This window comes from Stenotrophomonas sp. (assembly GCF_032056425.1).
Lineage (GTDB): Bacteria > Pseudomonadota > Gammaproteobacteria > Xanthomonadales > Xanthomonadaceae > Stenotrophomonas.
In genome coordinates this window covers 1-42,140 of sequence record NZ_DAMBCN010000031.1, presented here as the reverse complement: position 1 = coordinate 42,140, position 42,140 = coordinate 1, and the positions used below count along the sequence as shown (strand labels likewise).

The following is a 42,140-nucleotide window of genomic DNA, read 5'->3' as shown; positions in this document are numbered from 1 at the left end:
AGGCATGCCTCGGGCCCATGGCGCTCACGCCCCCGCAACCGGACCCACCCCGCCTTCGACAGTTTCCAGCGATCTGTCGGGAAGGCGTTCTGCCTTGGTGGGTGTCGACCTTGGTCGACACAGTAGATCCACGCCATGCGTGGATGAATTCATTCGATATCTGACAGATGTGTCGACCAAGGTCGACACCTACCAACAGCCGCGTAAATCTGTCAGAGGTGGGGCGGTGTGGGCTTGCAGGACCGCAGGCGCCATGGATGGCGCCTACGAGCCTACAGGGACGTACTTGCGGCGTGTCCTGCAAGCCCACACCGCCCCGCCATCCCACGGATAACCAGCTTTTGACGTTGCCGTTGCCGTGAAGCGGGTGCAGGGCTGCAAGCCCTGCCGGCCTTATTTCTTGCGGGCGCCGGGGGCGATCGGTTCCATGGCGCGGAAGCGGCTGCTGTATTCGTCGGTCAGCGCACGTGCTTCCTGGCCGTTGCGCACGATCGTCGGGGTCAGCAGCACGATCACTTCGGAACGACGGCTGTTGCGCGTCTTGCTGCCAAACAGCGCACCCACCACCGGAATCCGGCTCAGGCCCGGAATGCCGTTGTGGCCATCGGTGCCCGAATCGGTGATCAGGCCCGCCAGCATGATGGTGTCGCCACTCTGGATGGCCGCTTCGGTGGACAGCTTGCGGGTGGAAATGCGCGGATTGCACTGGGTGCGCGTGGGGTCGCAGTTGGCCGCCACTTCGCCGGCACTGCTCACTTCCTGCACGATGTCCATGAACACCGTGCCATCGCGGGTCACCCGCGGGCGTACCTTCAGGATCACGCCAGTGTCGATGTACTGCACCTGGCTGTAGGTGTTGTCGGTGCCCACGCCGGTGTTCACCGAGACGGTGCTGATCGGCACCTTGTCACCCACGTTCAAGGTGGCTTCGGCGTTGTTGCGCACGAAGATGGACGGGGTCTGCAGCAGGCGCAGGTCGGTCACCTTGTCCAGCGCGCTGACCACCGCGGCCGCATTCTTGCCCAGGAAGGTCCAGCCCAGCCCTTCACTGCCGGTAATGGCGCCGGCGAAGGTGCCCCACACATTGCGACCCAATGCGCTGGGCAGGGTGGCATCGCCGGTGGCGCCGGGGAAGGTCTGGCCCTGCACGGCGTTCTCGAAGTACCAGTTCACGCCGTAGCTCAGTTCGCCCTGCAGCGAGACTTCGGCCACCTGCGCTTCGATATGCACCTGCAGCGGCATGACGTCCAGCTTCTCGATCACTTCGCGGATCGAACGCCAGGCCTGCGGGGTGGCCCGCACCAGCAACGCATTGGTTTCTTCCACCGCCGAAACGCCGACCGTGTCGCCTTCCACATCCAGGCTGACGCTGATGTTGCCTTCCTGGCGCTGCGGCAGGTTCATGGTGCTGGCCATGCCGCTGCTGCTGGAACCGGTGCTGCCCAGCGTGCTGCTGTCATTGCGGCTGTCGGTCTGGCCGGTGCTGTCCAGCTGCATCGGCTGCGCGCCCGGTGCCAGCGTGGTGGTGCTGCCGCGGTTGTTGCGGTTGTTGCTGCTGGCGAACGCTTCGGACAGGCGCTGGGCCAGGTCACGCGCCTTGATGTAGCGCAGTTCGTAGGAGAACAGCCGGGCGCTGCCACCGGCGGTATCGATGCGGTCCAGCCACTGCTGGATCTGGTCCAGGTAACGCGCCTGCGGGGTGATGACCAGCACGGCGTTGGCGTTTTCCAGCGGCAGGAAACGGAACATGCCGGCACTGGGGGTCTTGCTGTCTTCGCCGAAGACCTTTTCCAGATCGGCGGCAACCTGTTCGGCCTTGCCCGACTGGATCGGGAACACGCCCACCGACATGCCCGACAGCCAGTCCACGTCGAAGATCTCGACAGTGTGCAGGTAGTTCTCCAGTTCGGCGCGGGTGCCGCCCAGGGTGATCACGTTGCGCCCGGTATCCACATTGACGATCGCGTTGGGTCGCGCGTACGGCTCCAGCACCTTCTTCATTTCGCTGGCAGAGATGAACTGCAGCGGCACCACGCGCACTTCAAAGCCACGGGCACTGGAGGCCGGTGCAGTGCTGGGCGCGACGGTGCCAGCCAGGGCCTGGTCGGCGGCGACGATGTTGTAACGGCCGCCGCTGTAGACCATGCGCGCGTTGTTCCAGCCCAGCACCATTTCCAGCAGGTTCAGCGCCTGCGCCGGTGACACCGGCTTGGGCGTGGCCAGGGTGACCGTGCCCTGCACGCCCGGTGCGATCACGTAGTTCTGCCCAAGCATGTCGCCGAGGATCGCCTTGACCACCGCGTGCACCGATTCGCCTTCGAAATTGAAGGTGGCACTGCCACTGCTGGCGGTGTTCAGTGCCGGCGACGGTGCGCGCGCCGCCTCGCGGTTGATCATGGTGCCGCTGCCACGCCGGATGACCGCCTGCGGTGCGCCGCTCTGGCCATCGCCTTCAGCCACCCGCGCATCGGCGGCGGCCTGGCCGGCGGGCGGGCTGGGTTGCGGGTTGCCATTGCGCTGCACGTGCGGGCCGGACACGGTGGTGCAGCCGACCAGCAGCGCAAGAAGGAACGAGGAAGAAAGGAAACGCAGGTTCATGCATTCACTCTATCGGTTGGTGCCATCGCCCGTGGGCGGCGACGGTTGTTGCTGCTGTTGTTGCTGCTGCAGCTGACGGCGACGGGCCTGGATGCGCTCGCGGATGGCCTGCATCTGCGCTTCACTGGGACCGTTGGCATTGGTGTTGGGGGCGGGCGTGCTCTGCGCCGCCGGACCGGCAGCCGCGGAGCCGGCCAGATCGACCGGGCGCTGGGCGCTGCTGTTGCTGCTGTTGCTGGCCGGGCTCGGCGGCGGAGGCGGCACCACCACGCCTGCCGGCGGCACCGCGCCATTGGCCCCGCGCAGCACGGTCGGCGGTTCGCCGCCCTGCCCGTTGAAGGTGGCCAGTTCCAGCACCTGGTTGCCCGACGGGCCGATCACCGTGGCCTGGCGCGGTTCCAGCGCAACCAGCTGCCAGCCGTCCACGGCCTCCCCGTTCAGGCGCAGGCGCAGCGAACGGTTCTGTTCGGTGGTGAAGGTGGCCATGCTGAAACTGTCGGTCAGCAGCACACCGGTCAGGCGCAGGGCGGCACTGGCGGCCGGTTCACTGCCGCCCAGCAGATACGGGCGCGGCCGCCGGTCTTCGGCGAACAACGGGCGTTCGCTGATGGCGCTGTAACTGTCGGCGGCGGCCATGCGCTCGGGTGCCAGCGGCGGCAAGGCAGGTAATACCGCAGCACGGTCGGCATCCTCCGGACCCGCGGGCAGGCGGCTGCCCAGACCGAATGCGGTGGCCAGCCACAGCGCGCCGGCCCAGCCAGCGGCAGCCAGCAGCAGGCCCGTGCGCAGGGGAAGTGCATCGTGCTTCATTCGGCGCCCTTCCCTGCATCGGTATCCGCATCGGCCTCGGCCGCCGCATCGACGGCCGGCTCGGCCGGAGCCGCCGCCTCAGGCGGCGCCACCGCGGTACCGGGCACGGCCGCAGCGCCGTCGGCTGCCGCGCCGGGCAACAGGTAACCGGCCAGCTCGAAGGACACGTCCAACCCAAGGCCGGATTCATTGGCCGATTGCTGGAAGCGCTGCGCGATCAGGTTCAGGTTGTCCACGAACAGGCGCGGACTGCCGGTTTCCAGGCTGTGCAGCACGGTGGCCAGTTCGGCCACGCCACAGCGCAGCCGAACCTGCATGGCCACGCGCACGAACTCGGCATCGCGACGGTTGTCGGTCAGCGGCGTGCGGTTGCTGATGGTGCAGCTGCGGTTGCCGGGGCTGGCCATCGCCACCGCATCCTGCAGCCGTGCGCCCAGCGCGGCGGCAGCCGCCTCGGCAGTGGCTTCGCGCAGGAAGCCGGGGCGCTGTTCCAGCACCTGGCGGGTTTCCTTCAAGCGTTGTTCGATCTGCGGCTGCTGCTGTAACTGCGCCTGCACGCGCTGCTGGCGCTCGCGCAGCGCGGCCACGTCTTCGTTGATGGCAAGCAGCGGCTGGGTGAACCAGGGGTGCACCAGCAGCAGGTAGGCCAGGCCCAGCACGGCCATCAGCAGGGCCAGTGCCAGCCAGCGGTCACGGCGTGGGTTGGGCATCGGCATCGGCCGCCTCCTTCCGTGCAGGGGCGGCGGGTACGACGGCGGCCGGCAACGGTTGCAGTTCGGCGGTCAGGGTGAAGCGGTCGCGGCCGCTGCTGGCGCCGTCGGCCTGCAACACGCCGGTCAGGTTCACCTTGCGCCACTGCGGCGCGTCCTGCAGCAGCGCGACCAGTTGCGAGGCCTGCCCACTGAGCCCGATCAACTGCAGGCTGTTGTTCTCGATCGCCAGTTTTTCCAGGTAGGTGCCATCGGGCAGGCGCCGGGTCAGCTCGGTCCACAGTTCCACCGTGGTGGCACGCTGGCTGCGCTGTTTTTCCAGGAAGGCGGCACCGTCGATCAGCGCCTGCAGCTGGCTGCGTTCACTGGCCACGCCGCGGGCACTGCGGGCGCTGCGCTCGACCTGTTCGCGCAGGGTGTCGGCGGCGTCGCGCCGGTTGTCCAGCAGCTGCAGGGCGGCCAGCACCAGCATCACCAGTGCTGCGGCCACCAACAACAGGTTCCAGCGGCGGCTGGGATCAACGCGGTGCTGGCGCTGCGCCGGCGGCAGCAGGTTCACCTGCAGCGTGTTGCCCTGTTCGTCGATCGCGTCCACGCCGGCCAGCGCGCTGGCCCATTCGCCGGCCTGGCTGCCCCACGCGTCAAGCTGGCGCAATGGCCAGGCGACCAGCTCCACCTGCAGCAGGCCGTCCTCGGCAGCGCCCAGGCTGCGCACGTCATAACTGACCTGGCTGGCTTCAAAGGGCGTCTGCCGGTCAATCTCGTAGCCCACCACCGCGTGCAGGCGGTCAGCGGCCGCAGGCGGCAGCCGCAGGCGGCGACGCAGCACCTGCGCCATCGGCAGCAGCCAGAACCGCGGCAGCTGCCGCAGACGGGGTTCCAGTACGCGGTCCAGGTCGGCCGGGGCCAGCGGCCACGGCAACCGCACCACGCGTTCGGGGCCTTCGCTGCCATCACGCCATACCTGCACCTGCTCGCCTTCACGCTGCAGCAGCACGCGCGCCTGCGACCAGCCCAGCGCCCACTGCCAGCGGACCGGCACCCAGGCCAGCAACGATTGCCGCCACCAGCGCAGGAAATGGCCGACGCCCGGGCCGATCCGGCCCTGCACCTGCCGCACGCTGTCCTGCCATGCCGTCATCTTGCTGCCATTCCCTGCTCCCAGCGAAGCACTGTGTAGGTCTGGCCGGGCACACCGCCCGAGCCGTTGCGTACCACCGCCTTCAATACCGACTGGCGTCCACTGCCGTCGATGGCGCGGCACTCGATACTATAGGTGCCGCTGCCGCTGGCAAGGGTTGACGTGCCCGCACCTGAATCTTCGTCACGCTCCTGCTGGGCGCGTTGCGCCAGGACCTGTTCCGCATCCAGGCCCAGAGCCAGCAGCACCGGTCCGGCAGCGAAGCGCGGATCGGGCCGTGCCTGGCGGCTGTAGAGCGTGATGTGCGGCAGCATGGCCTGATACAACGCGGCCCGCATGCCCAGCACCCGCTGCAGCTCGCCCAGGGTCTCGAACCGTTTGTTGCGGGGACCATACGGCAGGCCGGCCGCCGCATAATCGGGTGCCTCGGCGCCGCCGCCGGGCTGCTGCAGGCTGTCTTCGTCGCGCCAGTCGATGATCGCTCCCGCCAGCCGCGCGGCATCCTCCGGGCTTTCACCCAGCGCCTGCAGGAAGGCGGTGAGCAGCGCGGCGTCGGCCAGGTTGAGGTTGATCTTGCCGTTCTCGTCCACCACGCGGATATCCACCCGCGCGTCGTCGAACTGCCAGCGGTAGGTCCGGCCATCGGCCTGCCAGGCCGGACGCTGCGGATCGGCACGCAGGCGCAGCAGGGCATACTCCACCCCTGCACGCGCGCGTTCCTGGCCGCGTCCGTCGTCATCCAGCACACGCTGCTGCAGGTGCTCCACCCGCGCGGTGAGCGCGAACGCGCCGACCAGCGCGGTCATCAGCGCGATCAGCCACAGCACCAGCACCAGCGCGGCGCCACGCATGGCCCTCATCGGGTAGCCCCCGCGGCACCGCCGGCGCGCAGCGCGACCACCAGCGGCGGCCAGGCCGGCCCGCGTGCAGGCCGCACCTGCACTTCCACCAGCAGCGGCAGGCGACGGGTGTCATCCCAGCGCGGCAACCACTCGGTCAACTGGCCGCTGGCCGCATCCACGCCGCGGTAGCGCAGCTGCACATCGCGCAGGTGCTCGGCCAGCACTTCCGGCGGACGCGGCGGTGTTTCCGGCAGTTGTTCGCCCTCCTGCAGCAGCACAAGGCCCAGCAGCAGGCGGCGCTCACCAGCCTGACCGTCCACCTGCAGCGCGTGCAGGTAAGGACCGCCGCGGCCCAGGTAGCCGGGCAGATCGGCAACGAACTGCAGGCCGCGCTCGTCGCCGCTGAAGAACACCGGCTCGCGGGTCGGATCAGGCGCCTCGATCGGACTACGCATTGCGGCACTCAGCTGCCGCCGCAGCAGCCCCTGTACCGCGCGCATGCGCTCGCTGTCGGCGGCAATCTGCTCGCCGCGCTGGCTGACCGCCATGGCCGAGCGCACGCTGGCGAACGCCAGCGCCAGGCCACCGGCCAGCAGGACGGTGGCCAGCATCACTTCCACCAGGGTGAAGCCACGTGCACGCCGTTTCACCGTGCACGCTCCAGATCGGGTGGCAACAGACGCAGGCTGCGCCAGCGCAGCTGCTCGCGCTCACCCTCGCCCCAGCGCACCTGCAACTGCAGTTCGGCCAGCCACGGGGCGCCCGGCGAATCGGCCACCGGCGCGCTGCCCGCGCGCGGCTCCGTGTACGGCTGCACCTGCAGTTCCCAGCGGTAGCGGCCCTGTTCCCATTCGCCCTGCTGACGCCCGACCTGCAGCGGCTCCTCCACCCCGGCGGCGGCCAGCAGCGACTGCGCATGCAACACGGCGCGGGTACGCAGCTCGGCGTCCTTCACCTGCCGCGCGCCGCCGGACAGACTGCCCAGCAGCAGCGTCAGCGCCAGCCCCAGCAGGGCGAAGGCGACGATGACTTCCAGCAGGGTGAAACCGCGCGCGCGCCGCTTCATGGCGCCTGCCACGGGCCGGAGCGCACCTCGCCGGTCAGCCAGCCGACGTCGATACGCCATTCGGCGTTGTCGCGCAGCAGACGGATGCGGCCACCGCTGGCACCGCCATCGGGATGGAACTCGATCACGCCCTGCCCTGGCCCGGTAGACAACTGCGCGGCCCCTTCGAACTGCACCTGCAACGCTTCCGGCACGGTGCCCTGGCGCTGGTTGGCACCGGTCCAGCGGTGCTGCGCCGGTTCGATCACGAAGCGTTGCGGCTCGCCACGGGCGATGGCCTGCGCGCGCACCATGCGCAACTGGTTGGCAATGTCCTTGCCGGCGCTGCGCAGCTGCATGCCGGCGAAGCCGCGCGACAGACCGGCGGCGGTGATCAGGCCGATGGCGGCGATCAACGCGATCACCAGCAGCATTTCCAGCAGCGACAGCCCCGCTGCGCGCCTGCCGTGCAGGCGCGGGCGATGCAACCGGCGCGGCAGGATGTGGATCATGCAGGCTTACGGCTCGTAGCGGATATCGGCGTCGACACTGCTGCCGCCCTGCTTGCCATCCTTGCCCAGGCTGATCAGATCGTAGGGCTGGCCCTCACCCGGCGCGCGGTATTCCAGCGCGTGGCCCCACGGATCGTTCAGATCGGCGGCCTTCGCATACGGGCCCAGCCAGCCACCGGTAGCGGCCGGGGCCTCGATCAGGTCCTGCAGGGTGCCCGGCAGCTTGCCGGTATCGAGCTGGTAGTTGTCGATCTTCGATGCCACGGTCTGCACCTGCGCCTTGGCGATGTTGGCCTTGCCGCGGTCGGCGCCGCCCAGCACGCGGCTGGCGACCAGGGTCAGCACCGCGCCGATCAGCACGATGACGATGATGATTTCCAGCAGGCTCATGCCCGACTGGTGGCGGGCGGCAGTGAAGGAAAGGCGGATCGGTCGACGGGAAGCAATCATGGTCGGTCCTTTCAGGTACGGAACAGCGGGAGTGTAAGAGGCGCCATCATCAACCGATGGCGTTGGTCAGGTCGTACAGCGGCACCAGCACGGCCACGATCACCGCGCCTACCACCGAGGCCAGTACGAGGGTGATGGCCGGCACCATGGCCGCCAGCAGGCGATCGATGCGGCGGGCACTGTCCTGTTCGAAGGTGTCGGCCGCCTTCAGCAGCATGGTGTCCAGCGCACCGGATTCTTCACCCACCTGGATCATCTGCAGGGCCAGGCGCGGGAAGCGCTTGCCGCGCGACAGCGCCAGCGAAAGACCGGCACCGTTTTTCACTTCTTCGGCCGCGCTGTCCACATCAGCGGCCAGCGCGCGGTTGCCCAGCACGTTGCGGGCGATGCCCAGCGCGCCCAGCAGTGGCACGCCATTGCGCAGCAGCGTGCCCAGCGTGCGGGCCAGGCGCGCCGTTTCCAGTTCGCCCAGCAGGCGACCGATGCCGCGCCGCTGCAGCAGCCAGCCATCCAGCGCCAGGCGGGACGCGGGCTGGCGCAGCCTGCGTTCCAGCAACAGCACCAGTACTGCCGGCAGCACCAGCAGCAGGATCCACCAGTCGCGCACGAACAGGCCCACCTGCAGCACGATGTGGGTGAACCACGGCAACGCCACGTCCAGGCTCTCGTACATCTGCGCGAACTGCGGCACCACGTAGCCCAGCAGGAACAACAGCGCACCGCCCACCACCAGCAGCAGGATGGCCGGGTAGACCAGTGCGTTGATGACCTTGCCCTGCAGCGCGCGGCTGCGTTCCAGATAGTCGGCCAGGCGCTGCAGCGTATCGTGCAGGCTGCCACCGGCTTCGCCGGCGCGCACCATGTTCACGTACAGGCGCGAGAACAGGCCGTGCTGGCGTTCCAGCGCGGTGGACAGCGGCGCACCGCCGCGCACCACGTCGCGGATGTCGGTGATCGCCCGGCGCGAGCGCTCGTCTTCGGGCAGGCCCAGCAGAATCGACAGCGCGCGATCCAACGGCTGCCCGGCCGCCAGCAGCGTGGCCAGCTGCTGGGTGAACTGCAGCAGGGCCGCGCCCTGCAGCGGCCGCGGCCGGAACAGGCCGCGCAGGCTGCTGCCACCCACCGCGCCGCCATCGGCCAGGCGCGTTTCCATCGGCAGGTGGCCCTGGTCCTGCAGGCGCGCGATCAGCTCAGCTTCGCTGGCCGCTTCCATCTGGCCATCGAAGACTTCACCGTGCGGGTTCAGCGCCTTGTAGCGGTAGTTCGGCATGTCAGCAGCAGGCTCCAGCGCGCATCAACCCTCCTCGGTCACGCGCAGCACTTCTTCGATGGTGGTCTGCCCGCTCAACGCCTTGGCCAGCCCATCTTCGTACATGGTGCGCATGCCGGCCTCACGCGCGATGCGTTCGATCTCACCCATGCCATCGCGGCGCATGACTGCGCGGCGCAGCGCATCGTTCATCACCAGGAATTCCATGATGGTGGTGCGGCCCAGGTACCCGGTCGGTGCCAGTGCCGAGGGCTTCGGCCGGAACAGATGGATGGTGCCCTGTGGCTGCAGGCGGCGCAGTTCGAAGCGTTCGATTTCCTCCGGCGAGGCTTCGTAGCGCTCGGCGTGGGTCGGCTCCAGGCGGCGCACCAGGCGCTGGGCCAGGATGCCGTTGATGGTGGACGTGAGCAGGTAATCCTCCACGCCCATGTCGAGCAGGCGGGTGATGCCGCCGGCAGCGTTGTTGGTATGCAGGGTGGACAACACCAGGTGGCCGGTCAGGGCCGACTGGATCGCGATGCGCGCGGTTTCCAGATCGCGCATTTCGCCGATCATGATGATGTCCGGATCCTGGCGCACGATGCTGCGCAGCGCATTGGCGAAATCCAGGCCGATCTGCGGCTTGGCCTGGATCTGGTTGATGCCTTCGATCTGGTATTCCACCGGGTCTTCGACCGTGATGATCTTGACGTCGGCGGTGTTGAGCTGACTGAGCGCGGTGTACAGCGTGGTGGTCTTGCCCGAGCCGGTGGGGCCGGTGACCAGCAGGATGCCATGCGGCTGTTCCAGCACCTTGCGGAACTGCGGCAGGAAGGCATCGGTGAAGCCGAGACGATGGAAATCGAACACCACGGTTTCGCGATCGAGCAGACGCATGACCACGCTTTCGCCGTGTGCGGTGGGCACCGTGCTGACGCGCAGATCCAGTTCCTTGCCCTGCACGCGCAGCATGATGCGGCCGTCCTGCGGCAGGCGGCGCTCGGCGATGTTCAACCGCGCCATGATCTTGATGCGGCTGATCACCGCAGCGGTCAGGTTGGCCGGTGGGCTTTCGCCTTCCACCAGCACACCGTCCACGCGGTAACGCACCTTCAACCGGCTTTCGAACGGCTCGACGTGGATATCGGACGCGCGCATTTCCACCGCGCGCTGGATGACCAGGTTGACCAGACGGATGACCGGCGCTTCCGAGGCCAGGTCGCGCAGGTGTTCGATGTCGTCCACCGCGCCACCTTCACCGTCGGCGGTTTCCACGATGGCGCCCATGGCACTGCGACCCTGGCCGAACCAGCGTTCGACCAGGTCGTCGATTTCCGCGCGCATGCCCAGCACCGGAGTGACCGGCACGCCCAACGCCAGCTGCACGGCCTGCTGCGGATAAGGATCGTGCGCATCGGCCAGCCACAACTGCACGCCGTGTTCGTCCAGCGCCAACGGGCACACGTGGAACTGCTTGAGAAAGCGCTGCGAGAGCGGCAGGCCTTCGGCCAGCGACTGTGGCGGTGCCTCGGGCAGCTGCTTGCCCTCCAGCAGCGGCAGGCCGAGCACGTCGGCACTGGCCTGCGCCTGATCACGTTCCGAGACCAGGCCCAGCCGCACCAGCAGCCCCAGCAGGCTGCCGCCGGCTTCCGCATGCAGCGGCCGCGCGCGGGCCAGGTCAGCGTCCTTCAACCGGCCACGCGACAACAGGGCATCCAGGATGCGGCCTTCGGCGTCGTCGTGGGCGGTAGCAGCGAGCGCGTTCACATGACTCTCCTGTCGATCGCCCTGACTTTAGCAGTTTGGCCGGGACTTCCGCCGTCCCGCGACGGTTTACCAACAAAAGACGACGCCCGTCACCTTCCGGTAACGGGCGCCGCCAATTCACTTACGACACGGTGTGCAACCGCTTGGCCGTTACTGGGTGGCCAGGATGGTCACGCCAGCGAACGCGGCCTCACCCACCACCTTCACGTAGTAGGTGCCGGCCACCGGCTTGGCCACGCGAACGGTTTCGGTGTTGCCCGGGCGGGTGGACTTGGCATCGTTGTCGGTTGCCGTCGGCACGCGGCCCTGCGCCAGGTACACCGACACATTGCCCGTGCCGCCGTAGGTCAGCACGCTCAGCTGCTTGCCCGCTTCGGCCTCGAAGGTGTAGACGGTTTCGCTGCCGGCAGCGCCGGCCACGCCACTGACAGCCACCTTGTTGGTCAGCGGAATGCCTTCCGGCTCGCAGTTTTCCGTGCACGGCTCCTTCATTGCGGCGTCCAGCGCGGCCTTGGCATCGACAATGCCGGTGCCGATCGGGGTTGCAGCCGGAATGGTGACCGGGAAGCGGCGTGCGGACTGCTTCAGCAGCGTTTCCATCGCAGCCGGGCTGAGCGGATCCTTGCCATTGGCTGCCAGTGCGCTCTGCACCAGTGCCGCGACTGCGGCCACGTGCGGCGAGGACATCGAGGTCCCGCCCTTGCCCATCAGCACCCACTCACCCGCGTCCGGGGTGGTGTCGGAGCTGGAACCGACCTGCCAGATGTAGCCGTTCGGATTGCCATCCACGCTACCGCCACCACCCGGTGCGGACAGATCGACCACGCTGCCGTAGTTGGAGTAGTAGGTGATGCCACCGGTCACGCGGGTGGCGCCGACCGAAACCACGTTGGCACAGCTGGCCGGACGGTAGTTGGCAGCGTTGTCGGTGTCATTGCCAGCCGCCACCACGACCAGGGTACCGCGCGATACGGCACCGTTGATCGCATCCTGGTAGGCCGCATCGCACGTGCCGCGGCCGCCCAGGCTCATGTTGATGATTTCAGCCGGGGTGGTGTTGGCCGGAACGCCTGCCACGGTGCCACCGGACGCCCAGGTGATGGCGTCGCTGATGTCGGCCAGGGTGCCGCCGCACTTGCCCAGCACGCGCACCGGCAGCACTTTGGCCTTGTAGGCCAGGCCCGCCAGCGCGCTGCCGTTGTTGGTCACTTCGGCGATGGTGCCAGCCACGTGGGTACCGTGCCACGAGCTGCCTTCAGGCTCCGAGCCGTTGTAGCACTCATTGGCCGTTTCCACCCAGTCACCGTAGTCGGTCGCACCCGGGGCACGGCCATCGGTCGGGCGGCGCGAGGATTCCTTGTCGCTGATGAAATCGTAGCCCGGCAGCAGGTTGTCACCGAAGTCCGGCACGCCCGGCAGGATGCCGGTGTCGAGCACGGCCACCACCACGCCCTCGCCCTGCGAGACATCCCAGGCGGCCGGCGCATTCACGCCGCTGGTGGCGTTGTAGAAGTTCCACTGGTACTGGGCGTAGTTGGGATCGTTCGGCACCAGCGCCGGCTGTGCGTTGCTGGCGCGCAGGTCGGAGCGCTGCAGGCGAACGTTGGCCACGGCGTACTGCACCGACGGATCGGCGTTCAGTTCGGCCAGCACCTTCTTCATTTCCGCGCCGGCCAGGCGCGACTTCAGGCGGATCAGATCACTGCCGGTACCCAGCTTGCGCTCGACCTGCGGCGACAGCGACAGCGCGCGGCTGGTGGTGCCGCTGCTGACGATGGCGCGCGACAGTGCCGACTGCACCACGGTGAGCTTGCTCGAACGGTCATTGGCGGCCGCGGTACCGGTGCGGTACTTGACGATGATGCCGTCCACCGCCTGCTGGTCGGCGCTGGCAGCACGGGCCGGTGCGCTGGGCGTGCCCGGGTTGATCGCATGGGCGGCACCGACGCCGACCGTCAGCGACAGCACGGCGGCAGCCAGTACGTTGATGCGAAGGTTCTGCTTCTTGGTCACGTTCGAAATCCTCTTCAAGGTCATGGTTGAGCTTTCCTTCTCCGCCGATCGGACTGGCGGAGCGCACTACGGCCATCCTTCCCTGCGACCGCCCTGGCTGGCCCACCAGGATTGCCGTGCCTCGCCCCCTCGGGCCTGTACTGCAGGGCGAGCCGGTGGCGCAGGCCACCGGCTCGCACATCGCACTTACCAGCCGAAGCCGGCACCGACGCCAACCGAGGCGTCATCACTGCTGAACGCACCGCCCAGGGTGACCGTGGCGCGATCACTGATCGCACGCTGATACCCCAGCGACATGGCCGATTCGCCGCCCTGGAAGCCGATGCCGACGCCGACGCGGTTCTGGGTGCGGATGCCCGCGGCGCTGGTGGCCATGTTCAACATGGCCGCACTCATCGCGCCCTGGCGGTCGATGCGGCGATCCATGTGGCGCAGGCGACCGTCGACTTCGCCCTTGAACACATCGAAGCTGTCGGCGACGGCCTGCACGCGGCTGTCGGTGTAGCTGTTGGCGGTGGTGATGCCGCGGTCCAGCTGGCCCTTGTTCACCGCATCGGTGGCCGCAGTACCCGCGGCGACGTTGGTGACCTGGCGCTCGTTGCCCTCGCTGCCCACCGAGACGGAATTGGCACGATCGGCAACCGAGCCCTGGCCCAGGGCCACCGCGTTGGCGGCGGTGGCAGTGGCACCCTGGCCGATGGCGGTGGACGAGGCCGCGCTGGCCACGGCACCTTCGCCGACGCTGACCGCACCGATGGCGGCCGGCTGTGCAGCGGCGGCGCCGCCCACACTGGGCTTGGCCGGGATGTCACTGCGCGTTGCCACCGGGTCTGCGCCGGAGGCGCTGGACAGCTCGGCCGCCGATGCCTGCGCGGTGCTGCTGGCGCTGCGCAGGCTGGCCGTAGCGGTGCTGGCACGGCTGGAGCCACCCGCGGTGCGCTGGTCCAGTTCGCTCACCTTGCGGTCCAGCGCGCCCAGTGCGTCGCCCACGTTGTTGTAGGTGCTGCCCTGGATTACGTAGTTGGGTGCGACGAACACCCCCTGCAGGCCCACGCTGGCACCACCGCCGAGGAAGCTGGCGGCATCGCTGAGCGACTGGAACAGCTGGCCACCGGTGACCGCCTGGCGGCTGCCGGCGGCAATGCTGCCAGCGCCCACGTTGTCGATCGTGGTGCCGTCCATGCCGGAGAGGGTCAGGCGATCGCGGCTGGCATCGTCGTAGCCCACGGCATTGGCGCTGCTGGTTTCCACCGTGGCAATGCGCGAATCGAAATCGCCCACGCGGGTTTCCACGGCGCCCACGCGCTGGTTGGTGACATTCAGCTGCGAACCGGTGACCGCATCGCTGCTGCCGGCGGCAATGCGGCCGTCGGCCACGTTGACGATGCGGCGCGTGGCCGGACCGGCGGTGCCATTGCCACCACCAACCGACACCACATTGGCTTCCACGGCGCGCGAACCCGCACCCAGGGCCACCGAGTTGTTGCCGGTGACGCCACTGTTGGCACCCAGTGCCAGTGCCGCATTGCCGATGGCCGTGGCACCGCTGCCGACCGCGTTGCTGCGGCTGCCGCTGGCGTTGGCGTTGGCACCGATGGCCACTGCGTCGGTGCCGGTGGCGCTGGCCGTGCCGGTGCCACTGGCCTGGAAGCGCTGGCCGACCGCATCGGCGGTGGCGGCGACGGCATCCAGCTGGCCCTTGTTCACCGCATCGGTGGTCTCGGTGCCAGCCGCCACGTTGGTGATCTGCCGCTGCGCAGTGGCCGTGCCGACCGACACCGCGTTGGCGCGGGTAGCCTGCGAACCGCTGCCCAGCGCCACGCTGTTGGCCGCACTGGCGCTGGCGTTGGCACCCAGTGCAGTGGCATCGGCCGCATTGGCCCAGGCGTTCCAGCCGATGGCGGTAGCGTAGTCGTTGGTGGCCCAGGCACCGGCACCGAACGCGGCCGAGCCGGTACCGCTGGCACGGGCCGGGATCAGGCCGAAGTAGGTGCTGCCGCCAATGGCCACGCTTTCATCGCCGGTGGCTTCGCTGGCGTTGCCCACGGCCACCGAACCGGCGCCGCTGGCGGTGGCGAACACGCCGGCCGCGGTGCTGTTGGCGCCGCTGGCCAGGGTGCCGTAGCCCAGTGCCGAGCCCAGGCGACCGCTGGCTTCGCTGTAGCCGCCCACCGCCGTGGTGCCATCGGCCGAGGCCGAGGAACGGAAGCCGCTGGCCAGCGACTGCGCGCCGCTGGCGATGGCTTCGGCACCGCTGGCAGTGCTGTATACGCCCGTGGCCTGCGCGCCAGCGCCGGTAGCGGTGCTGCTCACCTCACTGGCGACCGCGCCGCTGCCCAGCGCGGCACTGTCTTCGCCGCTGGCCTGCGCGTTGTTGCCCACGGCTGCTGCGTTGCCGCCGGTGGCCAGGCTGTTGAAGCCTACTGCGGTAGCGTTGGCCGCCACCGCGGTGGCACCGCTGCCCAGGGCGGTGCTGCCATCGCCGATGGCATTGGCCGCCTCACCCGCAGCAAGTGCATTCTCGCCACCCGCATACGCACCGGCATCGCTGTCATCGCTGCCGCTGGCCTGGAAGTACTTGCTGGTGGCCTCGGCTGCGGCCGCCACGGCATCCAGCTGGTCCTTGTTCACCGCATCGGTGCCCTCGGTACCGGCGGCCACGTTGGTGATCTGGCGCGTGTTGCCCGCACCGCCCACCGACACCGTGTTGTCACGGTCGGCAATGGAGTCCGCACCCAGGGCCACACTGTTGGCGCCCTGCGATTCGGCTGCGTTGCCCAGTGCCGTGCTGTTGGCGCCCGGCGCCCAGGCGCCACCGCCCACGGCGGTGGAGTAATCACCCGAGGCTTCGGTGGCCAGCAGGCCGAACAGCGAACCACCCACGGCCACCGCATTGGTGCCGGTCGCCAGACTGCCCTGGCCGGTGGCGGTGCTGTAGGCGCCGGAGGCTTCGGCATCGCCGCCCAGGGCGACACTGTTGGAACCGGAGGCATTGGCGAAGTTGCCCAGCGCAGTGGCATTGAACGCCGAGGCGCTGGAGTAGCCGCCGATGGCCGTGCTGTAGCCACCGGTGGCTTCGGCACCGATGCCGAACGCCGCCGAGGCGGTGCCGCTGGCCACGCTCTCGCTGCCCACGGCAGTGGAGGCTTCGCCACTGGCGGTGCTGAAGTAGCCTACGGCCACGGCTTCCTCGCCACTGGCTTCGGACAGCACGCCGCTGGCGGTGCTGCCGGCGCCGCTGGCCACGCTGGCCGCGCCGAAGGCTGCACTCTGCTCGCCACTGGCTTCGCTTTCGGCACCGTGGGCCGTTGCGTACTCGCCGGTGGCCTGTGCGTTGGCACCGATCGCGCTGGCGTTGGCGGCCGTGGCCAACGCGTTGAAGCCGATGGCCTGCGCGTTGCTGCCGATGGCGTTGGCGCCCGCACCCAGTGCGCTGGCACCGTCGCCGATGGCATTGGCCGCTTCACCGGCCGCCAGCGCGTTGTCACCTTCCACATAGGCGCCGGCATCGCTGTCGTCGCTGCCGCTGGCCTGGAAGTACTTGCTGGTGGTTTCAGCGGTGGCGGCCACGGCGTCGAGCTGCGACTTGTTCACCGCATCGGTGGCCTGGGTACCGGCGGCCACGTTGGTCACCTGGCGTTCGTTGCCGGCAGTGCCCACCGACACGCTGCGGTCGCGGTCGGCCACCGAGCCTGCGCCCAGCGCGACGGCATTGCTGCCGCTGGCGGTGCTGCCCGCCCCCAGTGCAATGGCGCTTTCACCGTCGGCCACCGTATTGGTGCCGATGGCGATGCTGTTGATGCTGTTGCCCAGCGCCTGGAAGCCCAGCGCCACGCTGTTGGCGCCGTAGCTGAAGGCGCCGCGGCCGACGGCGGTGGAACTGGTGCCGTTGGCCCAGCTGTTGTAGCCGATGGCGGTGGCGCCGTTGGCACTGGCCCACGCGGCCGGACCGAACGCCGAGGCGTTGCTGCCGGTTGCCCAGGCGCCAGAGCCGAAGGCGGTAGCACCGGCTTCGCTGGCAGTGCTGTAACCACCCACCGCGGTGCTGTCGTCTGCCTTGGCGAAGGCGCTGTCGCCGATGGCGACGGCATAGCTGCCGGTAGCGCGCGACTTGCTGCCCGCTGCGAAGCTGTTGTCACCGGTGGCCTGCGCGCCACTGCCAAACGCGTTGCTGGTCAGCCCGGTGGCCTGCGCCGCATTGCCCACGGCGGTGGAACCGGCCGATGCGGTGGTGCCCACCTGCACCGGGTTGCCTTCGTCGTCCAGCAGCGGCTGGTTGTATTCGTCGTACGCCTGGCCCAAGCCCCCTACCGCGACGGCACCGTCGCCGTCGGCGAAGGTGTTGCGGCCCAGTGCTACGGCATCGGCACCCAGTGCACCGGCACCGGCGCCCTGCGCCAATGCACCGGCACCGATCGCGTTGCTGGCCGAGCCGGCGGCGACCGCACCTGCACCTTCGGCATAGGCACCGGCATCGGTGCCCTCTTCGGCCTGCGCCTGGAAGAAGTGCGCGGTGGTGTCGGCGGTGGCGGCCACCGCATCGAGCTGGGCCTTGTTCACGGCATCGGTCGCTTCGGTACCGGCGGCCACGCTGGTGATCTGGCGTTCGTTGCCGCTGCTGCCCACGGCCACGCTGTTGTCACGCACCGCCTCGGAGTTGGCACCCAGCGCCACACTGTTGGCACCCCGTGCGGTGGCGTAGAAGCCGACAGCAGTGCTCTGTGCGCCGCTGGCCCAGGTCTGTGCACCCAGCGCACTGGACTGCGCACCGGGTGCGTAGGCGAAGTAGCCCACAGCGGTAGCTTCGGCACCCGACGCTTCGGTGAGCGTGCCGTTGGCAGTGGCGTAATCGCCGCTGGCGATGGCACCGGCGCCGACCGCAGTGGCGGCTTCACCGCTGGCCTGGGTCTGCACGAGGAAGCCCAGGCCGGGAATCAGATCGGCCGGGCCACCAATGGCCACGCTGCTGGTGCCGGTGGCCACGCTGCTGGTGCCCAGCGCAGTGGAGTAGTCGCCAATGGCGTTGGACACGGCACCGAAGGCTGCCGACTGCGCACCGCCGGCATACGCGCCCACGCCGTAGGCGCTGGACGCGAAGCCACCGGCTTCGGCGCTGGCACCGACGGCAGTGCCGCCCACGCCCGCGCTGGTGGCACCGGTATCCACCGGCACGCCACCGTTGGTGATCAGCGGGTTGCCCTGCTCATCGACGGCGGCACCACCGACGGCCACGCTGCCCGGACCGACGGCCTGCGCATTGTTGCCGAAGGCAGCGCTGTTCTGGCCGCTGGCCAGCGCGTTGAAGCCCACGGCGGTGGCGTTGCTGTTCACAGCGGTCGCACCGCTGCCCAGCGCGGTGGTGCCATTGCCCAGGGCATTGGCGGCTTCGCCGGCGGCGGTGGCGTTGCTGCCGTCGGCAAACGCACCGGCGCTGCTGTCATCGCTGCCGGTGGCCTTGAAATAGGTGCTGGTGTTCTCGGCCACGCTGGCCACTGCATCCAGCTGGCCCTTGTTCACCGCATCGGTGGCTTCGGTACCGTCGGCCACATGGGTGATCTGGCGTTCGTTGCCGTCCGCGCCGACGGCCACCGTGTTGTCACGGTCGGCCTGCGAGGCGGCACCGATGGCCACGCTGTTGCTGCCGTTGGCGGTGGCACTGGCACCCAGCGCGGTCGACTGCGCACCGTCGGCCCACGCGTTCCAGCCGATGGCCGTCGCGTAGTCCTCGGTGGCCCAGGCGCCGGCACCGTAGGCTGCCGCACCGGTACCGCTGGCGCGCGCCGGAATCAGACCGAAGTAGGTGCTGCCACCAATGGCCACGCTCTCATCGCCACTGGCTTCGCTGGCCTCACCCACGGCCACCGAACCGGCGCCGGAGGCAGTGGCGAATACGCCGGCGGCGGTGCTGTTGGCGCCACTAGCCAAGGTGCCGTAGCCCAGCGCCGAACCGAGGCGACCGCTGGCTTCGCTGTAGCCACCCACCGCGGTGGTGCCGTCGGCCGAGGCCGAGGCGCGGAAGCCGCTGGCCAGCGACTGCGCGCCGCTGGCGATGGCTTCGGCACCGTTGGCGGTGCTGTACACAGCCGTGGCCTGCGCACCGGTACCGGTGGCGGTGCTGCTCACTTCACTGGCCACTGCACCGCTGCCCAGTGCCGCGCTGTCGCTGCCGCTGGCCTGCGCATTGCTGCCTACCGCTGCGGCGTTCCCGCCGGTCGCCGAACTGTTGTAGCCCACGGCGGTTGCGTTGGCGGCAATGGCCAGTGCGCCGCCGCCCAGTGCGGTGGTGCCATCGCCGATGGCGTTGGCTGCTTCACCGGCGGCCAGTGCGCTGTCGCCCTCGGCCAGTGCGCCGGCATCGCTGTCGTCACTGCCACTTGCCTGGAAGTACTTGCTGGTGGCTTCGGCGGCGGCGGCCACGGCATCCAGCTGGTCCTTGTTCACCGCATCGGTGCCCTCGGTACCGGCGGCCACGTTGGTGATCTGCCGTGTGTTGCCAGCGCCGCCCACCGACACCGTGTTGTCACGGTCGGCAATGGAATCCGCACCCAGGGCCACGCTGTTGGCGCCCTGCGATTCGGCCGCGTTGCCCAGTGCCGTGCTGTTGGTGCCCGGCGCCCAGGCGCCACCACCCACGGCAGTGGAGTAATCACCCGACGCTTCAGTGGCCAGCTGGCCGAACAGGGCGCCGCCCACGGCCACGCTGTTGGTACCACTGGCAATGCTGGCCTGGCCGGTGGCGGTACTGTTGGCGCCGCTGGCCTGCGCATCACCGCCCACCGCCACGCTGCTGGCGCCGGTGGCGTTGGCGGCATTGCCGACCGCGGTGGCATTGAACGCCGAGGCGTTGGACAAGCCGCCCAGCGCGGTGCTGTAACCGCCGGTGGCTTCGGCGCCGACGCCGAAGCTGGCCGATGCGGTACCGCCGGCGACGCTGCCTGCACCGACACTGGTGCTGCCGCTGCCGCTGGCCTGCGCCTGCGCGCCGACCGCAGTCGCGCTGTCGGCGCTGGCCTGTGCGGCGCTGCCCAGCGCGGTGGTGTCATCGCCGGTGGCTGCGGCATCGGCGCCGGCGGCCAATGCGCCTTCGCCCTCGATCGTGGCCGCATCGCTGTCGTCGCCCGCGCCATCGGCCTTGAAGTAGCGGCTGCCTTCGGCGGCGGCGGCGGCCAGCGCGGCCTGGGTGGCCTGCGACTGCGCCTGCGCCAGGGCATCCAGCTGCGCGCGGTTCACCGCGTCGGTGGCGGCCGTACCCGCAGCGACGTTGGTGATCTGCCGTTCGTTGCCACTGGCACCCACCGACACCGTGTTGGCGCGGTTGGCTGTCGAGCCGGCGCCGAGCGCCACGCTGTTGGCCGCGCTGGCGGTGCTGCCGGTGCCGACGGCAACGGCATTGCGGCCGCTGGCGTTGGCGCTGCCATCAACCACGCACTGATCGATCACGCTGCTGCTGAGGGTCACGCAGTTGGCGTTGCCGCCCACTTCCACCGACTGTGCCTGCGCCAGGCTTGTCCAGCCCAGTGTCATCAGCAGGCCGGCGGCGAGCACCGTCGGCGCGCTGCCGCCGTGCTTCTGCCGCTTGTCGACAACCGTTCCGGCCTGGTCCGAGGTTGCCAGTTCCGAGGCAACGACCAACTGACCCAATGCTTTGTTCCAGACCTTGCGATAAATCCGATTCATCGATACGGCTCCTGAGTGGACTGGTTTTTAGGCAAAGCAACGCCATCGCTGGGCCATCCGGCCCAACGTCCCCTGGGGGCGTCTATTCGCGTGATTTACGGCGGGTGTTCGCGCAGAACGCGCAGAGAGGCGAAAGCGCCTTCCGTTGCGCAATGCGTTACTACGAAATGAATGAATTCAAAACGGACTGGCAGTGTTAACGTGAAGATTATCGTCCGTCAAGAGTTTGACGGAACAAAACCTACCGTCGTGAACCAGTTCACCGTTTTATGGGTTTATGCGGTTATTTCGTTAGAACCGCGTGAACATGATGTTGCGCATGTAACGCGCTGTAACTCGTGGCCAGCACACGATATTCACGCGATATAAACAAAAACCCGCCGGGTTTACCGGCGGGTCTGCATACGTCAGCGAATTGGCGCGTGCGCGGATCGCACCTGCGTGCGAACGATCAGCCGCACCAGACGCGGGCGTTGCGGAACATGCGCATCCACGGCGAATCGCCCTGCCACTCGGCCGGGGCCCAGCTCAGGTTGAGCGCGCGCGGGGTGCGTTCCGGGTGCGGCATCATGATGGTCACCCGGCCGTCGCTGCTGGTCAGGCCGGTGATGCCGTCCGGCGAACCGTTCGGGTTCAGCGGGTACTGGCTGGCCACGTTGCCGTTGCCATCGATGTAGCGCAGTGACACGCGTGCGGCCGCCTGGTCCACCGCGTTGGCGAACACCGCACGGCCTTCGCCGTGGGCTACCGCTACCGGCAGGCGCGAACCGGCCATGCCACGCAGCAGGATCGACGGCGATTCCACCACCTCCAGCAACGCGGTACGGGCTTCGAACTGCTCGCTGGCGTTGCGGCGGAACTGCGGCCAGTGCTCGGCGCCGGGGATGATGTCCTTCAGCTGGCTCATCATCTGGCAGCCGTTGCACACGCCCAGGGCGAAGCTGTCTTCGCGGGCGAAGAACGCGGCGAAGGCATCACGCAGCGCGCTGCGCTCCAGCACCGAGGTGGCCCAGCCGCGGCCGGCACCCAGCACGTCGCCGTAGCTGAAGCCACCGCAGGCCACCAGTCCGGTGAAGTCCTGCAGGGCCACGCGACCTTCGATCAGATCGCTCATGTGCACGTCGAACGCACGGAAGCCGGCGCGTTCGAAGGCGTTGGCCATTTCAATCTGGCCGTTCACGCCCTGCTCGCGCAGCACCGCCACGCGCGGGCGCGCACCGGTGTTGATGAACGGCGCGGCCACGTCCTCGGCCAGGTCGAAGCTGAGCTTCGGCTTCAGGCCCGGCGCGTTGAAGGCACGGGCGACCTCACGCTCGGCGTCGGCATTTTCCGGGTTATCGCGGCGCTTCTGCATGGCGTGGGTGACCGACCACCAGGCGTCGAACAGCGCTTCCCAGCGCCACTCGGCCAGGTTTTCGCCGCCCAGCGACACGCGCACCACCGGTGCGGTGGTCGGCTTGGCGATGCGCTGCGCACATTCAATCAGTGCGTGGCGCTCGACCAGGTCGGCAAACGCGGCGCGGTCTTCACGGGCAATCTGCACCACTGCGCCCAGCTCTTCGTTGAACAGGCTGCGGAACGGATCATCGCCCCAGGCATCGAGGGTGATGTCCAGGCCCAGGCGCGAGGTGAACGCCATTTCGCACAGCGCGGCGAAAGCACCGCCATCGCTGCGGTCGTGGTACGCACGCAGCAGGCCAGCCTGGCGCGCATCGCGGATCAGTTCGAAGAAGCCACGCAGGCGCTGCGGGTCGTCCAGGTCCGGGGCGGCACCGGCGAAGGCCGGCAGGTCGCCGTGGTCGGCATGCACCTGAGCCAGGATCGAACCGCCCAGGCGCTGCTTGCCGGCACCGAGGCCGATCAGCCACAGCTCGCTGTCCACGTCGCGGTCGAGCAGCGGGGTCAGCTGCTGGCGCACATCGGCCACCGGCGCGAACGCCGAGATGACCAGCGACACCGGCGACACGCTCTTGTGCGCTTCGCCCTGGTCGTGCCACTGCGCCTGCATCGACAGCGAGTCCTTGCCCACCGGAATGCTGATGTCCAGCTGCGGGCACAGTTCCATGCCCACGGCCTTCACCGCGTCGTACAGCAGCGCGTCTTCGCCCGGGTGGCCGGCAGCGGCCATCCAGTTCGCCGACAGCTTGATCTCATCCAGCGCATCGACCGGGGCCGCGCACAGGTTGGTCAGCGCTTCGCCGACGGCCATGCGTGCCGACGCAGCGGCATCGAGCAGGGCCAGCGGGGTGCGCTCGCCCAGCGACATCGCTTCGCCGGCCACGCCGTCGAAGTCGGCCAGGGTGATGGCAACGTCAGCCACCGGCAGCTGCCACGGGCCGACCATCTGCTCGCGCGCGGTCAGGCCACCGACGCTGCGGTCACCGATGGTGACCAGGAAGTTCTTCGAGGCCACGGTCGGGTGCGCGAGCACGCGCAGGCCGGCGTCCTGCAGGTCCAGGCCACCGGTCTTCAGCGCCGGCCAGCGCGGGGCCGGCGGGTGCGCGGTGTCGCGGTGCATCTTCGGCGGCTTGCCGAACAGCACGTCCATCGGCAGGTCGATCGGCGCATCGGCCGGGGTGTGGCCGGGCACGGCGCCGTAGGCCACCACCAGGTGTTCTTCGGCCGTGGCCACGCCCACCGCGGCGAACGGGCAGCGCTCGCGCGCGCACAGCGCAGCGAACTCGGCCAGGCGTTCCTGGGCCACGCCCAGCACGTAGCGTTCCTGCGATTCGTTGCACCACAGCTGCATCGGCGACAGCGACGGATCATCGGTGGGCACCTTGCCCAGATCGATGACGCCGCCCACGTTCGAGTCGTGCAGCAGTTCGGGGATGGCGTTGGACAGCCCACCGGCGCCAACGTCGTGGAAGAACTTGATCGGGTTGTTGGCCCCCATCGCCACGCAGCGGTCGATGACCTCCTGGCAGCGGCGTTCCATTTCCGGGTTGTCGCGCTGCACGCTGGCGAAGTCCAGGTCCTCGGCGCTTTCGCCGGAGGCCACCGAACTGGCGGCACCGCCGCCCAGACCGATCAGCATGGCCGGGCCACCGAGCACGATGACCGCATCACCGGCCTGCAGCTTGATCTTGTCGACCTGGATGCGATCAATCGCGCCCAGGCCGCCCGCCAGCATGATCGGCTTGTCGTAGGCACGGACCAGATCGGCGCCTTCGGGCAGCTCGAAGCTGCGGAAGTAGCCGAGCAGGTTCGGGCGACCGAACTCGTTGTTGAACGCGGCGCCGCCGAGCGGGCCGTCTGTCATGATCTCCAGCGCCGGTGCCATGCGCGGGTTCAGCGCGCGCGGCGCTTCCCACGGCTGCGGCAGCTCGGGAATGCGCAGGTGCGAGACCGAGAAGCCGGACAGGCCGGCCTTGGGCTTGCCGCCGCGGCCGGTGGCGCCTTCATCGCGGATTTCGCCACCGTTGCCGGTCGAGGCACCCGGGAACGGCGCGATCGCGGTCGGGTGGTTATGCGTTTCCACCTTGATCTGGAACGCGCTGGGCACCTGCGGTTCGCGGCGGTACTCGCCGCTGGCCGGGTCCGGACGGTAGCGCGCGGCCGGATGGCCTTCGATCACCGCCGCATTGTCGCTGTACGCGCTGAGCGTGTGCTGCGGGGTCTGCTGGTGGGTGTTCTTGATCATCCGGAACAGCGAACGGTCCTGTTCCTGGCCGTCGATGGTCCAGCTGGCGTTGAAGATCTTGTGCCGGCAGTGTTCGGAATTGGCCTGCGCGAACATCATCAGTTCCACGTCCGAGGGCGAGCGGCCCAGCGCGGTGAAGCGTTCGCGCAGGTAGTCGATCTCATCCTGGGCCATGGCCAGGCCGAGGCGCTGGTTGGCGGCCTCCAGCTGGTCCACCGGCACGCGTTCCAGTTCGCCGCGCGCCGGGCTGCTGAACAGCGCCTGGCCCTGCTCGACCGCCTCCAGCACCGATTGGGTCATCGGGTCGTGCAGGGCCTTCACCAGCGCCTGCTGGGCGGCGGCATCGGCCGGCCAGCCCAGCACGTCGATGCGCAGGCCACGTTCGACCCGGCTGACCGGCTGGCCGGCACCGCGCACCAGTTCGGTGGCTTTGCTGGACCAGGGCGACAGCGTGCCCAGGCGGGGCACCACGACGCGGCTGACCGCACCGTCGGCCACGGCCTGCGCCTGCGGCTGGGCTTCCAGGATGCGGCACAGGGTGGCCACGTCGGGCGCGGCCGTGCCTTCGGGCTGCACGAAGTAGACGTGCCAGGCACCGCTGATGCGCAGGGAGGGAGCGATGGACTGCAGGCGGGATTCAAGACGTTCGCGGCGGAACGGCGACAGGGCGGGCGCGCCCTCGAGGACCATCATGTCCGGGGAACCGTAGTTGGGAAACGGGCCCGACATTGTACCGGAACCGGGGGGTGGGCTTCGGCCGGGCGGCGCCCGGCACCCGCCGAACCCAGGGCGACGGCCAGAGCCGAAGCAAGAGCCAGAGCAACAGCCGGCTATCCGAGGGTTGGGTGGGGCGGTGTGGGCTTGCAGGACACGCCGTAAATCCATCCATGGAGGCTTGGTCGCGGCTTGCTCGTGTGCGCTTTCCTGCGCACACGGCAAGACCGGGGTTGGGCGTCCTGCCCAACCCGCCCGAGGCATGCCTCGGGCCCATGCCGCTCACACCCCCGCAACCGGACCCACCCCGCCTCCGACAGTTTCCCGCGAGTTGCCAGAACGGCACGGGGTCGGATCCCGTGGCTTCGCAACGGGCTCTGACCCCAGATTGATTTTGATGTCTTACAAATTCATCCACGCATGGCGTGGATCTACTGGTCCCGGGAACGGGTAGATCCACGCCATGCGTGGACGAGAGCGCAGCGACCGGCCTTTGCTTTTGATCTTTTCTTCTTGTCTTTCGTGGCTGGCGCGCGCAGGAACCTGTCCAGGGCCGGGCGGGTGGGGTCAGGCGGGGTATCCGCGGCATGGATGCCGCGGCTAAGCCCCCATGGACGGGTTTACGGCGTCCCCGCCTGACCCCACCCGCCCGGCCAACCCACGGAAATCCGCTGTTCGCGGCAATCCCCAGCCACGAAGGGGCTCCGCCGTTGGCCGGCAACCGCGCGCCAGCGCCGCTCTTCGCGGGAATCCCGGAACCCCGAAATCCCGGAACCATGCGCTCGCTCACGGATTGCCCGGGCAATTGATGACAACGTTGTCCCTACCTGGCCAGCCGGACTCTCTCCCCGGTCTGGCCTGGTGCCCCGTCCGCTCCCACCGTCGCCATCCCCGGCGACGCCCGGACCTGCGTCACGCGCGGTGCCATCGGGGCCCGCGCGCCTCTTGGTCGATCGGAGACACACCATGTACGACACGTTTGTGCAGAGTGCCGATGTACGCAGTGCCGAACCTTCCCCCCGCCGCTGTCGCCCGCGCCGCCTGGCCTGGCTGCTGGCCCTGGCCGCCGGGGCCACCGCCCTGCCCGGCCTGGCCCAGGCCGCCAGCTGCGCCGGCGTGGCCGAGTGGGACCAGGCCAGAATCTACCGGGCCGGCGACACCCTGCAGAAGGGAGGGGTCCTGTACCGGGCCAACCAGGACATCTGGAACGCGCCGCCGGACCATCCGGCCGGGGCGCCCTACTACACCAATCTGGGTGCCTGTGATGGCAGCGGCGCCAACCAGCCACCGGTGGTCAGCCTGACCTCCCCGGCCAATGGCGCCAGCTTCAGCGCTGGCAGCACGATCACGGTCAGCGCCACCGCCAGCGACGCCGACGGCAACGTCAGCAAGGTCGAGTTCTTCCGCGATGGCAGCTCGATCGGGGTGGACACCAGCGCGCCGTACAGCGCCAGCTGGGCCAACGCCAGCGCCGGCAGCCACACCCTGCGTGCGGTCGCCACCGACAACAACAACGCCACCACCAGCACCGCCACGATCACCATCACGGTGAACGCCGCCAGCGGCGATACCACCGCGCCCAGCGTGCCCGGCGGCCTGGCGGTAGGCACGCGCACGGCCAGCAGCATCGCGCTCAGCTGGAGCCCGTCCACCGACAACACCGGCGGCAGCGGCGTAGCGGGCTACGACGTCTACCGCAACGGCAGCCTGGTCGGCTCGCCGTCCAGCGCCAGTTACGTCGATGGCGGCCTGACCGCTTCCACCACTTACAGCTACCGCGTGCGGGCCCGCGACAACGCCGGCAACGCGTCGGCCCAGGGCACGGCGATCAGCGCCAGCACCCTGGCCGACAGCGGCGGCGGCACCGGCAAGCGGGTCATCGGCTACTTCACCCAGTGGGGCATCTATGGCCGCAACTACCGGGTGAAGAACATCGACAGCAGCGGCTCGGCCGCCCGCCTCACCCACATCAACTACGCCTTCGGCAACGTACGCAACAACCGCTGCGAAGTGGGCGTCACCCAGGCCTCCGATCCGAACACGGGCGTGGGCGGCGATGCCTTCGCCGACTACACCAAGGCCTTCGGTGCGGGCGAAAGCGTGAGCGGCAGCGCCGACACCTGGGACCAGCCGCTGCGCGGCAACTGGAACCAGCTGAAGCAGCTGAAGGCGAAGCATCCCAACGTGAAGGTGCTGATCTCGCTGGGCGGCTGGACCTGGTCGCGTGGTTTCTCCAGCGCCGCACAGCCGGCCAACCGGCAGGCGTTCGTGGCCTCGTGCATCGATGCCTACATCAAGGGCAACCTGCCGGTCACCGACGGCGCCGGCGGCACCGGTGCGGCACTGGGTGTGTTCGACGGCATCGACATCGACTGGGAATACCCGGTGGCGTGTGGGCTGGCCTGCGGCACGCCCGAGGACAACGCCAACTTCACCGCGCTGCTGGCCGAGTTCCGCCGTCAGCTGGATGCGGTGCGCCCCGGGCTGCTGCTGACCGTAGCCGTGGGTGCCGGCATCGACAAGGTGCGGGTGACCGACCCGGCCGCATACCACCCGTACCTGGACTACATCAATGTGATGACCTACGACTTCCACGGCGCTTGGGATGCGAAGACCAATCACCACTCGGCGCTGTTCGATTCGCCGAACGATCCGTCCACCGGGGATACCGCGCTGTACAACAGCAACGATGCGATCGAGGCGTTCATCAGCCGCGGCGTACCGGCGGCCAAGCTGAACCTGGGCATCGGCTACTACGGGCGCGGCTGGACCGGCGTGGCCAACGCCAACAACGGTCTGTACCAGACCGCCAGCGGCGCGGCACCGGGCACCTACGAAGCCGGCATTGAAGACTGGAAGGTGCTGAAGAACCTGGCCTGGTCCAGCTACACCGACAACACTGCCGGTGCCACCTGGATCTACAACGGCAGCACGCTGTGGAGCTTCGACACCCCAGCCAACATCACCCGCAAGATGGGGTACGTGAAGACCCAGGGCCTGGGCGGCGCGTTCGTCTGGGAATTCAGTGGCGACGATGCACAGGGCACGCTGACCAAGGCGGTCAGTGATGGCCTGAAATAAGGAAAACGTGCGACATCCGCCGGGCATGGCCCGGCGCTACCAACGCGATCCACGGTAGCGCCGGGTCACGCCCGGCGGCATTGCAATCAGCGCTTGGCCGACAGCTTTTCCAGTGCGGCGCGCAGCTGTGCCGGCGGCAGGTACCCGCCCAGCTGGGTGCCATCGGGCGCGAAGATGGCCGGGGTACCGTTCACGCCCAGCTGCTGACCCAGTGCGTACTGCATGGCCACCGGATTGGTGCAGTTCTTGGCCGGCACGCTGCCGCCACGCTTGGCGTTGGTCAGCGCCTGGCGGCGATCGGCCGCGCACCAGACCGAGATCATGTCGGTGTAATCCTTGCTGCCCAGCCCCATGCGCGGAAACGCCAGGTATTCGACGGTGATGCCGTTGCGGTTGAGCTCGGCAATGTCCTGGTGCAGCTTGCGGCAGTAACCGCATTCAATATCCGTGAACACGCTGATGGTGTACTTGGCGTTCGGTGCAGCGAACACGATGCGATCGCCGTGGTTGGCCTTGGCCAGCAGGCCCCGCCGGTAATCGAGCAGCCCCGCGCTGTTGGCCGGGCCGCGCGCCTGGGTGTCATAGGGCTGCGACTGGAACAGGTAACGGCCGTCATCGGATACGTACAGCAACTGGCCCGACACCAGCACTTCGCGGAAGCCGGGGAACGGCGCGGCGCCGATGTAGTCGATGGTGAACCCCGGGTTCAGCGCCGACAGCGCGGTGCGCACCGCCTGTTCGGCAGCCGGGTTGGCCGCGGCCGGGCGCGCAGGCGCGACCGCAGGCGCCTTGTTGGCAGGCGGCGCGGGCTGTGCACAGGCTGTCAGGCTGAGCGCGCTGAACACGGCGGCGATGGCGAATCGGAGCATGGAGCAACCTGCTGGGAAGATGACTTCCGATTCTGACACAGGCCCAGCAGTGGCACCGCGATGGCGTGCACACACCCGCACGCAGGTTCAGCCGCGCGGGTGGTGGCGGGCGTGCAGTTGCTGCAGGTGCTCGCGCGCCACCAGCGTGTAGATCTGGGTGGTGGACAGTGAGCTGTGGCCCAGCAGCATCTGCAGCGCGCGCAGGTCCGCACCGCGGTTCAGCAGGTGGGTGGCGAAGCTGTGGCGCAGGCCGTGCGGGCTGATCCGCGCCGGGTCGATACCGGCCACCTGCGCATGCCGCTTGACCAGGTGCCAGAACGCCTGCCGGGTCAGCGCATGCAGGGCCGGTTCGATGAACAGCGGCGTCTGCCCGTCGGCAAGCGCCTGCACCCTGCCCTTGCCGACCATCTGCGGGCGGGCATCCTGCAGGTAGCGCTCGAGCCAGTGCTGCGATTCCTCGCCCAGCGGCACCAGACGCTCCTTGCTGCCCTTGCCGGTCACCCGCAGCACGCCCTGGCGCAGGTTCACGGCCGTGGCCGGCAACAGCACCAGCTCGCTCACGCGCAGGCCCGCGGCGTACATCAGTTCCAGCATGGCGCGGTCACGCAGGCCCAGCGGGCTGTCGATATCCGGGGCCGCCAGCAGCGCATCGATCTGGCTTTCGGCCAGCGCCTTGGGCAGCAGGCGCGGCAGCTTGGGCGGGTCCAGCAGTGCGCTGGGATCTTCACTACGCTCGCCACGGCGCACGCCATCGGCGAAGAAGGCGCGCAGCGCGGACAGCAGACGGGCATTGCTGCGCGGCGACCAGCCATGGCGCGTGCGCCAGGCCAGGTAGTCGAACAGGCCCGGACGCTCCACCCCGGCCAGCCCGCCATCGCGGCCATCCAGCCAGCGCGCCAGGCCCTCAAGATCACGCCGGTAGCTGTCCAGGGTGGCGCGCGCCAGGCCATTCTCGGCCCAGGCCGCATCCAGAAAACGCTGGATGCGCACGCTGTCGTCGGCGCGCGGTTCGGGCAGTTGCCGGACCAGCTGGCGACGCTCGGCGGGGGTGGAAACTACGGCCATGCGCGCAGGATACGTGGGCCGCTGCGGGCAGGGCCAGCTTTGCGTATGCTCGGCGCATGTCCAGCCCCGCCAGTGAAACGGCCACCGTGGCCGCGCCCGCGTCCGATCGCCCACGCCCGCTGCTGCTGTGGCGCCTGCTGGCCCTGTTCTACGATCTGTGGCCAGTGCTGGCGCTGTGGATGCTGGCCGGCACGGTGTTCACCGTGGCCTATACGATCAGCGGTCATGCGCAGCGCGAGAACATCGCGCCGTTCAGTGCCTGGCAGTGGCTGCTGTGGGCGGTGTGCTGGGGCATCACCGGCGCCTATGCCACGGCCAGCTGGCGGCGTGGCGGGCAGACGCTGGGCATGCGTCCGTGGCGGCTGAAACTGGAAACGCGCGACGGCACGCCGCTGCAGCGCGGCCAGCTGTGGCGGCGCTTCACCGTCGGCACGCTGTCGCTGCTGCTGGGCGGGCTCGGCTTCTGGTGGGCGTGGGTCGACCGCGAGCGCCTGACCTGGCATGACCGCGCCAGTGGCACCCGCATGGTGCGGGTGCCGAAGCGCTGAAAGAATCCGCCGGGCATGGCCCGGCGCTACCACCGCACGCGGGTCAGGCGTCGGGCAGGATCACCGCCGGCTGCGCCCACAGCTCGAAGAACTGCGACGAGAACGCGCTGGCTTTCACCTCGTCTGGCACCGGAAGCGTGCCGTTGAGTTTTCCCTGCGCCTTGGCGAAGTCCTGCCACAGCTTCAGGCTGGCCTTCTTCAGGCGCTTCTGCTCACCCGCATCGGACGCGGCCAGGTACTGCGCGTACAGGTCGCGCATCGGCTTGCCCTGTTGCTCGAACGCGGCCGGAAGCTCCGGCAGGCTGGCGGCCGTGAACGCGACCGTCGCCTGCGGCGGCTGGTAGCCATTGGGGCCGAAGGCCGCCCGCAGATCGTCCTCGGCGTCCAGATAGGTAAAGAAGCCAGGCACGTTGTACAGCTTGGTGCGGTAGTCGGAAGAGGTTTCCGGGCCGTTGGATACCACCGTGGTCGGCAGTTCGCCCAGCAGGCCCACATCCCAACGGCGTGGAATGAACAGACCCGTCACCTTCTCGTACGGACCGTCGATCACCACGTCATTCAGTTCCACCTTCGATGCCAGGCCGCCGGAGTTGGTCCTGGCAGTCACGTACTGCTCGGTGACGACCACGTACTCGCCCAGCGTCGGATTGATCAGGCCACCGATGCCATCGGCATAGACCACCATGCGCACCGTACCGATCTTCTCGCTCTGCAACCGGTACTGGCCGGGCTCCAGGGTGATCGGCACCGTCGTATGCGCCGGAATGACGTGCTGCTGCGCGTCGATGGCCAGGGTGACCGGCGTGTCGGTGGGGTTGTCGATCTCGAAGTCGATCGGGCGGCTGCAACCGGCCAGCAGCAAGAGGGCGGCAACAGCCGGAACCAGACGTTTGAAGAACACGTTCATCCTTGAAGTGAAGCAACGGGCGCCGCATGCGCCCGCGCGGTGACTACAGACGACGCTACCTGCGCCGGAACAACCAACCGGACACTGCCAGCATGACGATGGGCGGCAGCGCGTAGGCAATCCGGTAATCGAATTTCAGCGCACCGGCCATGCGGCCGAAGAACAACTGCAGCAGCCAGAAGCCCAGTGCGAACAGGATGCCCAGGAACAGGCGCTTGCCCATGCCGCCGCTGCGCAGCGAACCGAAGGCGAACGGCACCGCCGCCAGGCACAGCGCCAGCACGTTCACCGGGTAGAACCAGCGGCTCCAGTACACATCCTCGAAATCACGCGCATCCAGGCCGTTGCGTTCGCGGTAGGCAATGCTGTTGCTCAGCTCGGACACGCTCAGGTTGCGCGGCTTGGCAATGCCGGTGGCCAGTGCGCCGGCATCCAGCTTTGAATTCCACGGCTCACGGGCCACTTCCTGGCGGGTGGCCGAGCGTTCGCCGAAGGTATCGCGGCGCACCCCGGTCAGGACCCAGCCGTCCTTGTCGTGCTCGGCGGTGGCAGCATGGGTGAGCGAGGCAATCCGGCCGTCTTCGGCGATCTGGTACAGGCGAACGTCACGCAGGATCAGCCGCGTGCCCTTCTCGCCCACCAGCTGCTCTTCACCACTGGCAGCATTGAGGAAGGTATCGCCCTCGCGCGCCCACATGCCCGAATAGCGGGCCACGGCGATGTCGGTGCCCCACTTGGCACTCATCTTCAGCGTATCGGCGCGGTTCTGCCCCCACGGGCCCAGGGTCTCGGCGCTGATCACCATCAGCCCGGTCAGCAGCGACAGGGCAATGGCCACCGACACGCTCAGGCGCTTGCGCGACAGGCCCAGCGCCCGCAGTGCGGTCAGCTCGGAGGTGGCGGCCAGCTGGCCCAGCCCCATCAGCGCGCCGATCACCGCGGCGGTGGGGAAGAAGGTGTAGGCACGGCGGGGCACGGTGTACAGCACCCACGCGGCGGCATGGCCCAACGAATAGCCGTTCTTGCCGATGTCCTTGAACTCACCGGAGAAGGCCATCACCACGTCCAGGCCGGTCAGCACCGCCCAGGTGAGCAGCACGGTGGTGAACACCGCCCGGCCCAGGTAGAAATCGAAACGCATCGGGCGCAGCTTCATGCGCGGCCTCCCTTCGGGCGGGCCAGGCGGCCATCGCGCACGTACATCCAGATGGCGAACGCCAGCAGCGGCAGGGTCAGCCACCACAGCCCCAGCGCGCCGGGAATCTTGCCGTCGGCAATCCAGCCGGCGCCGATGAAGGTCAGGTTGGTGCCCACCATGTAAGCCAGCAGGGCCAGCATCATGCGTCCGTAACGCTGCTGGCGCGGCGAACTGCGGCCCAGCGGCACGGTCAGCAGGGCGAAGGCCAGCGCGATCAGCGGCGGCGCCAGGCGGCGGTGCAGCTGGGCCTGGGCCTCGGGACGGTCATCGCCGATCAGCTTCAGGGTCGACATCAGTTCCGGATCGTCATCCTTGCGCGCCTCGCTGCCATCGGGCAGGGCCACATCATTGCGGGCAAAGGTGGCCAAACGGTAATCCAGCGCACCGGCCAGCGGGCCTTCCAGCTGGTGGCCATCGTCCAGTTCCAGGAAGCGCTGGCGGTCGCCTTCGAAGTACATGCGCCCACCGGCTGCCGATACCACCTCCAGCCGGTCGTCCTTCTGCCGCTGCAGGAACACCTTGCCCAGCTGGGTGCCGTCGGGCGAGATCGAGGACAGGTAGACCACCCCGCCATTGGACAGCGGGGTGAAGCGGCCCGGCTCCAGCCCGGCCATCAGCACGCTGCGGTTGGCGTCCTGGATCATCTGTTCCGCCGTGCGGCCGGCCCAGGGGCCCAGCCACAGCGAACAGGCGCCCACCAGCAGCACCACCGGCACCACCAGCATCAGCAGCGGCCGCAGCAGGCGCTTGGGGCCCACGCCGATGGCGGTGATCACCGCCATTTCCGAATCGCGGTAGAGCCGGGCAATGGCCAGCAGCAGCCCCAGCATCAGCGCCAGCGGCAGGATCAGCGGCATGTAGGCGATGAACTGCAGGCCCAGCTGCGAGAACAGCAGCTTGGCCGGCAGGCGTCCGTCGGCGATGTTGCCGAGGATGTCCACCAGCACGCCGCCCACGCTGACCACCAGCAGGACGATCAGGGTAGCCAGGAAACTCTGGACGAAATCGCCCAGCAGGTATCGGTCGAGCTTCAGCATGGGGCGGTGGTTTAAACTCTGGGGTTCGTTCGCGGTGCCGCCCAGTCTACTGTCTGGGCGTAAACGGCCTGCGATTGTACGGACTCGCCAATGGAATCTGCTCAATGGCCCTCGAATTCACCCTGAACCACCTCGCTCCGGCTGCCGCCACCGTTGACTGCCTGGTGGTCGGCGCCTATGCCGACCACAGCCTGACCCCGGCCGCGCAGGCCCTGGACGCCGCCAGTGGCGGCCGCCTGGCGGCCCTGGCCCAGCGCGGCGACCTGTCCGGCAAGACCGGCGCCACCACCCTGCTGCACGACCTGCCGGGCGTGACCGCCCCGCGCGTGCTGGTGGTCGGCCTGGGCGATGCCGCCCGTTTCGGCGTGCCGCAGTACCTGAAGGCCGTTGGCGACGCCGTGCGCGCGCTCAAGGCCGGCGCCGCCCGCAGCGCGCTGTTCACCCTGTCCGAAGTGGCCATCAAGGACCGCGACGCGGCCTGGGCGATCCGCCAGGCGGTGATCGCCGCCGATCACGCTGCCTACCGCTACACCGCTACCCTGGGCAAGAAGAAGACCGACGATGCCGGTCTGGCCCAGCTGGCCATTGCCGGTGACGACGCCCAGGCCCTGGCCCAGGGCCAGGCCATCGCTGCCGGCGTCGAGTTCGCCCGCGAGCTGGGCAACCTGCCGCCGAACTACTGCACCCCGGCCTACCTGGCTGAAGTGGGCGTGAAGTTCGCCGGTGAGCACGAGGGTGCCGAGGCCGAAATCCTCGACGAGACCCAGATGGAAGCGCTGGGCATGGGCTCGCTGCTGGCCGTGGCCCGCGGTTCGGCCAACCGCCCGCGCCTGGTGGTGCTGAAGTGGACCGGCGCCGCCGATGCCAAGCCCTACGTGCTGGTCGGCAAGGGCATCACCTTCGATACCGGTGGCGTGAACCTGAAGACCCAGGGCGGCATCGAGGAAATGAAGTACGACATGTGCGGTGGCGCCAACGTCATCGGCACCTTCGTTGCGGCCGTGAAGGCCAAGCTGCCGCTGAACCTGGTGGTGGTCGTGCCGGCCGTGGAAAACGCCATCGACGGCAACGCCTACCGCCCGTCCGACGTAATCACCTCGATGTCGGGCAAGACCATCGAAGTGGGCAACACCGACGCCGAAGGCCGCCTGATCCTGTGCGATGCGCTGACCTACGCCCAGCGCTTCGAGCCGCAGGCCCTGGTCGACGTGGCCACCCTTACTGGCGCCTGCATGGTTGCCCTGGGCCACCAGACCGCCGGCCTGATGAGCAAGCACGACGACCTGGCCAACGAACTGCTGGCCGCCGGCGAGCACGTGTTCGACCGCGCCTGGCGCCTGCCGCTGTGGGACGAGTACCAGCCGATGCTGGATTCGACCTTCGCCGACGTCTACAACATCGGCGGCCGCTGGGCCGGCGCCATCACCGCCGGCTGCTTCCTGTCGCGCTTCGCCGAAGGGCAGCGCTGGGCGCACCTGGACATCGCCGGCGTGGCCAGCGACGAAGGCAAGCGCGGCATGGCCACCGGTCGCCCGGTGGGCCTGCTCAGCCAGTGGCTGCTGGACCAGGTCGCCCGCGCCTGATGCCGTACCTGCCCCTGGCCGGCGCCCGCCGGCCGGGGCATCCTCCGGCCTGCCCCCGCCCGGCATGCCGGGCCCCTGCCCGACCCGGACACTGCCATGCCCCGCGCTGATTTCTACCTGATCGCCAAGCCCCGCTTCCTGACCGAGCCCCTGCGCCTGGTCTGCGAGCTGGCGCGCAAGGCCAACGACGCCGGGCTGCCCGCCCTGGTGCTGGCCCGCGACCAGGCCCAGGCCGAAGAACTGGACGAACTGCTCTGGTCCTTCGACGAAGATGCCTACATCCCGCACCAGATCGTGGGCGAGGACGTGGACGAGGAAGAGGCCGTGGTGCTGATTTCCATCCCCGGTGACGAAGCGCCGATGCGCCCGCTGGTCATCAACCTGCGCGACGAACCCTGGCTGGGCCAGTGCGAGCGCGTGCTGGAAGTGGTGCCGGCCGACCCGGAAGCGCGCGAACCGCTGCGCGAGCGCTGGCGCCAGTACAAGACCGCCGGCTACGACCTGAACAAGCACGACATGTAAGGCCGCGCCGGCCCCCTTGATGGGCCGCAGCCGCGCCCTGATCCTTCAACGATTACCTCCTGGTTCCCCCGCATGACCCAACTCGCCTCCAGCTACGACCCGACGTCCTTCGAGACCGACCTCTACAAGGCCTGGGAAGACGCCGGCCACTTCAAGCCGTCCGGCCAGGGTGAGCCCTACACCATCCTGCTGCCGCCGCCGAACGTGACCGGCACCCTGCACATGGGCCATGCCTTCCAGCAGACCCTGATGGATGCGCTGGTGCGCTACCACCGCATGCGCGGCTACGACACGCTGTGGCAGGTCGGTACCGACCACGCCGGCATCGCCACCGAAATGGTGGTCAGCCGCAACCTGGCGCTGGAAGGCAAGGGCGAGACCCGCGATTCGCTGGGCCGCGAAGGCTTCATCGGCAAGGTGTGGGAGTGGAAGCAGCAGTCCGGCGACACCATCGAACGGCAGATGCGCCGCCTCGGTACCTCGGCCGACTGGTCGCGCAGCACCTTCACCATGGACCCGCAGCCGTCCGAAGCGGTGATCGAGGCCTTCGTGCGCTGGCACGAACAGGGCCTGATCTACCGTGGCCAGCGCCTGGTGAACTGGGATCCGGTGCTGAAGACCGCCATTTCCGACCTGGAAGTAGAGAGCGCCGAGGAAGACGGCTTCCTGTGGTCGATCGCCTACACGCTGGACGAAGGCCTGAGCTACGAGCACGTCGAGCGCGATGCCGACGGCGTGGAAACCCTGCGCGAAACCCGCGATTACCTGGTGGTGGCCACCACCCGCCCGGAGACCCTGCTGGGCGACACCGCGGTGATGGTGCACCCGGAAGACGAGCGCTATGCGCACCTGATCGGCAAGCAGGTGGTGCTGCCGCTGACCGGCCGCCGCGTGCCGGTGATCGCCGATGACTACGTGGACCGCGCGTTCGGTACCGGCGTGGTCAAGGTCACCCCGGCGCACGACTTCAACGATTACCAGGTGGGCGTGCGCCACAACCTGCCGATGATCAACCTATTCACCCCGGTGGCCGCGCTGAATGAAAATGCGCCCAAACGCTTCCAGGGCATGGACCGCTACGAAGCGCGCAAGGCCGTGCTGGGCGAACTGGAAGACCTGGGCATCCTGGTCGAGACCAAGGCGCACAAGCTGCAGGTGCCGCGCGGTGACCGTACCGGCCAGGTGATCGAGCCCTACCTGACCGACCAGTGGTTCGTGAAGATGGACGAGCTGGCACGTCGTGGCCTGGAGCTGGTCGAGAACGGCTCGATCGGCTTCGTGCCGCCGAACTGGATCAATACCTACCGCCACTGGATGACCAACATCCAGGATTGGTGCATCAGCCGCCAGCTGTGGTGGGGCCACCGCATCCCGGCCTGGTTCGATGCCGCCACCGGCAGCTGCTACGTCGGCCGCAGCGAAGACGAAGTGCGCGCGAAGAACAACCTGGGCAGCGACGTGGTGCTGAGCCAGGAAAGCGACGTGCTGGAAACCTGGTTCTCCTCGCAGATCTGGCCGTTCTCGACCCTGGGCTGGCCGAACGCGCAGGCCATGGCCGAGCGTGGTTTCGACCGCTACCTGCCGTCGTCGGTGCTGGTCACCGGCTTCGACATCATCTTCTTCTGGGTGGCGCGCATGATCATGGCCACCGACAACCTGACCGGGAAGATCCCGTTCAAGGACGTCTACTTCACCGGCCTGATCCGCGACGGCCAGGGCCAGAAGATGTCCAAGAGCAAGGGCAACGTGCTCGACCCGCTGGACATCATCGACGGCATCAGCATCGACGACCTGGTGGCCAAGCGCACCGGCGGCCTGATGCAGCCGAAGATGGTGGAGAAGATCGAAAAGGCCACCCGCAAGGAGTTCCCGGACGGCATTGCCGCCCACGGCGCCGACGCGCTGCGCTTCACCATCGCCGCGCTGGCCACCCACGGTCGCGACATCAAGTTCGACATGAACCGCGCCGAGGGCTACAAGAACTTCTGCAACAAGCTGTGGAACGCCAGCCGCTTCACCCTGATGAACACCGAGGGTGCCGCGTTCAACGGCGTGCCGACGCCGCGTACGGATGCCGAGCGCTGGATCCTGGCGCGCCTGGCCGCCGTGTCCGCCGAGGCACAGGGCCACTACGCCAACTACCGCTTCGACCTGCTGGCGCAGTGCCTGTACGAGTTCGCCTGGAACGAGTTCTGCGACTGGTTCCTGGAACTGAGCAAGCCAGCACTGAACGGTGCCGACGCAGCTGATGCGCACAGCACCCGCCACACCCTGCTGTACGTGCTGGAAGCGCTGCTGCGCCTGCTGCACCCGCTCACCCCGTTCATCACCGAACAGCTGTGGCAGCAGCTGGCCCCGCGCCTGGGCCTAGCCGAAACCACGCTGTCGCTGCGCCCGTACCCGACCGCCGACGAATTCGCCGGTGATTTCGCCCAGGCCGAGGCCGACGTGGAATGGCTGAAGGCCGTGATCAGTGCCGTGCGCCGCGTGCGCAGTGAACTGAACGTGGCCCCGTCCAAGCTGGTGCCGTTGCGCCTGCAGGCCGGTCTGGCGCAGGACCGCGTGCGCATCGAACGGTTCAGCGCCTCGCTGTCGTTCCTGCTGAAGCTGGACAGCATCCAGTGGCTGGGCGAAGGCGAAAGCGCACCGCCGGCAGCGGCCGCGATTGTGGGTGAGCTGAAGCTGCTGGTGCCGCTGGAAGGCCTGGTCGACCTGGATGCCGAACGCGCGCGCCTGGACAAGGAGATCAAGCGCGTGGAAGGCGAGAAGGAAAAGAGCGAAACCAAGCTGGCCAAGTTCACCGACAAGGTGCCGCCGGCCGTGGTCGAGCAGGAACGCGTGCGCCTGGTGGATTGGAACAACCAGCTGGCCGGCCTGCAGGAACAGCGCGCGAAGCTGTAACTGCCGGGGTATCCCGCCGGGCATGGCCCGGCGCTACCGCGAATGGAAACGCCGGGCACTGCCCGGCGTTTCCGTTTCGGCCGCATGGCATCATCGGGCAATGCCGCTTTCCATTTTCCTGCTGGTGCTGGCCGCTGCTGCGCTGCATGCCAGCTGGAACGCGATCGTCAAACGCGGGCCGGACAAATTCCTTGGTACGGTGCTGGTCACCGGCAGTGCCGCGCTGCTTTCAGCTGCTGCCCTGCCCTTCCTGCCCATGCCCGCGGCGGGCAGCTGGCCTTGGCTGGCGGCATCGGTGCTGATGCAGGTGACCTATTACGGTCTGGTCGCTCGCTGCTACCAGCAGGTGGACATGAGCCTGGCCTACCCGCTGATGCGTGGCTGCGCGCCGATCCTGGTCGCATTGGTCGGCAGCCTGTTCGGCCAGTCGCTGCCGCCGGCGGCATGGCTGGGCGTGGTGCTGGTCAGCACCGGCATCCTGTGCATGGCACTGGGTGCGCGCGGCGGCCAGCTCCGGCTGCCCCTGCTGACGGCGCTGATGATCGCCACCTACACGCTGGTCGATGCGCACGGCGCGCGCCAGTCCGGCAGCGCGCTGGCCTACACACTGTGGCTGTTCCTGCTGTCGGGCATCCCCCTGTCGGCGTGGGCGCTGTACACGCGTCGCCGTGCGGTACTGGCCTATGCGCGCCAGCAGTGGCCACTGGGCGTGGCCGGGGGCTTGGGCACCACCGCGTCCTATGCGATGGCGCTGTGGGCGATGACCCAGGTGCCGGTAGCGATGGTGTCGGCGCTGCGCGAATCGTCGATCCTGTTCGCGCTACTGATCTCGGTGTTCGTGCTGCGCGAACGCGTGCCGCGCGCACGATGGCTGGCGGCCGGGTTGATCGTGGGCGGGGTGCTGGCACTGCGGTTGGCACCCGGGTAGCGCCGGGCCATGCCCGGCGAGCGCAGCGGCAACTACAGCGGCGGCATGACCTGCACGTCGTCAGCCACCAGCTCGATGGCCATCACCAGCGCGTCCTCGCGGCCCTGCGCCGCCGGGTAATAACGCGGGCGCCGGCCAATCTCGTTGAAGCCTTCGCTGTGGTACAGGCGCAGCGCCGGCGTGTTCGACGGCCGCACTTCCAGGAACACGCGCTGCGCGCCACGGTTGCGCGCCATCTCGATCAGGGCACGCAGCAGCTGCCGGCCCAGACCGCGCGACTGCACCAGCGGATCGATGCAGATGTTGAGCACGTGCGCCTCATCGGCGGCCAGGCTGAGCACGCCGTAACCGATCAGCAGACCGTCCTGTTCCATCGCCAGGCCGGGATACCCGGCACGCAGGCAATCCAGGAAAATGCCGCGCGTCCACGGATACGGGTACCCGCGCAGTTCGATTGCCATGACGGCATTCAGGTCGTTCTCGCGCAGCGCGCGCAGGCTGACCGGCCCTGGCTGGGCGACCGTACTCATGGCGTGCCCCGCTTGCGCAGCGCGCGCAGTTGCGGCCACAGCGCGCGCTTGGCGGCCGGATCGCGGCGCAGGGTGTCCAGCGGCCAGCTGTCCATCAGGGCCTGGGTGGCCGGGTCATTCGGGTTGCAACCGGAGGCACGCAACAGTGCGATCTGCAGACGGTCGGGCAACCGCACCGCTGGCTGCCGCGCATTGCTGGACGACAGCGGCCGCGCAGCGGCCGGCGCGGTGTCCGGTGCTGCCACCGGTGGCGGCCGACGCGGCGCAGCCGGGCGTGCTTCGCGCGGCTCGAAGGGAACATCCGCGGTATCGGCCTGAACCACACGTGGCGCGTGCCGCGCCGGCCCGGCAGCAGGCGCAGCCGCCGCGTCAGCCTCGGCCACACTCAACTGCAGGGCTGCATCCAGCTCGGCGGCCAGCTGGCCGTCGTGGAACACGGTGTAGCCCATGGCCTGCAGCCAAGCCTGCTGGGCCGGTGACCACAGCACGGGCAGGTCCTGGCTCACGCGGCCTCGGGCTTCTTGCGCAGGCGCTGCACCGCCCACATCACCGGGCCGGACAACGCGTACAACAGGCCCACCGCCAACAGCACGCGTGGCAGGTCGATCACTGCAATGGCGATGGCGATGGGGACCAGGGCCAGCACCAGGAACGGCACGCGGTCAGAGCGGGTGCCCTTGGCCGCGCCGCCCTTGAAGCTCCAGAAGCGCACCCGGCTGACCATCAGCAGGGCCGCCACCACGGTGACCGCCAGCGCCACGTAGCGCAGCTGGTCGCCGCTCCAGCCCAGGGTGCCATCGGCGAAGGCCCAGACAAAGGACATCATCAATCCGGCCGCCGCCGGGCTGGCCAGGCCAACGAACCAGCGCTTGTCGACCACGGCCACCTGGGTATTGAAGCGGGCCAGGCGCAGCGCTGCGCAGGCCGCGTACAGGAAGGCCACGGCCCAACCGAGGCGGCCGGCCAGTTCGCCATCCAGTTTCAGCTCGGACAGCGACCAGTGGTACATCACCAGCGCCGGGGCCATGCCGAAGCTGACCAGGTCGGCCAGCGAGTCGTACTGCACGCCGAATTCGCTGCTGGTACCGGTCAGTCGCGCCACGCGCCCGTCCAGGCCATCCATCACCGCCGCCACGAACACGGCAATGGCCGCATTGACGAACTGGTCGTTGGCCGCGGCGATGATCGCGTAGAAGCCGGAGAACAGACCGGCAGTGGTGAACAGGTTGGGCAGCAGGTAAATCGTGCGCGAACGCGGCGGCGGTGTGATCGGGTCCATGGAATCCAGTTTAATCGACTTGCCAGCGGTCGGCGCCAATGCTGCAATCGGCGTTCTACGCCCATTCTGTGGAGTTTGCCATGCGTGCCCTGCCCTGCCTTGGTTTCCTGCTGCTGTTGGCCACGGCCACGGCCACGGCTGGCCCGGTCTACAAGTGGAAGGACGCCAAGGGCGTGACCCAGTATTCGGAAACGCCGCCGGCCGGGGCGAAATACGAAACCCGCGAGCAGGCACGCAGCCCGCAGGCCCCGGCGGCGCCCGCTGCGGAAGCCGCCCCGGTACCTGAGCAATGCACCACCGCGCGCGCCAACCTGACCCTGCTGGAGGGCAGCGGCCCGGTGATGCAGGACACCGACGGCGATGGCAAGGCCGACACCGCGCTGACCCCGGAACAGCGCAGCGCACAGAAGGGTCTGGCCGAAGCGGCCATCAAGGCGTACTGCCCCCCGGCCGGTTGAGGGGGGTTCGGCAGGGCTTGCAGCCCTGCACCTGCTGTAGAGTCGAGCCATGCTCGACTGAAG

The 42,140-nt window shown here is 68.8% G+C and carries 29 protein-coding genes; 7 read left to right on the top strand and 22 right to left on the bottom strand.

Going from position 1 to position 42,140, the window contains the following annotated elements; all coding sequences use genetic code 11:
- Positions 1-393: 393 nt before the first annotated feature.
- From gspD to purL, 14 genes are all read right to left on the bottom strand, one after another.
- Positions 394-2,598, bottom strand: coding sequence for a type II secretion system secretin GspD (gspD, locus tag RTY46_RS17340; RefSeq protein ID WP_312709943.1), 2,205 nt, complete (start codon positions 2,596-2,598; stop codon positions 394-396).
- Positions 2,599-2,607: 9 nt separating this feature from the next.
- Positions 2,608-3,408 carry a hypothetical protein gene (locus tag RTY46_RS17335; RefSeq protein WP_312709942.1) on the bottom strand — a complete coding sequence of 267 codons (801 nt, stop codon included), beginning with the start codon at positions 3,406-3,408 and terminating at the stop codon, positions 2,608-2,610.
- Positions 3,405-4,118 (bottom strand): type II secretion system protein GspM, encoded by a 714-nt coding sequence (gspM, locus tag RTY46_RS17330; RefSeq protein WP_312709946.1) that lies wholly within the window; start codon positions 4,116-4,118, stop codon positions 3,405-3,407. Before gspM ends, RTY46_RS17335 begins: the two co-directional genes overlap by 4 nt.
- A complete protein-coding gene (locus RTY46_RS17325; RefSeq protein WP_312709940.1) occupies positions 4,099-5,259 on the bottom strand; it encodes a PilN domain-containing protein in 1,161 nt (386 codons plus the stop codon). The genes gspM and RTY46_RS17325 overlap by 20 nt, the downstream gene beginning before the upstream one ends.
- Positions 5,256-6,119, bottom strand: coding sequence for a type II secretion system protein GspK (locus RTY46_RS17320; protein ID WP_312709939.1), 864 nt, complete (start codon positions 6,117-6,119; stop codon positions 5,256-5,258). The genes RTY46_RS17325 and RTY46_RS17320 overlap by 4 nt, the downstream gene beginning before the upstream one ends.
- Complete coding sequence (locus RTY46_RS17315) at positions 6,116-6,751, bottom strand: type II secretion system protein J (RefSeq protein ID WP_312709938.1); 636 nt, start codon at positions 6,749-6,751, stop codon at positions 6,116-6,118. Before RTY46_RS17315 ends, RTY46_RS17320 begins: the two co-directional genes overlap by 4 nt.
- A complete protein-coding gene (locus RTY46_RS17310) occupies positions 6,748-7,167 on the bottom strand; it encodes a prepilin-type N-terminal cleavage/methylation domain-containing protein (RefSeq protein ID WP_312709936.1) in 420 nt (139 codons plus the stop codon). The genes RTY46_RS17315 and RTY46_RS17310 overlap by 4 nt, the downstream gene beginning before the upstream one ends.
- The gene (locus RTY46_RS17305; protein ID WP_312709935.1) at positions 7,164-7,658 is read right to left on the bottom strand and encodes a GspH/FimT family pseudopilin; all 495 of its coding nucleotides are present in this window, start codon (positions 7,656-7,658) and stop codon (positions 7,164-7,166) included. Before RTY46_RS17305 ends, RTY46_RS17310 begins: the two co-directional genes overlap by 4 nt.
- A gap of 6 nt (positions 7,659-7,664) precedes the next feature.
- Complete coding sequence (gene gspG, locus RTY46_RS17300; RefSeq protein WP_312709934.1) at positions 7,665-8,108, bottom strand: type II secretion system major pseudopilin GspG; 444 nt, start codon at positions 8,106-8,108, stop codon at positions 7,665-7,667.
- A 49-nt stretch (positions 8,109-8,157) separates the two neighbouring features.
- Entirely contained in the window at positions 8,158-9,378 is a 1,221-nt protein-coding gene (locus RTY46_RS17295; RefSeq protein ID WP_312709933.1) for a type II secretion system F family protein, read from the bottom strand.
- A gap of 24 nt (positions 9,379-9,402) precedes the next feature.
- The gene (gspE, locus tag RTY46_RS17290) at positions 9,403-11,124 is read right to left on the bottom strand and encodes a type II secretion system ATPase GspE (RefSeq protein WP_312709931.1); all 1,722 of its coding nucleotides are present in this window, start codon (positions 11,122-11,124) and stop codon (positions 9,403-9,405) included.
- 150 nt (positions 11,125-11,274) lie between these two features.
- Complete coding sequence (locus RTY46_RS17285; protein ID WP_312709944.1) at positions 11,275-13,137, bottom strand: S8 family peptidase; 1,863 nt, start codon at positions 13,135-13,137, stop codon at positions 11,275-11,277.
- A gap of 186 nt (positions 13,138-13,323) precedes the next feature.
- Positions 13,324-20,814: an ESPR-type extended signal peptide-containing protein gene (locus RTY46_RS17280; protein ID WP_312709930.1), complete on the bottom strand. Its 7,491-nt coding sequence runs from the start codon at positions 20,812-20,814 to the stop codon at positions 13,324-13,326.
- Positions 20,815-21,265: 451 nt separating this feature from the next.
- A complete protein-coding gene (gene purL, locus RTY46_RS17275; RefSeq protein WP_312709929.1) occupies positions 21,266-25,150 on the bottom strand; it encodes a phosphoribosylformylglycinamidine synthase in 3,885 nt (1,294 codons plus the stop codon).
- A 987-nt stretch (positions 25,151-26,137) separates the two neighbouring features.
- On the opposite strand from purL, the gene RTY46_RS17270 reads away from it, so the two are divergent.
- Positions 26,138-28,252 carry a glycosyl hydrolase family 18 protein gene (locus RTY46_RS17270; RefSeq protein WP_312709928.1) on the top strand — a complete coding sequence of 705 codons (2,115 nt, stop codon included), beginning with the start codon at positions 26,138-26,140 and terminating at the stop codon, positions 28,250-28,252.
- 86 nt (positions 28,253-28,338) lie between these two features.
- On the opposite strand, the gene RTY46_RS17265 is transcribed toward RTY46_RS17270, so the two are convergent.
- A complete protein-coding gene (locus tag RTY46_RS17265) occupies positions 28,339-29,121 on the bottom strand; it encodes a DsbC family protein (RefSeq protein WP_312709927.1) in 783 nt (260 codons plus the stop codon).
- Between the two features lie 87 nt (positions 29,122-29,208).
- A complete protein-coding gene (gene xerD, locus RTY46_RS17260; RefSeq protein WP_312709926.1) occupies positions 29,209-30,186 on the bottom strand; it encodes a site-specific tyrosine recombinase XerD in 978 nt (325 codons plus the stop codon).
- 56 nt (positions 30,187-30,242) lie between these two features.
- On the opposite strand from xerD, the gene RTY46_RS17255 reads away from it, so the two are divergent.
- Positions 30,243-30,734, top strand: a complete 492-nt coding sequence (locus RTY46_RS17255) for an RDD family protein (protein WP_312709923.1) — start codon at positions 30,243-30,245, stop codon at positions 30,732-30,734.
- A gap of 43 nt (positions 30,735-30,777) precedes the next feature.
- On the opposite strand, the gene RTY46_RS17250 is transcribed toward RTY46_RS17255, so the two are convergent.
- The 3 genes from RTY46_RS17250 to lptF all read right to left on the bottom strand — a co-directional run bounded on the left by RTY46_RS17250 (position 30,778) and on the right by lptF (position 33,876).
- The gene (locus RTY46_RS17250) at positions 30,778-31,635 is read right to left on the bottom strand and encodes a hypothetical protein (RefSeq protein WP_312709921.1); all 858 of its coding nucleotides are present in this window, start codon (positions 31,633-31,635) and stop codon (positions 30,778-30,780) included.
- 61 nt (positions 31,636-31,696) lie between these two features.
- A complete protein-coding gene (lptG, locus tag RTY46_RS17245) occupies positions 31,697-32,797 on the bottom strand; it encodes an LPS export ABC transporter permease LptG (RefSeq protein WP_312709919.1) in 1,101 nt (366 codons plus the stop codon).
- Complete coding sequence (gene lptF / locus RTY46_RS17240; RefSeq protein WP_312709917.1) at positions 32,794-33,876, bottom strand: LPS export ABC transporter permease LptF; 1,083 nt, start codon at positions 33,874-33,876, stop codon at positions 32,794-32,796. Before lptF ends, lptG begins: the two co-directional genes overlap by 4 nt.
- Before the next feature lie 104 nt (positions 33,877-33,980).
- On the opposite strand from lptF, the gene RTY46_RS17235 reads away from it, so the two are divergent.
- The 4 genes from RTY46_RS17235 (at position 33,981) to RTY46_RS17220 (ending at position 39,810) form a co-directional block, all read left to right on the top strand.
- Positions 33,981-35,459 (top strand): leucyl aminopeptidase, encoded by a 1,479-nt coding sequence (locus RTY46_RS17235; protein ID WP_312709916.1) that lies wholly within the window; start codon positions 33,981-33,983, stop codon positions 35,457-35,459.
- A 96-nt stretch (positions 35,460-35,555) separates the two neighbouring features.
- Complete coding sequence (locus RTY46_RS17230) at positions 35,556-35,981, top strand: DNA polymerase III subunit chi (protein ID WP_108745936.1); 426 nt, start codon at positions 35,556-35,558, stop codon at positions 35,979-35,981.
- Positions 35,982-36,053: 72 nt separating this feature from the next.
- Positions 36,054-38,882, top strand: coding sequence for a valine--tRNA ligase (locus RTY46_RS17225; protein ID WP_312709915.1), 2,829 nt, complete (start codon positions 36,054-36,056; stop codon positions 38,880-38,882).
- A 100-nt stretch (positions 38,883-38,982) separates the two neighbouring features.
- Entirely contained in the window at positions 38,983-39,810 is an 828-nt protein-coding gene (locus RTY46_RS17220; protein ID WP_312709914.1) for an EamA family transporter, read from the top strand.
- A 32-nt stretch (positions 39,811-39,842) separates the two neighbouring features.
- Here the strand turns inward: RTY46_RS17220 and rimI are convergent, their stop codons facing one another.
- The 3 genes from rimI to pssA are packed head-to-tail and all read right to left on the bottom strand — an operon-like array spanning position 39,843 to position 41,619.
- The gene (rimI, locus tag RTY46_RS17215) at positions 39,843-40,340 is read right to left on the bottom strand and encodes a ribosomal protein S18-alanine N-acetyltransferase (protein WP_312709913.1); all 498 of its coding nucleotides are present in this window, start codon (positions 40,338-40,340) and stop codon (positions 39,843-39,845) included.
- Entirely contained in the window at positions 40,337-40,846 is a 510-nt protein-coding gene (locus RTY46_RS17210) for a hypothetical protein (RefSeq protein ID WP_312709912.1), read from the bottom strand. The genes rimI and RTY46_RS17210 overlap by 4 nt, the downstream gene beginning before the upstream one ends.
- Positions 40,843-41,619, bottom strand: a complete 777-nt coding sequence (gene pssA / locus RTY46_RS17205) for a CDP-diacylglycerol--serine O-phosphatidyltransferase (RefSeq protein WP_312709911.1) — start codon at positions 41,617-41,619, stop codon at positions 40,843-40,845. The genes RTY46_RS17210 and pssA overlap by 4 nt, the downstream gene beginning before the upstream one ends.
- A gap of 80 nt (positions 41,620-41,699) precedes the next feature.
- Between pssA and RTY46_RS17200 the strand changes: the two genes are divergently transcribed.
- Positions 41,700-42,077, top strand: coding sequence for a DUF4124 domain-containing protein (locus tag RTY46_RS17200; RefSeq protein ID WP_312709910.1), 378 nt, complete (start codon positions 41,700-41,702; stop codon positions 42,075-42,077).
- Positions 42,078-42,140: the final 63 nt, after the last annotated feature.

Coding starts and splice junctions, on each gene's coding strand:
- gspD (WP_312709943.1), bottom strand. CDS start 2,598: ATGAACCTGCGTTTCCTTTCTTCCTCGTTCCTTCTTGCGCTGCTGGTC.
- RTY46_RS17335 (WP_312709942.1), bottom strand. CDS start 3,408: ATGAAGCACGATGCACTTCCCCTGCGCACGGGCCTGCTGCTGGCTGCC.
- gspM (WP_312709946.1), bottom strand. CDS start 4,118: ATGCCCAACCCACGCCGTGACCGCTGGCTGGCACTGGCCCTGCTGATG.
- RTY46_RS17325 (WP_312709940.1), bottom strand. CDS start 5,259: ATGACGGCATGGCAGGACAGCGTGCGGCAGGTGCAGGGCCGGATCGGC.
- RTY46_RS17320 (WP_312709939.1), bottom strand. CDS start 6,119: ATGAGGGCCATGCGTGGCGCCGCGCTGGTGCTGGTGCTGTGGCTGATC.
- RTY46_RS17310 (WP_312709936.1), bottom strand. CDS start 7,167: ATGAAGCGGCGCGCGCGCGGTTTCACCCTGCTGGAAGTCATCGTCGCC.
- RTY46_RS17305 (WP_312709935.1), bottom strand. CDS start 7,658: ATGATCCACATCCTGCCGCGCCGGTTGCATCGCCCGCGCCTGCACGGC.
- gspG (WP_312709934.1), bottom strand. CDS start 8,108: ATGATTGCTTCCCGTCGACCGATCCGCCTTTCCTTCACTGCCGCCCGC.
- RTY46_RS17295 (WP_312709933.1), bottom strand. CDS start 9,378: ATGCCGAACTACCGCTACAAGGCGCTGAACCCGCACGGTGAAGTCTTC.
- RTY46_RS17280 (WP_312709930.1), bottom strand. CDS start 20,814: ATGAATCGGATTTATCGCAAGGTCTGGAACAAAGCATTGGGTCAGTTG.
- purL (WP_312709929.1), bottom strand. CDS start 25,150: ATGATGGTCCTCGAGGGCGCGCCCGCCCTGTCGCCGTTCCGCCGCGAA.
- RTY46_RS17270 (WP_312709928.1), top strand. CDS start 26,138: ATGTACGACACGTTTGTGCAGAGTGCCGATGTACGCAGTGCCGAACCT.
- RTY46_RS17265 (WP_312709927.1), bottom strand. CDS start 29,121: ATGCTCCGATTCGCCATCGCCGCCGTGTTCAGCGCGCTCAGCCTGACA.
- xerD (WP_312709926.1), bottom strand. CDS start 30,186: ATGGCCGTAGTTTCCACCCCCGCCGAGCGTCGCCAGCTGGTCCGGCAA.
- RTY46_RS17255 (WP_312709923.1), top strand. CDS start 30,243: ATGTCCAGCCCCGCCAGTGAAACGGCCACCGTGGCCGCGCCCGCGTCC.
- lptG (WP_312709919.1), bottom strand. CDS start 32,797: ATGAAGCTGCGCCCGATGCGTTTCGATTTCTACCTGGGCCGGGCGGTG.
- lptF (WP_312709917.1), bottom strand. CDS start 33,876: ATGCTGAAGCTCGACCGATACCTGCTGGGCGATTTCGTCCAGAGTTTC.
- RTY46_RS17235 (WP_312709916.1), top strand. CDS start 33,981: ATGGCCCTCGAATTCACCCTGAACCACCTCGCTCCGGCTGCCGCCACC.
- RTY46_RS17230 (WP_108745936.1), top strand. CDS start 35,556: ATGCCCCGCGCTGATTTCTACCTGATCGCCAAGCCCCGCTTCCTGACC.
- RTY46_RS17225 (WP_312709915.1), top strand. CDS start 36,054: ATGACCCAACTCGCCTCCAGCTACGACCCGACGTCCTTCGAGACCGAC.
- RTY46_RS17220 (WP_312709914.1), top strand. CDS start 38,983: ATGCCGCTTTCCATTTTCCTGCTGGTGCTGGCCGCTGCTGCGCTGCAT.
- rimI (WP_312709913.1), bottom strand. CDS start 40,340: ATGAGTACGGTCGCCCAGCCAGGGCCGGTCAGCCTGCGCGCGCTGCGC.
- pssA (WP_312709911.1), bottom strand. CDS start 41,619: ATGGACCCGATCACACCGCCGCCGCGTTCGCGCACGATTTACCTGCTG.
- RTY46_RS17200 (WP_312709910.1), top strand. CDS start 41,700: ATGCGTGCCCTGCCCTGCCTTGGTTTCCTGCTGCTGTTGGCCACGGCC.